This window comes from Streptomyces sp. NPDC001728 (assembly GCF_040297565.1).
Lineage (GTDB): Bacteria > Actinomycetota > Actinomycetes > Streptomycetales > Streptomycetaceae > Streptomyces.
This window is the reverse complement of record NZ_JBEOZK010000017.1, coordinates 56,814-113,846: the sequence shown is the minus strand read 5'-3', so window position 1 is coordinate 113,846 and position 57,033 is coordinate 56,814. Positions and strand designations below refer to the sequence as shown.

Genomic DNA, 57,033 nt, shown 5'->3' with positions numbered 1-57,033 from the left:
ACGCGGGGTTCCGGACGGGTGGGGGCGCGACTCAACGGGGAAGGCAGGCGTCCGACACGAGGTCGAGGACCTCGGCGGTCGACTCGAAGGGGAAGAAGTGGGTGCCGGGGAGGATCCGGACGGTCACCTCGCTGCCCAGCTCGCGCCACCGCTCCACCTCGGCGGCCGGCGCCGCCGGGTCGTCGGCGCCGCCGAGCGCGATCAGTCGTACGCCGGGCGAGAGCACGTTCTGTGTGCGGTAGGTCTCGGCTGCCTCGAAGTCGGCGCGCAGCACGGGCAGGATGAGCTCCACCCACTCCTCCTCCGCGAGCAGTTCCGGGGGGATTCCGCCCAGGGCGCCGATCCGGTTCAGGAACTCCCCGTCGGGGAGGAGGTGCATGGGCTCGGTGCGGCGGGGCACGTGCGGCGGGACGGAGCCGGACACGATCACCGCGGCCGGGGGACGGGGGCCGTCCTGGAGGGCGAGGCCGAGTTCGTAGGCGAGCAGAGCCCCCATGCTGTGACCGAACAGCACGTAGGGGAGTCCGTCGGCCCGGTGGGCGACCGGCCCGGTGAGCCGCTCGCCGAGCCGGGCCACCGAACTCTCGGGAGGCTCCGCCATGCGGATTCCGTGCCCTGGCAGGTACACGGGCACGACCTCGATCCCGGGGCCCACCAGGCCCTGCCAGGAACGGAAGACCGACCCGTCCGCCCCGCCCTGCGGAAGACAGAAGAGCCGGGTGTGGTGACGGGCTGCCACGGGACGGTCGGGGGAGAACCACAGGTCTTCGGTGGTGACACTCACTGAAGGCACATACTTTCGACTCGCTGGTGACGCGTCGTCACCCCAATGGATCTTTGGGTGCAACGACCACCCGGGTCGGAAGGAAACGGTGATGCTCGGCCGGCTCCCCGACGGGAGCGAGCGCGAGAACGAGAACCGGGGGCCGGGTATCAGAGGTGGCTCCCCTGATACCCGGCCCCCGGGTGCGCGGTCATGCGGTCACATGGTCACATGGTCACGCGGTCAACCCGCCAACCTCACTTGCCGATCCACGCGTTGTGGATCGTCAGCGTCGACGTGTTGCCCTGCTTGTCCGTGACCTCGGCGGAGAGCGAGATGCCGCTGTCCTTCGCCGGGCTCTTCACGGAGATCTTCCCGTCCCGCACCTGAGCGACCTGCCAGGTCTTCCCGCCGTCGTAACTCACCGACACGGAGAGCGACTTGAGATTGCGTCCGGCGGCCGAGCCCTGCACGGTCACCGGGACCAGGACCGGAGCGTTCTCCGGAGCGCGGGTGGCGAGGTCGACGGGCGCCGCGAAGCGGACCGTGGACACCGGCAGCGACGTGGTCTCCGTGACCTGCTTCGAGCGGAACGTGAATCCGGCGTCGATCCGGGTGGAGACCGCGGCGACGTTCGACGGGCGTTCCACGGAGGTGACGAGGCGGTACTCGGCGTCGGCGGCGTCGACCGTGAAGGGCTTCGAGCCGCTCAGCGGGTCGTCGTTCGCGCCGACCTCGACGCCGTCGCGGTACAGCGTCGACGTGGCCGAGGTGAACGGCACGGTGCCCACGTGGCCCTTGCCGTCGGCGACCAGCGGCACGGCGCCGACGAGCTGCTGCTCGCCCGTCGCCGGGTCGGGAGCCGTACGGAAGACGCCCATGCCCTCACCGAGGAGCGGGCCGAAGACACCGGTGTTGAAGGTCTCCCGGTACGTCCGGCCGGTCTCGTAGCGCTTCGGGCGGACCATTTCGTAGGCACCCTCGAAGGCCGGGTAGCCCCACTCGTCCAGCTCGCCGAGCTGGTTGAGCCGAGTGAGCCACGAGACCCCGTCGGCGGTGGAGACGTAGAAGGTACGCGTCCCCGGCGCCGCCTGCGGCGCGGAGAAGCCGATGCCCTCCGGCGCGCCCGGCAGGTGGGAGTACGGCGAGGCCAGGACGGTCTTCCCGGGCGCCGACGAGCCGAGACCGACCTTGAGCGTGGCCAGTTCGTCCGCCTTCACGTGCCTGGTGTAGCCGGTCGTGACCTTGCTGGTCTTGCCGCCGAAGGCCACCGAGTACTGGCTCGTGGGGTCCTTGAGGAAGTGCGCGTCCCAGGTCTGCAGGAGTGAGCCGTCGGTGACCGCCGGACCGAGGTGCGCGGTGCGGAAGCCCTTGAAGCCCCTGAGGACCCAGCCGTTGCCGACCTGGCCGCTCTCGGTGTCGACCTCGTAGTACGTGCCGCCGTAGTCCGCCATGCCGATGCCGGGCACCGTCAGGTCCACCGGCTTGGTGGTGCGGGCGTCGGCGGTGACCGAGGTGTCGGCGGTGATGTCCAGCTTCGGCTGGGCGATCCAGTCGGTGCCCGCGGTGTAGTCCGACGGGTCCTGGTAGACGGCCGAGTTGAAGGTGTACGAGCCCTTGGGCACACGGATCGTGTGGACGCCCGGCTCGTTGTCGACGCGCGCCTGGAAGCCGGCGGCGGGTCCGCCGACGCCCGTCAGGGTGCTGGAGAAGTTCTGCGCGTCGGAGCCGTCGCGGCCGAGGGTCCGCACCGTGACGTCGTACGACTCGGCCTCGCGTACGGCCACCGCGGCCGTGCGCACGGACTGCCCCGCCGCGGTGGCGGTGACGTAACCCGAGTAGGTGCCGTCGGTGTCACCGACGCGGGTGTCGGCGACGAGGTCGACCTCGGCGGTGCCGCCCGCGGGCACGGTCACCTTCGAGGCGCCCAGCGCGAAGAACCCCGCCGGGGCCGGCTTGCCCGCCGGGTCCAGGGTGGACACCGACAGGTCGAGGGTGACGTCCGTCGTACCGAGGTTGCGGTAGGCGAGCTTCTTGGTGACGGACTTGTCGTCGGCGTGCGGCCAGAGCGCCGTGCCGAAGTTCAGCGACACCGGCTCGGCGATCACGTTCTGGGCGAGCGCCTTGTCGACCTGGATGCGGCCCGAGCCCTGCTGGAAGGCGGTGTACTCGCCGCCCTTGGTGGAGCCGGTGAGCGCGCCCTTGAGCTCGGCGGACTTCCAGTCGGGGTGCCGCTGCTTCAGGATCGCGGCGGCGCCCGCGACGTGCGGGGTCGCCATCGAGGTGCCGTCGATCTGCAGGTACCCGGGTGCGGGGTGCGGGGTGCCGGGGCGCAGGTCGATGAGGCTGCCGGCGGCGGCGGCCGCGGTGATGGCGACGCCGGGCGCGGTCACGTCCGGCTTGACGGCGCCGTCTCCGACGCGCGGGCCGACGCTGGAGAACGGTGCCAGCCGGTCGTCCTTGTCGACGGCGCCGACGGTCAGCGCGGCGTCCGCGCTGCCCGGCGAGCCCACCGTCGACGCGCCGGCCTCGCCCTCGTTGCCCGCCGCGATGGCGAAGAGGATGCCCTTCTCGGCGGACAGCTTGTCGACCATGGCCTCCAGCGGGTCGACGCCGGGGCTGTCGGGGCCGCCGAGGCTGAGGTTGACCACGTCCGCGCCTTCGGCGGCGGCCCACTCCATGCCCGCGATGACGGCGGAGTCGTCGCCGTAGCCCTCGTCGTCGAGGACCTTCCCGCTGATCACCTTGGCGCCGGGGGCGACGCCCTTGAACCGGCCGCCGGACTTGGCACCGGTGCCGACGGCGATCGACGCGACATGGGTGCCGTGACCGACACGGTCGACGGCGTCGGCCGAGGCGGAGAAGTTCTTCTCGCCGACGACCTGGGTCCTGAGGTCGTCGTGGGTCTTGTCGACACCCGTGTCGAGGACGGCGATCTTGACGCCCGCGCCGTCGTACCCGGACTGCCAGGCCCGGTCGGCACCGATCTGCGGGACGCTGCGGTCCAGGCGCGCACCGCGCATCCCGTCCAGCCACACCTTGCCGATGCCGGAGGCGGTGGAACGCGCGCCGGTCCGGCCACGGTCGGTCAGGGCCTCCCACACCCGGGCCACGTCGTCCTGCGAGGTACGGATGGCGTCGGCGTTGATGCTCGGGAACGTCCGCCGCAGCTGGGTGTCACCGGCCGAACGCACCTCGGCGCGTGCGGCGGCGGCACCGCCTTCGTACTGCACGATCAGCTTGAGCCCCGCGCGGTGGCTCTTGCGCAGCCGCGGGTCGGTGAGGACGTCGAGGTCGAAGAGCCGCTGGTCCAGCCGGCCCGAGGAGATGAGGCGCTGGGCGTCGGCGGGCACCACCAGGGTGTGGCCCGCGGTGCGCTGCACCTGTACGGGTATGTGCTCACGGCCGGCGGCGGACTCGAAGCCCACCATCCGGCCCGTGTTGTCCACCACGACGCGGTCGCCGGTGATGAGCGGGATCCGCCGGGTGCCGTCGAGGCGCGGGGCGTCCGGTGCGGCCGTGGCGTTGGCGGCGATCGCCGCCGCCGGGCCGGTCATGCCTGCCACGAGCGCCACCGAAGTGGCTGCCGCGATGGTGAAGGCGCGTGCTCTGTGCACGTGTGCGCGCAAGTCTCCCCCAGGAGCTTGGGATGAGGTCGAGTGGTCGGTTCCGGACGGAGGGCGCAAGGGCGCCCGTCGCCGGTCAGCGCAGTATGTGAGGCGCGGCGGAAGTGATCAACGACGGGACGCGCGTGGGGGATCGAGTGCCATGGATTCAGGCCATCCTGCGTCCGGCGAGTGCGATGGGGCGACGACGGCTCTGTGACGGCACCGTGACACCGGGAAGATCCTTGTGCGACAGCGGTCGCCGCCCACCCCTCCGGATCGCAGACGCCGCACGCGTTTCGAGGGCGCCGGGCCGCGCGCCCGGACGGTGTCCGGCCCATTGGCCGTATCCGGAGGGGGAGGGAACCGCCCTCCGTTCGGGCGCGAGGGCGCACCGCGCAACCGAACGCGTACGGGCCTCGGCGTACGCCGGAAGCGGTCGGCGGCCCGGTCCTTCCCGGCCGGCCGCGCCGCGTGCGCCGGAGCGGCCGGGGCCATCCGGGAGGCCGCCTGCGCGGCGGCCCGCCGACCAGCGCCTGCTGCTACGCCTCGGCCGCCGGCTGCTCCCGGGCGTTCTCCATCGGGCCGACCGTCTCCGCCATGAGACCTGCGGGCATGAGGCCCCGTGTTTCCCTGTGGGCGAATCGCATTGAATTGGTCTTGTCGGGCGTATGCGGGTCCGTGCGGCGAACGGGATACGGCCCCGGCCCGGATGCGAGACCCCGTCAGACCCCTTTCACTGGGGAGACGACGACCGTTCGGCTTCCCGGGAGGGTGCGGTGCTGCTCGACCGGACTGTGCGGCGGAGTCCCGCACGACCCACCGAAGGAACGGCGGCGGCCGGAGTGGAACCCGCCGTGCTCCCGGGCGGACGACCCGAAGGGGTGGCGTGAGCGAGGAGACGCGGGGGGAGACCGCGCCCACCGCGGAAGGCGTACGGGACCTCCTGCTCAGCCGCTCCTACCAGAAGCTGCTGCTGCTCTGCGTACTCCTCGGCGTGCCGATCGCCGTGGCCTGCTTCTTCTTCGTCGGCCTCCAGCACACCCTTCAGCACGCCGTCTGGGAGAGCCTTCCCCGGGCCCTGGGCCATGACCGGGCGCCCTGGTGGTGGCCGCTGCCCGCGCTCCTCCTCGCCGGTCTGATCCTCGCCCCGATCGTCACCCGGATGCGCGGTCACGGAGGACACCTGCCCGTCAACGGTCTCGGCGGCCCACCGATCGGCCCCGCCGAGCTGCCCAGCGCCGCCCTCGCCGCACTCGCGACCCTGCCGCTCGGCGTCGTCCTGGGCCCGGAAGCGCCCCTGATGGCGGTGGGCAGCGGCCTGGCCCTCCTCGCCGTACGGGCCGCCCGCACCGCCGTCGACCCCCGGTCCGCTCTGGTCATCGGCACCGCGGGCTCGACCGCCGCCATCGCCACCATCCTCGGCGGCCCCCTCGTCGCCGCCGTCCTCGTCGTCGAGGCGGCGGGACTGGCCGGCGGGCAGCTCGTCCTGCTGCTCCTGCCGTGTCTCGTGGCCAGCGGAGTCGGCGCGCTCGTCTTCACCGGCTTCGGAGCGTGGACGGGGCTCTCCATCGGGGGCCTCGCGCTCCCCAGCCTGCCCCCCGACGCCAACCCCGACGCCGGAGACTTCCTCTGGGGCCTGCCCCTCGCCGTGCTCGTCGCCGTCATCGTCGGAGCCGGCCACCGGGTCGGCCGCAGCACCGCCCGCTGGACCGCCCGCAACACCGCCACGCGTACCGTGGCCTGCGCGTTCGCCGTCGGACTCTGCCTCACCGCCTACGCGCTGCTGACGGGCCGCTCACCGGAGGAAGCGGCCCTCTCCGGACAGGCGACCCTCGGCGAACTCGCCGCGCACCCGCACGACTGGTCCGTCGCGGCCCTCGTCGCCCTCGTCGCGTGCAAGGGGCTTGCCTGGGGGATCAGCCTCGGCAGCCTGCGCGGCGGCCCCATCTTCCCCGCCCTCCTGATCGGGGCGGCAGCCGCCACGGCCTGCTCGGCACTCCCCGGATTCGGTGTCACCCCCGCGCTCGCGCTCGGCATGGCCGCCGCCGCGACCACGGTCTCCGGGCTCCCGCTGACGAGCGCGGTCCTGGCCGTCCTGCTGCTCGGCGAGGACGCGTACAACCAGATGCCGCTGATCGTGCTCGCCGCCGTGATCGCCCATCTGACCACGCAGTTCGTCCAGCGCCGCACCCACGATCAGCCCGCGGCGGACTGAACCGGCCGGGAGAGCGGAGACGTGAAGGCGTGGGTGGCCCGGATGCGGGAGGTGTGGACGGGGGGCCGAGCGTCGGTTCCCCGTCCTCACCGAACTCGTCGGCAGACTGGCCTCGGGCAACCTGCTGGACGCGGGTACCCGACTGGCCGCTCAGGCGTTCCTGGCCGCCGTCCCGCTGTTGTTCGCCCTGGCCGCGTTCGCACCGCACGGCGCCGCGCTCACGTTCGCGTTCACGATCGGAGCCGTACTGGCGCGGGAGCCGACTCTGAGCCGCTATTCGGGGACGGGGACGGGGACGGGGACGGGGACGGGGACGGGGACGGGGACGGAGGCAGAGGCGGGTCCGGGGCAGGGGCAGGGGGCGGGGACGGACGTGGGCGCGGGTACGGGTACGAGGGCGGAGGCGGGTCCGGGACCGGGGTCGGGTACGGGCTCGGGACCGGGGCCGTAGTGGGGGTCCGTCGGGCGGCTGCCCGACGGACCCGGGCCCTTTCGGTCAGCGCACGTCCGCGCCGGCCGGGGTGTCGTCCGTGGTCATGTCGTCGAGGAAGCCGCCCGACTGGTGCTGCCACAGCTTCGCGTACGAGCCCTCGGCGTCGAGCAGCTCCTGATGCGTGCCCTGTTCGACGATCCGGCCCCGGTCGAGGACGACCAGCCGGTCCATCGAGGCCACCGTGCTCAGCCGGTGGGCCACCACGAGCGCCGTCCGGCCGTCCATCAGCCGCCACAGCGCGTCCTGTACGAGGATCTCGCTCTCGGAGTCCAGCGCGCTGGTCGCCTCGTCGAGCAGCAGGATCGGCGCGTCCCGCAGGATCGCCCGTGCGAGGGCGACCCGCTGGCGCTGCCCGCCGGACAGCTTCACCCCGCGCTCGCCCACCATGGTGTCGAAGCCGTCGGGGAGCGCGTCGGCGAACTCGGTCACGTGGGCCGCCTCGGCCGCCCGGCGCACCTCGGACTCGGTGGCGTCCGGCCGGGCGAACGCGATGTTCTCCCGCAGCGTCCGGTGGAACATCACCGGGTCCTGGGGTACGTAGGCGATCAGACCGCGCAGATCGGTCTGCCGCAGCTTGCTGATGTCCTGCCCGCCGATCAGGATGCGGCCGCCGTCGACGTCCGTCATCCGCAGCAACAGCCGGCTGAGCGTCGTCTTGCCGCCGCCCGACCGGCCGACGAGACCGATCCTGGCCCCGCTCGGTACGTCCAGGTCGAGGCCGTCGAAGAGCGGGTTCCCGCCGCCGTGCCCGAAGGTCACGCCCTCGAAGCGGACGTCCGCCCCCTTGCCGAGGTGCGGTTCCGGCGACACCGGGTCGAGCACGGTGGGCGGATCGATCAGCAGCTCGGTGAACTGCGCGGCCTCCGTCATCGAGCTCTCCAGACGCCGGTAGATCTGGTTGAACTCGAACATGATCCGGGTGGCGTTGGCGTAATAGGTGAAGGCCACGATGACCACCTCCACCCCGTGGTCGGCCGCGCCGAGGCCGAGGGCCAGGACGAGACCGAGCACATTGGTCAGCACGGACATCGGGGCGACCAGTGTGTCGATCCTCAGATTGCCGTAGTCCCACGAACGCAGGGTGAGGCGGCGTGATTCCGCGACCCGGGAGCGGTGCTCGGCGGCCTCTCGCTCCTCGGCGGCGAAGGCGCGCACCGTGTCCATGTTCATCAGGCTGTCGGCGACGTGCCCCGAGACCCGGGCGATGGCCTTCTCGCGCTGGGCCACCAGCCGCTGACGGCGACGGATCAGGGGTGCCACCAGCACCCCCGTGAACGCGATCAGGGTGAGCAGCCCGGCCACGAGCAGCGGGTCGTACTGCCAGAGCACCACCGATGCGAACAGCAGCGGCACGAAGCTGCCCATGACGGAGAACGTCAGCGTGTCGACGACGTCCTCGAACCGGGAGGCGAAGCTCAGGACCCGCTTGGTCAGCGAGCCGGCGAAGTTGTCGTGGAAGAAGGCGGCGTCCTTGGCGAAGAGCTCGTCCATCCCGATCACGTACAGGTTCTCGATGCCGCGCGCGTCCAGACGGTTCAGACAGTGCAGACCGACCCGCCACAGCGCCTCGGAAAGGAGCAGGACGCCGGCGAAGGCGAGGACGTACGGCAGCATCGGGCCGATCGACGAGGAGGCGCCGCCGCCGGCGATCCGGCCGACGAGCTTGGCGACGATCAGCGGGGCGATGTAGTTGATGCCGATGTTGCCGAGCGCCGGCAGCAGCAGGGCCGGGGCGGTCAGCAGGCGGAGCCGGACCAGTTCCCGTCCGTAGCAGCGGAGGGCGAGGGCCACCGCGCCCTTGTTCGGCAACCCCTCGGGTTTGTCCGGTGGTTCGGATGATTCAGCTGATTCTGGTGATTCCATGCCCAACCCTGTGTTGTCGGACCGTCAGGTGAAGACGGAGTCTCCCGCGTGCGGCGCCGCGCGGTCCAAGTGTTTTCGGGCGCGAAGGGCTGGAATCCCGGTCGTTCCCTGGCTCACCGGCGGGAAGTCGCCAAATGTGCCCGAACGGGTTTGCGGAAGGGGGCACCACACGTTCGGGTGGAGTGGCCGAGCAACCGTGGTCGGCGTCCCCCGTCACCTGTTTCCATGGTCGTTCAGAAGCCGACGGGGGGAGGCTGACGTGCCTGGACCGGTGCGACAGAGCGGGACGAAGGACGCGTTCGTGACGCTGTCCGTGGAGTTGACGGGCTTCGACACGAGCGAGATATGGGCCACCGGGATGGTGGACGACTACCGGGACGTCCTCCGGACGCACGCGGGAGCCGAGGGATACGCGCGGCTCGTCGCGGCGGCGGCCGAAGGGGCGTTCGCGGGGGAGTGTCCGGGCGGTCGCGTCCCACCCGACGTGGCAGAGCTGGCCGAAGCGCTCACCTGTCTCTGGTACACGGGTGTGTGGTCGGGCCTCGACGGCGAAGCCGCCTTCCTGGTTTCCGCGCGGGCGTACGCCGAAGGGCTCGTGTGGCGGACCTTCGGCGGTGTGGCGCCCGGCGCGGCGCCCCGGGGTTTCGGGAGCTGGGCGGAGAAACCGGCCGAGGCCGCCGGGGCGGGGGTGTTCCGATGACACCTTCCGGAGAGGTCCGCTCGCACTACGACGTGATCGTCGTCGGCGGCGGCTTCGCGGGCACTCTCGTGGCCCACCGCCTCGGGGCGGCCGGCCGGCGCGTACTGGTCCTTGAGGCCGGGGCGAGCGCACGCGACGCCGAGCGGGGTCACGCCGAGGCAGTGGAGACCTACCTCGCCGCGACGGCGAAGGTGCCGGGTTCGCCCTATGTGCCGCACCCCGCCGCCGCCTGGCCGGAGGTCACCGACCTCGCTGCCGGGGCGGGCGGCGACGGCCATCTGATCCAGCGCGGCCCGTTGCCGTACTCCAGCACGTACATCAGGGTGAACGGCGGTACGGGGAACGTCTGGACGGGGCTGACACCCCGGATGCACCCGGAGGACTTCCGCACCGACCTCTTCGGCTACGGCCGCGGCTGGCCGCTGGGCTACGGGGACCTGGAACCGTACTACCGGGCCGCGGAGCGGGAGATCGGCGTGGCGGCGGACGTCGCCGAGCAGCGCGACCACGTCGGCCTGCCCTTCCCCGACGAGTACGTCTTCCCGATGCACCCGCTGCCGCCGAGCCACCTCGACACGGTGATGGCGGGCCGCCTCGACGGCCGGTCGGTGACGGACCCGGTGGCCGGGGAGCGGGTCTCGTTACGGGTGGTGGGGACACCGCACGGCCGCAACGGCGTCGCGAACACCGCCTACGCGGGAGGCGCGGGCCCAAGTGGTGAGCACCGGCGCTGCGAAGGGCATGCCAGCTGCATCCCCGTCTGCCCCGCGCGGGCCAAGTACACCCCGCTGCGCACCCAGGCGCGCTGGGGTCCGTCGGTGACGCTCGTCGACCGTGCCGTCGCGAGCCGGGTGCTGGTCGACGGCGCCGGGCGCGCCACGGGCGTCGAGTACCTCTCGTACGCGCGGGGCACCACCCGCCACCGCGCGCACGCGGACGTCGTGGTGCTCGCCGCCCACGCCGTCGAGAACGCCAGACTGCTGCTGCTCTCCGGCCTCGCCAACCGCAGCGGGCAGGTCGGCCGCAACCTGATGGACCATCCGGTGCTGCTGACCTGGGGGCTGATGCCCGAGCAGATCGGCCCGTACCGGGGCCCGGGCTCCACCTCCGGCATCGAGGGGTTCCGCTTCGGTCCCTCGCGCGCGCGGCACGCCCCGTTCCGCGTCGAGATCGGCAACTGGGGGTGGGTCTGGGCGACGGGAGGCACCGGTGCGGACGTGGCGGACCTGGTGCGCGGCGGAGGCGCGGACGGTGGCCGGCTGTTCGGGACGGCGCTGCGGGCGGCCCTGCGCGACCGCGTGGGGCGCCAGTTCGCGCTGCAATTCGAGATCGAGCAGGAGGCGGACCCCGCCAACCGCGTGACTCTCGATCCGGAGCGCCGCGACGCGCTGGGGCTGCCGCGCCCCGTCGTGTCGTACGACCTCTCCGACCACGTCAAGGAGGGCTTCGTGGCCGCGAAGGAGGTGTCCGACCAGCTCTTCGCGCTGTTGGGCGCGGAGGACCACAGCGACCACACCCCGGACCCCGGCCGGCCCGGGACCTTCACCCATCGGGGCCGGTCGTACGCCTTCCGGGGCGCGGGCCACGCCGGAGGCACCCACCTCATGGGGGACAGCCCCGCCACCTCGGTCGTCGACCACTGGCAGCGCTGCTGGGACCATCCCGGGCTCTACGCGGTCGGCTGCGGCAGCATGCCCTCGCTCGCCACGTCCAACCCCACCCTGACCATGGCCGCCTTGGCCCTGCGCACCGCCGAACGCATCGAGACCGACCTGACCGCGCGCCACGCGCCCGCCGTCCTGACGGACACCGTCCCGCCCGCCGCCGACCCCTCCGGAGCCGCCTCATGACCCCGCTTCCCCTGCCGCCCGTGGCAGCGCCGTACCAACTGCCCTTCCACTACGGCGCCCTGCACAACATCGGCCTGGACTTCCTGATCGACCCCGAACCGGCCCGCGAGCTCCTCGCCAAGCACCATCCCGCCCTGAGCGCCGCCGACTTCGGCGGCCGGGCCCTGCTCTCGGTCAACTTCCAGCTGTACTTCGCCCAGTACCGGTCCGGTGCCGGGGTCACCCAGGAGGTCGAGGTCAACATCGTCGCCTTCCCGGCCGCCGCCGCCGAGCGGCTGCCCGAGGTGTCCTACGCCGAGTACGCCCAGGGCCACGACCAGACCAAGCTGCTCGGCATCGCCCGTATCCACGTGCTGTGCGACAACCCGCTCGCCATCGACGCCGGCCGCCGCCTCTTCGCCGAACCCAAGTACCCCGCCTGGTTCGAGGCGACGATGCCGTCCCTCAACGGACCCGAGGCCGAGGACTGGCAGGTGACCTGCCGGAGCGCCGAACTCACCCCGCAGGGCGAACTCCGGCGCGGCACCACCGCGCTCTTCTCCCTGGAAGCCGACCTCACGTCCCTCCAGGGCAGGCCCGTGAACAACACACCCATCACGGGGTACGGCACCGACGAGGCGGGGCGGGCACTGGCGGGTCCCATGAGCGTCTACGCCCCCTACACCTGGCACTCCCTCGCCGCCGGAGCACCCGCCGGAGCACCCGACCGGGCCTTGGACCGAGCCCGGCTGACCGTCCTCGACCCCGGCGCCGACGTCGGCCGAGACCTGGAGCGGCTGCTCGGCGGCGCCCCGGCCGCGGGTGCGTGGAGCTATCAGTCGCCACCCGTCGCCGCACACAACCGGCCGTACTACCTGGGTGGCTGACGGGCCGTGTGGCGTGTCACGGGGGCCTTCGGCGTTCGGGTGCGGCATGTTCTCCTCGGCGGGGGGCATTCGATGAGGCCGGTATGTGCGGAGGTTTCCCGTGGACGCGAGCGACGACGGCGGGCGCGAGGAGGCGGGAGATCCGACATCGTCCGAGGACGGGCGGGCGGGTCCGCGACGGTGGCGCACCGTCCTGGAGTCCGTCGTGCCGACGGGCCCTCCGCCCGGTCCTTCGCGGCCGGAGTTCTGGCGGAGCCCGCTGCGGGGGCCCTGGCTGACTGCCGTGTTCGGACTGGTCCTGCTCGTCGGCGTGACGGTCCTGTTCGTGACGGGACTCCTGTCGTACGCCGCGTACAACCCGGATCTCGCGGCGGTCAACGACCAGACGCCCGACAAGGGGTGGCTCGGCTTCTACCTCTTCTCCTGGCCGACCTCGCCGTACTGGCTGTACCGGCTCACGCAGGGCGTGCACGTCGTCCTGGGCGTCGTGCTGGTGCCCGTACTCCTGGCCAAGCTGTGGTCCGTCATCCCGAAGCTGTTCGCGTGGCCGCCGGTGCGGTCGCCGGGCCACGCGCTCGAACGGCTGTCGCTGCTGCTCCTGGTCGGCGGGGCCGGCTTCGAGTTCGTCACCGGCATCCTCAACATCCAGCTGCACTACATCTTCCCGGGCTCCTTCTACGTCCTGCACTTCTACGGTGCCTGGGTGTTCATCGGCGCGTTCGTGGTGCATGTGACGCTGAGGCTGCCGCGCGCGCTCCGGGCCGTGCGGGCCGGGCGCGCGGCGCGGCCCGCCGCCGGGAGCGAGGAGGCGGCCGGGCTGGTGTCGCCCCGGCCGGCCGCGCCGACCATCTCCCGGCGGGGCGCGGTCGGTCTGGTGGGCCTGGGGTCCCTGGCGCTGTTCGCGGTGACGGCCGGGCAGAGCGTGGGGGGCTGGTGGCGCAGGACCGCGCTGTTCGCCCCGCACGGCGGCCGGGAACCAGGATCGGGGCCGAACGGCTTCCAGATCAACAAGACCGCGGGCTCGGTGGGCATCCGGGCGAGCGACGTCGGTCCGGCGTGGCGGCTCACCGTGCGCGGCGCGGGGCGGCAGGCCGTCCTGACCCGGGAAGCGCTGCTGGCCATGCCGCAGCACGAGGCGGCGCTGCCGATCGCCTGCGTGGAGGGGTGGTCCACCCCGGACCAGCTGTGGAGCGGGGTACGGCTGGTGGACCTCGCCGCCCTCGTCGGCCTCGACGGCGATCCGCCGGACGTACGGGTGGAGTCGGCCCAGCGCGGGGGCCCGTTCAGCGTGGCCGCCCTGCGCGACAACCAGGTGCGGGACCGCCGCTCGCTGCTCGCCGTGCGGGTCAACGGCGCCGACCTCTCCGACGACCACGGCTACCCGGCCCGGGTCATCGTCCCCGGCGCCCCCGGAGTCCTCAACACCAAGTGGGTCACCCGCCTCACCTTCGGGGAGCGGCCGTGAGCGGAATCCGCCGGAGGGAGGAGGACACACCGCTGCACCTGCTGCTGGTGCTGGCCTCCTTCGCGCTGGCCGCCTACGCGGGGGTACGCCTACTGAAGGGCGACACGCTGGGGGTGACCCTCTGGTTCGTCGGCGCCGCCCTCCTGCACGACCTGGTCCTGCTGCCGCTCTACGCGGTGACCGACCGTGCCGTACAGCTGCTGTTCCCGCCCCGGGGAGACGGGGGCAGCAGGGTGCGAGGGGAGCGGGGCGGGGGCTCGCGAACGGCGGGGTTCGGCGTCAACCATGTGCGTGTGCCGGCCTTCCTCTCGGGTCTGATGCTGCTCGTCTGGTGGCCGCTCGTCTTCCGTCAGGTCGGCCACTACACGGCGGCGACGGGGCTCCCGGCGGACGTGTTCCTGGGGAGATGGCTGCTCTTCACGGCGGCCCTGTTCATCGCCTCGGCGGCGGTCCTGCTGATTCCCCGGATTCCACGGCCCCGGCTCCCCCGGCTCCGACGGCCCCGATTCCGTCGACCAGGGCGTCGAGCCCGCGCTTGATGCGGTCCACGTCCCAGCCCCGGTCCGTGCGCTGGAAGTCGAACAGGCCGGGTGCGTACGCCATGAGGAGCAGATCGGCCAGATAGGCGGCGTCCGCGTCCGGCGCGAGTTCCGCGACCATCCCGACGACCTGTTCGTGGTGCCTGCGGAACGGGGCACTGCGATAGCGCCCGGCCGGGACGCTCGCCTCCGCCAGGAGCAGCAGCTCGCGGTTCTCCTCGACGAGGTCGGCCATGCCGTGCAGAAAGGCCCGCAGCCGCTCGCGGGCCGACGGCGCCCCGTCCTCCGCCTGGCGGGCGAACTCCTCCTGGAAGCGGCTCTCGTTGTCCTCGATGAGCGCGTAGACGAGCCCGGCCCTGTTGTGGAAGCGGCGGTAGACCGTGCCGACGCCCACCCCGGCGTCCTTCGCCACGGCGTCCAGGGAGAGCGCGGTGAAGCCGTCGTCCGCGAGCCGGCGCCGGGCGGCGTCGAGGATGCGGAGGCGATTGCGGGCGGCGTCGGCGCGTTCGGTGGGGGCGGTCATGCGGAGCAGCGTAGCGGACGTAACGGAGGAGTCTCCGGTTACGCCTTGAAAATCGGAGAGTCCTCCGCCTATGGTGGCGGCAGGCCAACCGGAGGGTTCTCCGTTTGTTGGCCGGAGCCTCCCGAGCGCACCGCGATCGCACAGCAACCGCACCGCACCGGCACCGCACCCAAGGAGATCCACGCCATGACCGTCGCCGCCACCACCACCTCCGACGCGACCCCGCTCCTCAACGGTCAGCTGATCGGCATCACCTACCACGCCATCGCCGCGGTGCGGGACCGGATCCTCGCCGTCACCGGGCTGACCTTCCCTCAGTCCGTCGCGCTCAAGGCCGTCGTGGACGGCCTCGACCGCTCCGATGCCGTCGACCGTCTGGCCGCGACGCTCAAGATCACCGGGTCGGAGGCCGGCGGCCTGCTCGCCGCACTCGCCGACGCCGGGCTGATCGACGGCGCCCGAACCACCCCCACGGAGAAGGGGGAGACGCTGCACCGGGGCTTCACGGACGAGGTGGCCGGGCTTACCGAGCGGCTCTACGGCGACCTTCCGGCCGCCGACCGGGAGATCGCCGCCCGCGCCCTCGCCCACGTCACGGCGAGGGCGAACGCTGAACTCGCCACCCGGTAGGCGAGGTCTGCCACCACCGGGCCGCCGGGCCCAGCAGCACCACGAGCGCCGCGATGCCGTACGCGGTCGCGCTCAGCGCCGACTGGTAGCCGTACTCGGGCCCCAGGACGTACACCGCCTCGCCCGCGAGCGCGACACCCAGCCACTCCCGCCGCCCGTCCAGCGCGACGAGAGCCACCAGGAGCAGCGCGTACCAGGAGTAGCCGGGCGTGAGGAGCACGAAGGCCCAGCCGGTGACCAGGAGCGCCCCGCTCCACGGGCGCCGCGGATCGCCGCGCCACATCACCGACAGGGACACCGCGGCCATCACGGCGAGCAGCACCGGGAACGCCCAGCTGTCGGGCAGGACCAGCCGGAGCAGGGCGTAGCGGGAACCGGCCGAGGGGTCGTCGTAGCCCTCCTCGTCCACGTATCCGCCGAGGTAGCCGAAGACGGAGTCGTGCGAGAGGAGGACGTAGGGGACGTACGCGAGTCCGGTGAAGACCACGGCCGGCAGCAGGACGGCGGCGGCGTCGCGCACCCGGCGCACCCCGGACAGCGCACCGGGCAGGACGACCGCGGGCATCAGCTTGGTGGCGACGGCGGCACCGAGGACGAGGCCGCCGGCGAGGCGACGGGTGCCGTGCGGCGCTCCGAGGGGTACGCCACCGTCGCGTCGTACGGCTCCGGCGCCTCGACGGCCGTTCGTACGGCCGGCGGCGACGAGTCCGAGCCCGAGCACGGCGAGCAGCGCCCCGAGTACGTCCACGTGCGCGTTGTTCACGGCCTCGATCGGCACCACCGGGCACCACGCCCAGGCCGCGGCCCGGCGTGGGTCCGTCCCCCGGCGGCGCAGGATCAGCAGCAGCGCCCAGGTCGCGGCGAGCGCGACCAGCCCGGCGGCGATCTGGAGCGGCTTGTGCCGGGCTCCCTCCGGGGACAGCCGGTCGACGGCCGCGAAGTACACCTCGGCGACGGGCGGGTAGATCGTGTGCACCGAGGGCCGGTTGATCCTCGTGCAGTGCGGTCCTGGACCGGTGGAGGGGATCGCGACCAGGTTTCGGCCCGCGCAGGCGGCCCCCGTGGGGAACAGCCACGCGTCGCGCAGCCCGCTCAGCTCCGGATCCCTCGGGGCGTGGTCGTACGGGGAGACGCCGGCCGACTGGACGCGGCCGTCCCAGGCGTATCGGTACGAGTCCGTGCTCGTCCGGGGTGGCGCAACGAGCCCCGTCACCGTCACGGCGACCGCCCCGGCCACGAGCAGCGGCACGACGTGCGCGGCCGGAACCCGCCTCAGCCCCAGCAGGGCGACGACGAACAGGGCCCAGCAGACCGCGTACCGGCCGAACAGCCCGGAAGGATCGCTGACATGACCGTCGTACCGGACGGTGACGACGAGGGCGGCGGCGAGGGCGGCGAGGGCGAGGGCGGTGAGGACCGTGGCGGTGCGGCCGGTGTGCTGGTTCACCTCGGCAGCGTTCCAGGAACGGGCCCCGCACCACGGACCCCGGAGCCGCATGTCCGCATTCCGTAAGGTGTTCCACCCGCCCGCGCGGGTGCTTGCGGGGGTGTCATGGGCTCATGCGCCCCGCCCCGCCCCACGGACCGCCGATCACCTTCAAGGCCCGGCTCCACGACGCCCGCACCGCGACCGCGATCGGCCGGTGGCTCGGACTCGCCATCGCCGTCTGCTTCGTGACCGGTGTGATCGGCCACTGCCTCCAGCACCCGCCCGGCCGGCTCGCCGACTGGTTGCCCGAGCCGTCCCTCCTGGGGGTACCGGTTCACCCAGGGCCTCCACGTGGCCTCCGGCACGGCCGCGATCCCGCTGCTCCTGGCCAAGTTGTGGGCGGTCTACCCCCGGTTGTTCGCGTGGCCGCCGGTACGGTCGGTCCGGCACGCGGCCGAACGCCTCTCGGTCGCCGTGCTCGTCGCCGCCGGGATCCTCGAACCGACCACCGGACTCCTCAACACCTTCCAGTGGTACCCCTGGCCGTTCTCCTTCGTCCCCGTGCACTACGCCGTCGCCTGGCTCCTGCTGGGCGCCCTCCTCCTCCACATCGCTGTCCAATGGCCCCGGATCCGCGACCACTTGACCCGCCGCTCACCCGGCACCCAGACCCTCCCGGCCGCCGACGACCCCGACCGCCGCCGGTTCCTCGCGGCCGTCGCGGCGGGCGTCGGCGCCGTCACGCTCACCACGGTCGGCCAGTCCGTCACGGCGCTCGGCCCGCTGAACCTGTTCGCCCCGCACAGCCCCGCCCCCGGCGCCCGGGGTCTTCCCGTGAACCGCACGGCGGCGGCGGCCCGCGTCACCGGGGCGATGCTCACCGACTGGCGGCTGGTCGTCGCCGGACCACGCCCGTACACCCTCACCCTGGAGGAACTGCGCGCCCTGCCGCAGCACGAGGAGACGCTGCCGCTCGCGTGCGTCGAGGGCTGGAGCAGGTCGGCCCGCTGGACGGGAGTACGGGTGCGGGACCTGCTCGACCTGGCCGGAGCGGGCCCTGACACGCGCTGCCGGGTGGTGTCGCTCGAAGCGTCCGGCGCGTACCGGGTCACGGAACTGGGCCGCCGGTACGCCCGGGACCCGCTCACCCTGCTGGCCCTCCGCCTCGACGGCGAGGTGCTCTCCCTGGACCACGGCTACCCGGCGCGGATCATCGCCCCGAACCGGCCGGGCGTGCTCCAGACCAAGTGGGTCGGCCGGCTGGAGGTCTCGTGAAGACGAGCCGCTACGTGGTGGGGGCGGCCGGGATCGCCCTGATGGCCTTCGGCGGCGCACTGCTGGGGGAGCAGCCCCGGCCCTGGTCGACCGCGCTGTGGCTCGCGGCGGGAGTCCTCGTGCACGACGGGCTGATCGCACCGCTGGTGCTGGCCGTCGCCGCCGCCGTGGGAGTGGTGGCCGGACGGCCCCCGCGCGGTGTGGCGCGAGCGGCACTGATCGTGGCCGGTTCCGTGACGGTGGTCGCCCTGCCGGGCCTCCTGAGCCCCGGTGGCGTGGCGAACCCGACCGTGCCGCCGCTGGACTACTCCCGGAACTGGCTCCTGGCGATGGCGGCCGTCGCGGTGACGACGACGGGGTACGCGGGGGCGCGGGCGGGGGCGCGCTGGGCGCGCCGGTCCGGGGTGGGCGGGCGCGGGGTTGGGCGGTTCAGGTGGTTCGGGCGGTCCAGGACGGCAGCGGGCCGGTCCGGGCGGGTCGCGTCGGGCTCGCGTCGGTCCGGGCGGTCCGGGTCGGGTGGTGGGCGGCGGAGATGAAAGGCCGGCGGAGCCGAGAGGGCGGCGGGGCGGGAGCCGGTCGACCGGCGGTCCCGCCTCCCCGCCCGGCCCTCAGCGCCGCAGGCCCACGAAGGCGCGGCCCGCCGCATGCCAGGTCAGGGATCGGGGCCAGCCCGCCTCGGCGGCCCCGGCGCACAGCGCCCGGGCCCCGAGCCGCGCCCACCGGAAGGGCGCGCCCCGGCCGCCGCGCCCGTCGTCCACGTGGACGTCGACGCGTTCGTCGACATCCTCCGCGGCCACCTCGACCAGCAGAGAACCGTCCGGCGCCGCGAGCCGCGTCGCACGGCGGAGGAGCGCGGCCGGGTCGCCCCCGATGCCGATGTTCCCGTCGATGAGCAGCACGGTGCCCCAACGGCCCTCACGGGGCAGCGGGTCGAACACCGAGCGGCACAGGGCGCTGCCCCCGGCCCGTACCGTACGGTCCACCGCTTCCGGGGTGATGTCCACGCCCAGCGCCCGGTGCCCCCGGGCGGCGAGCGCGGCGACCAGCCGGCCCGGTCCGCAGCCGACGTCCAGGACCGGCCCCGTACAGCGGTCCAGGACGGTGACGTCCGCCGCGTCGGGTTCGCCGCACCACCGCTCGACCTCCAGCGGCAGCAACCAGCCGTCGTCCCGCCGCAGATAGAGCGGCCCCCGGCCGGTGCGGAGCGCCGCCGTGTACGGATCGGCCCGCCAGGCGACGGCGGGCTCGGCCAGCTGGACGGTCACCGCGCCACCGCGCACATGCCGTCGTACAGGGCGGCGAAGCGGGTGTCCGGTGAGGCGGCGGCGACCCGCGCCGCGTCGGCCGGCTCGTCCACGTCGCACAGCTCGGGCAGATCCCGTACGGCGCGCCCGGACGCGGTGAGCCGGCGGCGCTGTTCCCGCCCGGTGTGGCCCACGGACATGGGGACGCCGAGGAGCAGTTCCGGGTCGGGCTCAGCCAGTCCGAGCGCCCAGAATCCGCCGTCGTCGGCGGGGCCGAACCAGGCGTCGGCCCCGCCGAAGTCGAGCCCCCGGGCGAGGAGACCGGGGGTGACCTGCGGGGTGTCCATGCCGATGAGCAGGGCCGGTCCCTCGGCCTGCGCGAAGGCGGCGGCGAGCCGGACGTCGAGTCCGCCCGCGCACTGCGGGACGACCTCGATGCCCTCGGGCACCCAGGGCCCAGGCAGCCCTTCGAGGACCAGCACACGGCGTGCGGCCGGGGTGGCGAGCACGGCCGCGAGGGTGTCCTCAAGGGCCGCGCGGGCCAGCTCGGCGGCCTGCTCCGGCGCGAATCGCGGGGTGAGGCGCGTCTTGACCCGACCGGCGACGGGCGCCTTGGCGATGACGAGGAGCGTGCCCACGGGAGCGGTGCTGACGGGGACGGTGCTGACAGGGACGGTGCTGACGGGGGCGGTGCTGATGCGAGCGGCGGTCATGGGGGCGGTGCCCCTGGGGACGGTGCTGACGGCGAAGGTGCTCATACGGTGACCTCCCCGGCGGCGAGGGAGCGTGCCACCGGCGGCTCGGCCAGCACCCGGCGCATGTCCCTCACGGCGTGCCAGGTGCCCCGCCAGGTGCCGGTGACCTTGGACTTCCCCGAGCGCGGCAGATAGGGCACGTCCGTCTCGGCGACCCGCCAGCCCTCGTCCGCGGCCCGGACGACCATCTGGAGCGGGTAGCCGCTGCGTCGGTCCGTCAGACCGAGGCCGAGCAGGGCCTCACGCCGTGCCACCCGCATCGGGCCGAGGTCGTGGAGTCGTACGCCGGTGCGGCGGCGCAGCATGTGCGCGAGGGCGACGTTCCCTGCGCGGGCGTGCGCCGGCCACGCGCCGCGGCCCCGCGGGCGGCGGCGGCCGAGGAGCAGGTCGGCCTCGCCCGCCTCGACGCGCGCGGCCATCGGGGCGAGCAGCCCGGGGTCCATGGAGGCGTCGCAGTCGCAGAAGCAGACCAGGTCGGCGCGGGCCGCGAGCAGCCCGGCGTGGCAGGCCGCGCCGAAACCGCGCCGGCTCTCGTGGACGACGGTCGCGCCGAGTTCGCGGGCGATCTCGGCGGAGCCGTCCGTCGAACCGTTGTCGACGACGATGGCGCGCCACCCGGCGGGCACCCGCGCCAGCACCCAGGGGAGTGCCTCGGCCTCGTCGAGGCACGGCAGTACGAGGTCCGCGCGGGGCGGTGCGCAAGCAGAGGAAGTCACCCTCCACACCGTAGGAATCCGGAACCGGGAAATGGGGCTCCGAGACCTTACGAAACGCGGACGCCCTCCGGGCGGGTGGCAGAGTCCGCGGCAGGTGGGCCCGGACGGGTGACACTCTGGGGCCATGGCAGTGAGCGATGCGGAGTGCGGACGCCAGGGGTACGACCACGGGAGCGGAAGCGGTACGGGCGGCGCTCACGCGACCGGCGCCCCGGCGCGGGTGCTGGTGGTCGACGACGATCCGACCGTCTCGGAGGTCGTGGCCGGTTACCTGGACCGCGCCGGGTTCGGCGTACGGCTCGCGGCCGACGGTCCGGCCGCGGGTTCGACACGGGCTGGCGGGGGACCGAGGCCCGTACCCCTCCTTCGGGCGCGGGCTTCGGCCTGGCGATCGTCCGGGGCATCGTCGAGGCCCACGCGGGCCGGGCCGACGTGCGCAACGTCCCGGGAGGCTGCCGCTCCGAGCTGACCCTGCCCGCCACGACCTGACCGGGGGTGCGGCACGCCGCAGCCCCGGTCCCGTTCGGCCAGGGGCGGGGCCTACGGCCGTCCGGCCAGTGCGGCGGTGGACGGATGGGCCCCTTCGCCCGCGAGTTCGGCCATCCCGTCGGCGAACGTGACCTCCGGACGCCAGCCCAGCTCCCCGCGCAGCCGTGTCGAGTCGGCGGTGATGTGCCGGACGTCGCCGAGCCGGTACTCGCCCGTGACGACCGGTTCCGGACCGCCGTACGCGTCGGCCAGCGCGCTCGCCATGTCGCCGACGGTCCGGGGGTCACCGCTGCCGACGTTGTACGCGGCGAAGTCCGCCGTCCCGGACAGGGTGTCGAGCGCGACCGCGTTGGCCCCGGCCACGTCCCGGACGTGCACGAAGTCCCGGCGCTGGCCGCCGTCCTCGAAGACGCGGGGGGCCTCGCCGCGCGCGAGCGAGGAACGGAAGAGGGCGGCGACCCCCGCGTACGGGGTGTCGCGGGGCATCCCGGGGCCGTAGACGTTGTGGTAGCGCAGCGAGATCACACGTCCGCCGGTGGCCCGGGACCACGAGGACGCGAGGTGCTCCTGGGCGACCTTGGTGGTGGCGTAGACGTTCCGGGGGTCCATCGGAGCGTCCTCCCCGACCAGTCCGGGGGCGAGGGGGGCGCCGCAGTCCGGGCAGCGGGGCTCGAACCGGCCCGAGGCGAGATCCTCCTCGGCTCGCGGGCCCGGCCGTACGGTGCCGTGCGCGGGGCACGTGTACCGCCCCTCGCCGTAGACGACCATCGACCCGGCGAGCACGAGACGCCGCACGCCCGCCGCCGTCATCTCGGCCAGCAGTACGGCGGTGCCGAGCTCGTTGGCCGACACATAGGCGGGGGCGTCGCCGAATTCCTTGCCGAGGCCGACCTTGGCGGCCTGGTGGCACACGGCGTCGACCCCGGTGAGGGCCGTCCGTACGGCCTCGGGATCACGCACGTCCCGTCCGTCCCCGGCCAGGTCGAAGACGACCGGCTCGTGTCCGCGGGAGGCCAGTGCGGCGACGATCTGCGAGCCGATGAAGCCCGCGCCTCCAGTCACAAGTACACGCATCCCACGAAGCTATGCCGCCCGCCCTCCGAAGACCGGTCCGCCGTACCGCACGTCACGGATCCGTAAGAACGTCCCATTCCCCGGGACCGCCGCGTCGAAGAGGTCCGGACCGCGATGACCAGTGCTTTCGCCGCGGGTCGGTACCGGGTCGGCCCCAGCGGGGTTCCTTCCCGACCCGGTCCGTGCGGGTCTGCCGACGGGCGGGTCTCCGGGTGCGGTGCCAGGCTGAGGGTCCATCCCCGGAGACGTGAAAGGCATCGCCATGATCACCACCGACTTCGTGCCCGGCTCCCCCTGCTGGCTGGATCTCGGCGCCCCCGACGTTCCGGCCGCAGCGGCCTTCTACGGCGCCGTGCTCGGCTGGGAGTACGAGTCCATGGGGGAGAGCGAGGACATGGAGGGAGGGATGTTCAGGAAGGACGGGAAGACCGTCGGCGGGCTCGGCAGGCTCACCGAGGACGGCGCCCGTTCCGCCTGGATGATCTACTACAGCGTCGCCGACGCGGACGCCACCACCCGGGCGGTGGAGGAGGCGGGCGGCACGGTCCGGGTCGCCCCCACGGACCTCGACGAGTGGGGCCGGATGGCCCAGTACAGCGACCCGCTCGGCGGTCAGTTCGCCGTCTGGCAGCCCGGCACGAACAAGGGCGTCGACCTGGTGGACGCGCCGGGCTCCCTGTCCTGGACCGAGCTGTACACGACCGACGCCGCCGCGGCGAAGACGTTCTACGGCAGCGTCTTCGGCTGGCGGTTCGGCGAGATGGAAATGCCGGGCGGCGGGGGCACGTACACCCTCATCACCCCCGCCGGACTCCCCGACGAGCGCATGCACGGCGGCCTCATGCAGCTCTCCGAGGCCGACCTCGCCCTCGCGCACGGCAAGCCCTACTGGCACCCCGTCTTCGCCGTCGCCGACTGCGACGAGGCGGTCGCCAGGGTCACCGCGAACGGCGGCAACGTGCAGATGGGCCCGGCGGACGTGGAAGGCGTCGGCCGGCTCGCCGTCTGCCTCGACCCCTCGAACGCCGACTTCGTCGTCCTCACCCCGCCCGCCGGCTGAGGCCCGCCCGCCGGCTGAGGCCCGCCCGGTCCTCCTCCGGTACGGGACTGCCGCCCGCCGCCGCAGCGGCGGGCGGCCCCCCGCTCACCCCGACGGGCGACCCGTCGCCGTCAGATCCGCCAGGCTCGTCCACGGGCCTCGGTTGCCCGCCTCCGTCAGGGCTCGGAGCCTCAGGTAGCGGCCGGGCTTCGCGGTGAAGGCGACCCGGGTGGCGGTCGCCGTGTCCGCGAAGGTGCCGGTGGCCACCGGTGCGCCCCAGGACGTCGTGCTGTCGGAGACGTACACCTCGTAGGAGCCGATGCGCCCGTTGACGCCGCCGTCCTGGCGGGGGAGGTGGGTGATCGAGTCGACCTCGTAGCGGGCGCCGAGGTCGATCTGGATCTCGTGGGGCAGCGTGGGGCAGCGTGGGCGTGCCGCTGGACCACGTGCTGTGCCAGTGGGTGGCGGTGCTGCCGTCGATCGCGTTGGCGGCGGCGCCGTTCTCGGACGCCGTCTCCTGGCTGTCGGCGTAGGCGACCTTCCAGCCGGTGCGGTCGATGGGGCCGCTCGGCGCGGTGCCGCCGACCGGGGTGCCGGCCGGCACCGTCAGGGCGGTGGCCGTCACGGTGAACGCGGCCCCGGTGGCGCCGGTCTTGACCCGAAGGGTGCCGGAACGGTCGCTCGGGTCGTGGAACCAGCCGGTGGCGGCGGCGTCGTAGGCCGCCCGGTCGGCGCGGGGCGTCAGCACAGTGCCGCCGACACCGACCTGGCCGGGGGCGCTCGCGCTGCGCAGGGTGAACTCGTAGGCGCGGGTGGCCGGTTTCCCGGTGTATGTGCCGGTGCTCGCGCCGACGCCGACCGTGACGTCCCCGGTGCCGGAGGCGGGAGCGGCGACGTCGACGCGCTGGCGGGCGTACGCCCCCGTCCCATGTAGAACGGCGCGGGGCTCGCGTTGGTGTTCTCGGTCCACTGGTTGGAGACGGCCACCGGGACGGTCCTGTCCCGCAGTGCCCACTCGCGGAGCCGCAGGCCGGTGCCGTAGAACTGCTCGTCGGCCCCCCGGCTGAGGTACTGGGTGGTCTGCGAGCCGGTCCAGTTCGTCGGCTGCGACTCCGACCAGACGAGGGTGGTGTCGTCCGCCCGGTACAGGGCGAAGGTCAGCGGGGACTTGTTGATCCGCAGGCTGACGGACGCGGTGCCGATCCGGTAGTACGCCCCGGCGTCGGTCAGCGTCGCGCCCACGGCCCCGAAGGAGGTCGTCTGCGGGAGGTCGCCGCCCGCGGGGTCGTCGGTGAAGGAGCCGCCGGGCGAGAGCCAGATGCGGAAGATGTCCGCGCGGGCCATGGTAACGCGGGCGGCGGCGCCGCTGGAGGTGGCGACCGTGAAGGTGTCGCCGGAGCGCGTGACGCCGGTGACGTTCCCGGCGGTGGCCGCGTGGGCGGCGGGAGCGGGCAGGACGACGGTCAGGAAGGCCGCGACGAGCGCGACGGCCAGGGCGAGCGCGGCGCGGCCGCCCGGCGTACGGCCGGGTCTTGGACGGTGGAAGGCGGCGGAGGTCATGGGGGTGGGTCTCCTCACGTGGTCTGCGTGCCGGAGGCGCTTCGTGCAGGCGTGGTGCGGGAGCTGACGTACACCCAAACATGGGCGTGAATATGTCAATAGTGCGCATGACGTGTCGTCAAGTGCGTGAAAGTACCGAGTTTCGCGCGACTTCGAGCATCGGGTCCGATCGATCCGCCGGGGAGTCGGTCGCGGGTGCACGGCGGCGGGCACACGGCGGCGGGCCCGCCGGAATCCCGTGTGCTGCCCGGGAATCCGACAGGCCCGCCGCGCCCTCTGCCTGACGATCGCTCAGGTGGTCACGGTCGCCAAGCCCGCACTCAGCCGATCGTCCACTGCTGGAGCGCGCCTCCGGTGTTCGGCTGCTGGGTGACCAGGGCGCCGTTCGTCGCGGAGGCGGCCGTCAGGAGGAGTCCGCTCGCGGCGGAGGTGACGGTGTGGGTGCCGTTCGCCTGCCGGGTGATCGTCCAGCGCTGGTTCACGCCGTTGGTGCACGTCCACTGGATGATCTTCGCGCCGGCGGTGGCGGAGCCGCCGTCGACGTCCGCGCACAGCCCGGACTCGCTGTTCCTGAGGACGTACCCTCCGTCGGACTGCTGGGTGAACTGCCACTTCTGGTTGGCCCCGCCGTTGGCCGTCCAGGTGATGAGCTGGGTGCCGGGGGTGGTGCTGTGGTTGGGGTTGTCGAGCGCCCTGCCCCCGGTCGTGAGCGTGTGGAGTCCGTCGAGGGAGGCCGTGACCGCCCAGGTGAAGGTGGCGGTGCCGGTGGCGGTGCCCGAGGTGGCGGTGACCGTCACGGTGGAGGTGCCCGCGGTGGTCGGCGTGCCGGTGATCAGGCCCGCGGAGCTGATGGTCAGCCCGGCGGGCAGGCCGCTCGCCGTGAAGGTCAGGGCCTTCCCGAGCGAGTCGGTGGCGTCGATCCTGAGGGACACGGGCTTGTTCGGGGCGGTGGACTGCGGGCCCGGACCGAGCACGGTCACCGTCTCGGGCGCCTGGGCGGTCGGCGTCAGGGTGAGGGTCTGTTCGCCGGCCGTGCGGGTGCCGCCGACGGCGTTGCCGGTGGTGTTGGTCCAGCTGCGGGTGGGCGTGGTCTCGGCGGGGCGGTCGGAGTCGGCGGAGAGGCCGATGACGAGCCCGCTGTACCGGTTGACGATCTTGTACGCGCCGGTGGCGGAGCCGTCGGCGGGAGAGGTCGCGCGGAGCACGAACCACTGCTGGCCGACGGTGGGTCCACCGGTCCCGGCCGGGGTCACGGTCGGCCGGGTGCCCCAGGCGCGGGTGCTCGTGGACGTGGTGCCCACGCCGAGCAGGCCGCCGGTGGCGGAGTTGGCGATGCGGTAGGAGCCGTCGCCGTTGGAGGCGAAGGTCCAGGACTCCGCGCCCGAACCGGTGGCGGCGGCGAGCGAGGTGGTGGCCGTGGTGTCGGCGACCTGGGTCAGGACACGTCCGCCGGAGTTGGCGATGCGGTACGCCTTGGAGGTGTCGACCGGGGCGGCGGGCCCGGTCGTGTCGATGGTCAGGTTCACGTACTCGCTGCTGGCTCCGCCGGAGCAGCCGAAGGAGCAGTACGAGCGGAAGTCCTTGCCGACGATCGTCGAGCTGGTCCTGTTGCCGCTGTCGAGGAACCAGCGGTACCAGGAGGCGTTCCGGTAGCCGCCGGTGTCCCCGAGACGGAACCACTTCTGGGTGGTCAGATCGGCCGTCGCGTAGATCTCCTGCGATGCGTTGCCGCTCTGGTCGACGGCCTGGGGCTGGCCGATGTACAGCCCGAGATGGGCGTTGTACGTGATGTCCATGACGAACAGCGGGGAGGTCGGGGGCATCAGGCCGGCGGCCACCTGCTGGCCGACGCTGCCGGAGTTGGCGGGGTCGTACTCCTTCGCCGTCGGGGTGTACCCGGTCGTGCTGCCGGAACCGACGGGCACCATGGTGCTCTCGCGGCCCCCGACGCCGGGCTCGGACCAGGCTCCGCCGTACCACTTCTGCCAGGAGCCGGGCGCCATCTTAGACGCGATCGGGGCGCGGGCCACGTGGCCGTAGAACGCCGCCCAGCCACCGCCCTTGTTCACGATCCGCGAGCCGTAGAACGCGTAGAAGTAGCCGGACGCCGTGTCCACGAACAGCCGCTGGTCACCGGTCCCGTAGTGGTACGTCTGCTGCGGGAACGCGGCGGTGTCGCCGCGCTTCGTGCCGTAGCGCGAGGTGATGACGTGGTCCTTGATGCTCCACGTCCGGCCCTGGTCCTTGGAGACGGCGTAGTCGATGCCGTCGTAGTGGACGCCGTCGCCGAACGGCTGCGGGGTGAACTCGTTGTGCACGAGGCCGTACCAGTCACCCGTGTCCGGGTCGACCCAGACGCCCGCGAGGTCACAGTAGTTGCGGTGCGCGTAGCCCGAGCCCGCCGGGGCGGCGGTCGACTCGACCCCGGTCGGGCTGTTGTCGCAGCGCCAAGTGGTGTCGTCGTTGCGGTCGTTGGAGTTCGCCGGGTTCACCGCGTCGCTGAGCGCGGCCGACCGGGTGGCGGTGTCGAGGTTCGTACCGGTGAAGAACGTCCACTTGCGCGGGTCGTTCGCGCCGTACAGCGCGTGGGCCTGCTGGAAGTAGAAGGTGCCGTCCTTGTCGATGTACGGGCCGGCGGGGGTGTCGTCCGGGTGGGTCCAGGAGCCCTTGGCCCCGACGGCGACGGTGTAGGCGGCGGCGGATGAGGCGGTGGGAGCGGTGGGGGCGGTCGGTGCCGCCGCTGCCGTGGGCGCCGTCAGCGCGCCGCCACCGGTGAGGACCAGTGCGGCGGCGGCGAGCGCTCCGGCCAGTCTGCTGCGAGGAGTGGTCACGGGTATCCCCTGATCGGAGGAGCCGGGTGGGGCGGCTCCGTGAACGGTCCGGCGCCCTTCGGGGCGACGGTCGTACGGGATCGCGGTGGTGCGGGTCGTACGGGAGCGGGGTGTACGGGGGTCGTTGCGTGGTGTGTGTGCCGGCGGGGAAGCGGCCCGGCCGCGGCGCGACCGTACGGCTCATTTGACCGGTAAAACAAGAGCAGCGGCCCGAAAAACTTCCGCGCCCCGCACAGGAGTTGATGCGCACGACCGGCCCGTCGACCCCCGCTCCGAGGCGTTGACCACGGCATTCCCCCGCGATACGTTGCACCCGCCGTCCGACCGGTCGATCGAGGTAGTCATGGTGACGATGCAGGACGTGGCGGAGCGCGCCGGCGTCACCAAGCAGACCGTGTCCAACGTGCTCTCCGGCCGGGTCGCCGTACGGCCCGGCACCGAGGCCCGGGTGCGCGCCGCGATAGCCGAACTCGGCTACGTCCCCAACCTGGTGGCCCGCTCACTCGCCACCGGCAGCACCCGCACGGTCGGCCTCTTCGTCCCCACCGTCTCCACCGCCTTCTACGCGGAGGTCGTCGAGGAGGCCGAGGACGTACTCGGCGCACACGGCTACCACCTCCTCCTGTGCACCACGCGCCGGGACGGGGAGCGCGCCCGGGCGCACCTCGCGGGGCTCACCAGCCGCTCGGTCGACGCCCTCCTCATCGCGGGCGACCAGGGCCTGACCGACCATCTGCCGCTGCTGTCCCGCACCCGCTTCCCCGTGGTCCTGTGCGCCTGGGAGACACGGGCCCCGGCCGGGTTCCCCGTCGTCACCATCGACTACGAGCACGGCGGCCACCTCGCCGGGCGCCATCTGCGCGCCCTGGGCCACGAGAACGTGGCCGTGCTCGCCAGCCCCGCCCACACCCTGCGCGTGGACGGATTCCGCCGGGCGTTCGCCGAGGACGGTCTGCATGTCCCGGAGAGCGCGGTGCACCTGGCGCCCGAGCCGTCGTTCAAGGGCGGTGTCGCCGCCGCCAGGGCGGCCATCGCCGCGCATCCGACGGCCACGGCGCTGTTCGCCACCCATGACGTGCTCGCGGTCGGCGCGCTGGAGGCGGCGCGCGAGGCCGGCCGCTCGATCCCGCACGGCCTGTCCGTCGTCGCCCACGACGACAGTCCGGAAGGGCTGCTCGCCCGCCCCACCCTCACCAGCGTCGCCCTGCCCACCCGCGAGATGACCCGCGAGGCCATCCGGCTGCTCCTGGGCGCGATCGAGGGCGCCCCGCCCGCCGAGCCGAACCGGCGTCTCCTGCTGCCCCGCCTGATCGTCCGCGACAGCACGGGGTGAGTGGCCGGGGCTCGTCGGCGTCCACGGTGACGGCGGCGGGCAGCGTACCAGCGCCGGCCCGCCCCGGCCGGATATTCACGTACTCTCCGCGCCCGTATGTGTTCGTACGGTAGTCATGACGCCGGGAGGGAACACATTGATCTTCAGTCGAAGCCGCAGCCGCCGGAAGTCCGTCACCGGTTCCACCGGGGCCTGCCCCTACGCGCACGGGGACCTCGCGCCCGCCGGGTCCGCCCCCGAGGACCGCGCCGTCCCGGGGGCGTATCCCGTGGACCGGGACGAGGCGGAACGATTCATCCGCCAGTTCCACCACGAGCAGCCCACCGCCGGGGACGCAGCCCCGCGGGTGCGTGCCGTGCTGGCCGAGATCGGCCGTACCGGCACCTACGAACACACCGCCGACGAGCTGGCGTTCGGCGCACGCGTCGCCTGGCGCAACTCCGCCCGCTGCATCGGCAGGCTCTACTGGCGCAGCCTCGTGGTGCGCGACCTGCGGCACGTCACCGCCGCCGACGACATCGCCGCCCACTGCTTCGAGCACCTGCGGCAGGCCGGCAACGGCGGCCGGATCAGACCGGTGATCTCGGTCTTCGCCCCCGACCGGCCGGGCCGCCCCGGGCCCCGGATCGTCAACGACCAGTTGGTGCGCTACGCCGGGCACCGTACGCCCGCGGGTCCTTGGAGCGGCGACCCGCGCGGCGGCCCCCTCACCGCCCGCGCCGTCGACCTCGGGTGGAAGCGGGACCACGAGGCCTTCCAGGTATTGCCGTTGATGGTGCGGGAGCGCCCCGACACGCGGCCCGAGTGGTACGAACTGCCCGACGACTCCGTGCTCGAAGTCCCGCTGAGCCATCCCGACCACACCTGGTTCGCCTCGCTCGGACTGCGCTGGTACGCGGTTCCGGCGATCAGCGACATGACCCTGGAGATCGGAGGTGTGCGGTACGCGGCGGCGCCGTTCAACGGCTGGTACATGGGCACCGAGATAGGCGCCCGCAACCTCGCCGACGGCGAACGCTACGACCTCCTCCCGGTGGTCGCCGACCGGCTCGGACTCGACCGCTCGGCCGAGCGGACCCTGTGGCGTGACCGCGCCCTCGTGGAGCTCAACGTGGCGGTGCTGCACTCCTTCCAGGAGGCCGGGGTGACCATGGCCGACCACCACACCGAGTCGCAGCGGTTCCTCCGGCACATCGAGCGGGAGAGCCGCCACGGGCGCGAGACGCCCGCCGACTGGAGCTGGATCGTCCCGCCGGTCTCCGGCTCCGCCACCCCGGTGTTCCACCGGTACTACGACCCGGTGGACCCGTCCCTCCGCCCGGCCTTCCTCGCGAGGGCGTGACTCCCGGCCCCCGGTGCGGACCCGTACGGGGCGGATCAGCCGCCCGCGCCCGGCACCCAGTGGTTGTGCACGCTCAGCACCTCGGGCCTGTCCATGTCGGCGGGCCAGCCCAGTGCCGCCGAGACCGGCATCATGCGCTCGGCGAACGCCTCCATCTGCCCTTGCGACTCCCAGACGTCGAAGATCTCCAGGCCGTCGCCCGTGGCGACGCACGTGTGCGACACACAGCCGTCGAATATCTCCGGCGTCTCCTGGAGCTTGGAGTTGAGGGTGTCGTACTGATCCGTGGTGATGCCCGGAAGGATGGCGTGCACGAAGATCGCCATGTGGAGCCCTCCTCGTGAGAGGGGGCGACACCTCCCGCGCCGCCGGGCCGGCGGCGTCCGCCCCTACAAGCCAGCACACCACGGCCCCGCCGCCGACTGCATCCGAGGGAGCGCCCCCGCCCCCTGGGTGTCCGGATCAGCGGCGGCCCAGGACCTCGGTGACCCGGGTGAAGCCCTCCGCGCCGTGGCCCAGATCCACCGTCCGCCGGGCCAGGGCCTCGGCGGCGCGCATCACGCTCGCGTCGATGCCGTGGCCCTCGGCGGCGTGCACGACGTGCGTCATCGTCGACACCGCCGAGGTCAGCGGGTTCCCCTCGCCGGAGAAGCCGCCGCTCTCCACGTCCTCGGCCCACTCCTGGAACAGCGGCGGCAGGATCGCGCCGATGCCCTGCGCGAACGGCACCAGCTCGGTGGGGGAGACGCCTTCGGCCTTCGCGAGCGCCAGCGCGTGCACAAGAGGAAGGGGAAGGACGCGGATGTCACGCGCCAGGGCCCAGGACACGAACGTGTGCGGAGTGAGCGCCGCGATCGTGGTGATCGAGGGCAAATGGAAGACGTCGCTGTTGTGGCTGCTGGAGGCCGGCCCGCACCGCCCCGGCGAACTGCGCCGGAAGCTTACCGAGATCAGCGAGAAGGTGCTGACCCAGGCACTGCGGGAGATGGAGGAGGACGGCCTCGTGCACCGTGAGGTGTACGACGTCCCGCCCCCGAAGACCGTCTACTCGCTGAGCCCCTTCGGGCGCGAACTCGCAGAGGCGCTCGGTCCGTTGTCGGACTGGGGCCACCGCCGTCTGGACCTGCTCACGGCCGCACCCGCCGCCGTGCCCTGAGGCCCCGCTCCCTTCCTCCCGGGCCGCTTCCAGCTTCGCCCGGGGCGCCGCACCCCGGCAAGTACCCACAAAAAAGTGGGTGTGCGGGGTGCGGGCCAGGAGGGGCCTGTCAGTCGCGCCGGTCGCCGAAGGCGTCGAGGATGCGCTCGGCGGCCGTCGTCGCCGTCAGCGCGCCGGCGCGGACCCGCCGCTCCAGATCGGGCGCGAGGCTCCGGACCGCGGGGTCCGTGTGGAGGCGGCGGAGGAGTTCTTCGCGGACCATCGTCCAGGTCCAGTCGACCTGCTGGTCCTGGCGCTTGGCCGTGAGGCGGCCGGTCGATTCGAGCAGGGCGCGGTGCCGCTCGAGCCGGTCCCAGACCTCGTCGAGGCCGGCGGACTCACGGGCGCTGCAACTCAGCACCGGTGGGGTCCAGAAGGCGTCGGCGCCGTGCATCAGCCGCAGTGCGCCCGCGAGTTCGCGGGCGGCGGCGCGGGCGTCGCGCTCGTGGGGACCGTCGGCCTTGTTGACGGCGACCACGTCGGCGAGCTCCAGGACGCCCTTCTTGATGCCCTGGAGCTGGTCGCCGGTGCGGGCCAGGGTGAGCAGCAGGAAGGAGTCGACCATGTCGGCGACGGCGGTCTCGGACTGGCCGACGCCCACGGTCTCGACGAGGACGACGTCGTAGCCGGCGGCCTCCATCACGACGATCGACTCGCGGGTCGCCTTCGCGACCCCGCCGAGCGTCCCTGCGGTCGGGGAGGGGCGGACGAAGGCCGCCGGGTCGACCGCGAGCCGCTCCATCCGGGTCTTGTCGCCCAGGATGGAGCCGCCGGTGCGGCTCGACGAGGGGTCGACGGCGAGCACCGCGACCCGGTGGCCGAGCCCGGTCAGCATCGTGCCGAACGCGTCGATGAACGTCGACTTGCCGACACCGGGCACTCCGCTGATCCCGATCCGCACGGCGTCGCCGCTGTGCGGGAGGAGTTCCGTCAGGAGTTCCTGGGCGAGTGCCCGGTGCTGGGGGCGGGTCGACTCGACGAGGGTGATCGCGCGGGCGACGAGCGCCCGCTTCCCCTCCCGTACGCCCCGGACATACGTGTCGAGACCGATCACCGCTCGTGCCCGAGGTCGGCCGCCAGCCGCGTCACCAGGTCGTGGGCCGCGTCGGGGATCACCGTCCCCGGCGGGAAGACGGCCGCCGCGCCCATCTCCAGGAGCGTCGCCACGTCCTGCGGGGGGATCACCCCGCCGACCACGATCATGATGTCCTCACGGCCCTCCGCCGCGAGTTCCTCCCGCAGCGCCGGTACGAGCGTGAGGTGGCCGGCGGCGAGCGAGGAGACCCCGACGATGTGCACGTCCGCCTCGACGGCCTGGCGGGCCACCTCGGCCGGGGTCTGGAACAGGGGGCCGACGTCGACGTCGAAGCCCAGGTCGGCGAAGGCGGTGGCGATCACCTTCTGGCCGCGGTCGTGGCCGTCCTGGCCCATCTTGGCGACCAGGATGCGCGGCCTGCGCCCCTCGGCCTCCGCGAAGGCGTCGACCAGGGTCCGGGTGCGGTCCACGGCGGGGGACTCGCCGGCTTCGTTGCGGTACACCCCGGAGATCGTACGGATCTGGCCTGCGTGCCGTCCGTAGACCTTCTCCAGGGCGTCGGAGATCTCGCCGACGGTCGCCATCGCGCGCGCCGCGTCCACCGCGAGTTCGAGCAGGTTGCCCTCGCCGGCGGCGGCACGGGTGAGCGCGGCCAGCGCGTCCTGACAGGCTCGCTCGTCGCGCTCCTCGCGCAGCCGCTTCAGCTTGGCGATCTGCTGGGCGCGCACCGAGGAGTTGTCGACCTTGAGGACGTCGATCTGCTCGTCGGTCGCCACCCGGTACTTGTTGACGCCGATCACCGGCTGCCGTCCGGAGTCGATCCGGGCCTGGGTGCGGGCCGCGGCCTCCTCCACGCGCAGCTTGGGGATGCCCGCGTCGATGGCCTTGGCCATGCCGCCGGCCTCCTCGACCTCCTGGATGTGCTTCCAGGCGCGCCGGGCGAGGTCGTGGGTGAGCTTCTCGACGTACGCGCTGCCGCCCCACGGGTCGATGGTCCGGCAGGTGCCCGACTCCTGCTGGATGAGCAGCTGGGTGTTGCGGGCGATCCGGGCGGAGAAGTCGGTCGGCAGGGCCAGCGCCTCGTCGAGGGCGTTGGTGTGCAGGGACTGGGTGTGGCCCTGGGTGGCGGCCATCGCCTCGACACAGGTGCGGGTGACGTTGTTGAAGACGTCCTGCGCGGTCAGCGACCAGCCGGAGGTCTGCGAATGGGTCCGCAGGGAGAGGGACTTGGGGTTCTGCGGGTCGAACTGCTCGACCAGCTTGGCCCAGAGGAGCCGGGCCGCGCGCAGCTTCGCGATCTCCATGAAGAAGTTCATGCCGATCGCCCAGAAGAACGACAGGCGCGGCGCGAACGCGTCGACGTCGAGACCGGCCTCACGCCCCGCGCGGAGGTACTCCACACCGTCGGCGAGCGTGTACGCCAGCTCCAGGTCGGCCGTCGCCCCCGCCTCCTGGATGTGGTAGCCGGAGATGGAGATGGAGTTGTATCGCGGCATCCGCTGCGAGGTGTAGGCGAAGATGTCGGAGATGATCCGCATCGAGGGCCCCGGCGGATAGATGTACGTGTTGCGGACCATGAACTCCTTGAGGATGTCGTTCTGGATGGTCCCGGCCAGCTTCTCGGGCGGTACGCCCTGCTCCTCGGCCGCCACGATGTACAGCGCGAGGACGGGCAGCACGGCGCCGTTCATCGTCATCGACACCGTCATCCGGTCCAGCGGGATGCCGTCGAACAACTGCCGCATGTCGTAGATGGAGTCGATGGCGACGCCCGCCATGCCGACGTCCCCGGTGACGCGCGGGTGGTCGCTGTCGTAGCCGCGGTGGGTCGGCAGGTCGAAGGCGACCGAGAGTCCCTTCTGCCCGGCGGCGAGGTTGCGCCGGTAGAAGGCGTTCGACTCCTCGGCCGTGGAGAAGCCCGCGTACTGCCGGATCGTCCAGGGCTGGTTGACGTACATCGTCGGGTACGGGCCCCGCAGGTACGGGGCGATGCCCGGGAACGTGCCCAGGAAGTCCAGGCCCTCCAGGTCCTCCCCGGTGTACAGCGGCTTGACGCCGATGCCCTCCGGGGTCTCCCACAGCAGGTCGTCACCGCCCGCGGCCTTCTCGACGGCCGCACGCCAGGCGTCGGCGCCGGGGCCGCCGTCGGCGGTCGGCGTCCCGAGCTCGATCCCGGTGAAGTCGGGGATGGACATCAGGACACTCCCATGCGGTCGAGGGCGGTGGAGAGCAGGGCGACGGCGTCACAGCCCGCGAAGAGGTAGGTGTCCACACCGGGGTACGCCCCCGGGCGGCCGGCGAGGAGGACGTGCTCGGCGCCCGCCGCGCGCAGCTCGGCGGCGGCGGTCGCGGCCTGCTCCTCGTACAGTGCGTCGCTGGAGCAGAGGCAGGCCTCGCGGGCGCCGCTCTCCTCGAACGTGCCCTCGGTGACGGCCTCGATGCCGCCCGCCTGGAAGAGGTTCGTGGCGAAGGCGAGCCGGGCCGAGTGCGCCGCGGCCGGGCCGAGCGCGGCGAGGTGGATCCGGGGCCGGGCCCCGGTCGCCGCCAGGTGCGCGTCCGAGCGGGCGCGCAGCGCCTCGAACGCCTCGTCGCGCCGGACCCGGGGAAGACCGCCGGCCGGCCGCACGGGCGCGGGCGCCCGGCGGACGGGCTTCTCCGTGAGGTCCGGGAACTCGCTGACGCCCGTGATCGGTTCGCGGCGGGTGGCGAGCTTCGCACTCCGCGCCGCCCACGTCGCGGCCAGCCGCTCACCGATCGTCCCGGCGCGCAGCGCGGCCTCCTGGCCGCCCGCCCGCTCGATCTCCTGGAAGAACTCCCAGGCGGCGTGGGCGAGTTCGTCGGTCAGCCGCTCCACGTACCAGGAGCCGCCCGCCGGGTCGATGACCCGGGACAGGTGCGACTCCTCGATGAGGACGGTGGAGGTGTTGCGGGCGATCCGGCGCGCGAAGGCGTCCGGCAGACCGAGCGCCTCGTCGAAGGGCAGCACGGTGACGCTGTCGGCGCCGCCGACCCCGGCGGCGAGCGTGGCCACCGTGGTGCGGAGCATGTTCACCCACGGGTCGCGGCGGGTCATCATGACCGGCGAGGTCACCGCGTGCTGGCGCTGGGCGCCCGCCTCCGGGGCGCCGCAGGCCTCGGTGACCCTGGCCCAGAGCCGGCGTGCCGCGCGGAGCTTGGCGATGGTCAGGAACTGGTCGGCGGTCGCCGCGTACCGGAACTCCAGCTGCCCGCAGGCCTCGGCGACGCTCAGCCCGGCTCCGGTCAGACCGCGCAGATACGCCACACCGGTCGCGAGCGAACTGCCCAGCTCCTGCGCGGCCGATCCGCCGGCCTCGTGGTACGGCAGGGTGTCGACGGTGAGGGCCCGCAGCCCCGGGTGCCGGTCGGCGCAGCGGCGCGCGAGACCGGCGACGGACGCCAGGTCGTAGGAGAGGCGTCCGGTGCGGGCCAGGTGGCCGAGCGGGTCGGCGCCCAGGGTGCCCCGGGCCGCGTCGTCGCCGACGCCGCGCTCCTCGTACAGCCGGAACAGCCGCTCGGCCGCCGCCGCCGTCTCCTCGCCCGCGTCGAGGGCGACGGGGGCCAGGTCGAGGTAGACGCCGTCGAGGACCTGGTCGAGGGAGGAGACCGGGACGCCGGTGCCGCCGACGCCCAGCCAGAGCGAGGTGACGCCGTTCTCGAGGTCGGTGAGGACGGCCTCGTTGTCGGCCGCGAGATGGTGTTGGCGTACGTCCCAGCCGCCGGCGGTGTTCCCCTCGGGGCGTGCGCCCCGGACGAAGGGGGCGAAGCCGGGGAGGCCGGCGTCGGGGGCGGCCTCGCGCGCGGTGTACAGCGGGCGGACGTCGAGGCCGTCCTCCAGGAGCGTGGACAGGGCGTCCTCGGCGGCGTCGCCGGAGACGTCCTTGCCGGACTTGCGCAGGACACCCGCCACGAGGTGTTGCCACTGTTCGTGTGGCGCGTCAGGGAATTCGGACGCCAGGGAGAGCCCGTCGTCAGGCAGGACCGTCATGCTCGGATGCTAGGGGAGATCGCTTAAGGCACAGCAGGCGGACGACTGTGACCTTCTTCTCTTGGACCTGGGGCGATCCGTGTGGTGGGCGCGGTGAGGGGCGTTGTCAGTGGCGGCTGGGACGCTGGGTCGCATGGACAGGGACGAGGAGCTGCTGAGGGGCCGGGTCTACGGCCAGGACCACGACGACCCTCACCGGGGGCCGAGACCGGGCCGGGTCTACGTCGAGCTGACCGGGGGGCCGCTGGACGGACTCCTCCTGGACGTCACGGACCGGACGCAGGAGGAGCGGGCCGAAGGTGCGGCGCTGGAGACGGAGCTGGGCCGTTTCGGGGCGGACGGGCGTTCGCTGTACGACCCGCGCCCCGGGGATCCGGGCCGCTACGACTGGTCGGGCGACGCGCCCTGACCCCGTGTGAGGGAGGCGTGGTCGGACGGCGGTTCGGGTCGGCGTGGCCCTTCCGTCCCTCGGCGGATTGAGTTAGCTTAGGCTTACCTAAGTAAAGGTCTCCGTCACCTGTCCCGGGAGAACTCGGATGCGCCCCTTCACCCCCCGCACCCCGCGGCCCACCCCCGCCGAACGCGCACGGTCGATCCTCGCCGCCGCCCACTCGATGACGGTCGTGTCCGACGGACTGCACCAGGGGGTCCACCTGCTCGACGGCACCGGACCGATGGGCCACATCCACCTGCACGACCCCTCCGAGCAGAGCCACACCGGAGCGCTCGCGCGGATTCCCGTGCGCCTGGAGTTCACGGACATCGCCCCCACCCCCGTACGCGACCGACTGCGGGCGCGCGTCGCCCTCACCGGGCTCCTCGCCGCGCCCTCCACCTCCGAAGGCGCCACGGGCATCTGCGTGGAGTTCGGCCAGGCCCTCGTCGAGGACGCCGAAGGGCGGACCTTCATCACCCTGGAGGAACTCCGGACCGCCGAGCCCGACCCGCTCGCCGCCTTCGAGGCAGGCCTCCTCACCCACCTCGTCGACCGCCACGGCGCACTCGTCCCCCTCCTGACGCGGCTCGTCCGTCCGCGCCCCGGAAGCGACACGGTCCGCGCCCTCCCCGTCGCCCTCGACCGCTACGGCATCACCCTGCGCCTCGAACGCCCCACCGGCCACCAGGACGTCCGGCTGCCCTTCCCCACCCCCGTCACCGACAGGGACCAGGCCGGACCCCGCATCCACGCCCTCCTCGCCGCCGCCCGCCGCTCCTCCCACCCCAACCGGCTGCCGGCCTGACCGAACGGCCCTCCGTACCGGCCGGGATGCCGGAGTGCCCCGCCAGGCGAACAATGGACCGAGTAGGCGCGAGCAGCCGGCGCCGGGATCGCTCGGGGACCTCCCAACCGGACACGGCCACGCCATGAACGCTGGAAGCCCGGCCGAGGGCCGAGGATCACCGCCCAAAGGTGTGCTCTACCGACTGGGGCACTGGTGCGCCCGCCACTTCCTCATCGTCATCTCCCTCTGGGTGGCCGCCGTCGTCGGCCTCCAGATCACCGACCGCGCCGTGGGCGGCCAGTTCTCCGACGACTTCGCCCTCCCCGGGGTCCAGTCCGCCGAAGGCCTGGACGTCCTCAAGACGCACGACCCCGCAGCCGGGGGCTACGGTGCCCAGATCGTCCTGAACCGGCCCTCCGGGCCGCTCACCGACGAGGCCTCCGCCGTCAACTCGACCGTCGCCGCCCTGCAGAAACTGCCCGACGTCCTCAGCGCGCAGAACCCCCTGCCGCCCCCCGGCACCACCCCGCCCGCACTGCCCGCCGGGGTCCCCAACACGGGCCCGCTCTCCACCGACGGCAAGACCGCCTACATCACCGTCCGCTTCAGCGTGCCGCCCTCCACCCTCGGCACCGGCTACCTGTCCGGCGTCGACGCCGCCGTGAAGCCGCTCCGTGACGCCGGGGTCACCGTCGAGTACGGCGGCCCGCTCGGCGAACTCGCCCGGCCGCAGCCCGACGACCGCACCAGCGAGGCGATCGGTTTCGCCGTCGCGATCCTCGTCCTCCTCATCGGCTTCGGCAGCGCCATCGCCGCCGTCCTGCCTCTGGTCACGGCGCTCCTCGGGGCGGTCTGCGGCCTCGCCCTCCTCGGCCTGACGGCCGCCGCCTTCACCTTCGGCACCGTCTCGCCCACCCTGGCCACCATGATCGGCCTCGGCGTCGGCATCGACTACGCGCTCTTCCTCATCACCCGGCACCGACAGAACCTGATGAACGGGCACGCCCCCGCCGAAGCCGCCGCCCTCTCGACCACCACCAGCGGCCGAGCCGTGCTGGTCTCCGGCTGCACCGTCATCATCGCCCTGTCCGGCCTGTGGGTCTCCGGTGTCACCTTCATCGGGAAACTGGGCCTGGCGGCGGCCTTCACCGTCATCACCGCCGTCTTCGCCGCGCTCACCCTGGTCCCCGCGATGCTGGGACTGGTCGGCCGCCGGATCGACCGCTACCACGTGCGCAAGCCGGTGGCGGAGGCCGACGAGACGCCCGGCGCGGTGGCGCACGGCACCTGGCACCGGTACGCGCAGCGGGTGGAGAAGCGCCCCTGGTGGTTCCTCACCGGCGGTGTCGTGGCACTGGTGATCCTGGCGATCCCGCTGCTCTTCATCCAACTCGGCCACATCGGGGACGGCGCGGACCCCGAGTCGTTCACGGACCGGCGGGCCTACGACCTGATCTCCACCGCCTTCGGACCCGGCGCGAACGGGCCGCTGACCGTCGTCGTGGACCAGTCGGCCGTCCCGGCCGCCGACCGGGCGGACCTCGCGGACAAGCTCAAGCAGGCGCTGACCGGGGTCCCCGACGCGGCCTCCATCACCCCGCTCCAGACCACCTCCGACGGGGACGTGCTGGTCGGCACCGCCTACTCGGTGGCCTCCCCGCAGGACGAGCGGACCACCCAGCTGACCGACCACCTCGTCGACGACGTGCTGCCGCAGGCGGTCGTCGGCACCGACGCGCAGACCTACGTCACCGGCACCACGGCGGCCCAGGTCGACTTCCTCGACATCGTCTCCAGCCGCCTCCCGCTGATCATCGCCGTGGTCGTGGGACTCGCCTTCCTCGTCATCCTCACGGTCTTCCGCGGCCTGCTGGTCGCGGTGAAGGCGGCCGTGCTCAACGTGCTGTCCATCGCCGCCTCGTACGGTGTGGTCGTGGCCGTCTTCCAGTGGGGCTGGGGCGGTCCCGCGCTCGGCGTCTCCGGCAAGGTGCCCATCGAGAGCTACGTACCGATGATGATGTTCGCGATCGTCTTCGGACTGAGCATGGACTACGAGATCTTCCTGCTGTCCCGGGTCCGCGAGGCCTGGCTGCGCACCGGCGATCCGAAGGCCTCCGTGGCCCACGCCCTGGAGATCACCGCCCGGGTGATCACCTGCGCCGCGCTGATCATGGTGAGCGTCTTCGCCGCGTTCATCGTCTCGGACAATATCGTGGTGAAGATGCTCGGCCTCGGCCTCGCGGCCAGTGTCCTCATCGACGCCACCGTGGTGCGACTGCTCCTCGTACCCGCGGTGATGACGCTCCTCGGCACACACGCCTGGTGGACCCCCCGCTGGCTGGACCGGATCCTGCCGCACCTGGACACGGAGGGCGTGGGAGAGCCGGAGCGGGCCGCGGCGCCCGGGGCCGGGACCTGATCCCCGCCCCTCACCCGGACGACCGGCCCGCCGCCCCTCACCCGGACGACCGGCCCGCCGCCCCTCACCGGGGCGGCGGGCCGCCGTTCAGCCGCGTGACAGTTCGCCCAGCAGCCTCCAGGTGCGGCGGCGGTCGTCCTCGCCACTCAGCTCCGTCGCGGTGAAGACCACCTCCGTCGCCCCCGCCTCGCGGTAGCGCCACACCTCGGCGGCGACGGTCTCCTCGTCACCGATCACGGCGAGGTCCGCCGCCCGCGACCCGCCGGACAGTTCCAGGACCCGCCGGTACGAGGGAATCGACTCGTACAGTGCCAGCGCCTCGGCCGCCGACTCCCGTACGGCCACGGGGTCGGCCGTGACCACACCCGGGACGAGCGCCACGATCCGGGGCGCGGGACGGCCCGCCGCCGTCGCGGCGGCCGTCACGACCGGCACGATGTGCTCGGCCAGCGCACGCGGCCCCGCCAGGAACGGCAGGATCCCGTCCGCCAGTTCACCCGAGACCCGAAGGGCCTGCGGACCCATCGCCGCGGCGAGCACCGGCACCGTCGGCCGAGCGCCCGGCACCGCCGCCGAGTAGGGCGTCGTCGCCGTCAGCAGTTCCCCGTGGAAATCGGCGCTGCCCGTTTCGAGCAGCGGGCGCAGCGCCGTCAGGAACTCCCGAGCAGGCCGATGGGCCGCTCGTACGGGATGCCGAAACCGGTCTCCGTGAGATGCCTGGTGCCGAGGGCGAGCCCCAGGTGGTAGCGGCCACCGGTCGCCGCCTGGGCGGTCTGCGCCTGGCTGGAGACCAGCAGCGGATGGCGGCCGAAGACCGGGATCGCGGACGTCCCGACGTGGAGGCCCGGCACCTCCCGGCCGACGATCGCGGCGAGCGAGGGCGAGTCGTACGCGAAGGCCTGGCCGAACCAGGCCGAGTGTAGACCGGCATCGCGCGCTTCTCGCGCGAGTTCCACGGTGCTGTCGATCGTGCGCTGGACGGCGGTCGAGCCGAGCGTTACTCCGAGAGTCGTGAAAGCGCCAACCGGCCCGTCCGGGAAGGGCATTCCCGCCGTAAGTGAAGAGTCTGTTGCGCCGTCCGGGGGAGGGGCGAGCGCGTCCACCTCGGCGAGGGTCGCACCGCCCCGCCCGGGCCGCGCGACCGCGCCCCGGGATGATGGGGCGATGAAGACTCTCGCCGAGGTGGACGCGCTCGCCGGCCTGGCGCACGCCGGACAGACCGACAAGGCCGGTGTCCCGTACGTCGAACACGTCCGCGCGGTCGCCGCCGGCCTGGCGCCGCTCGGCCCGCACCTGGCCATGGCCGGGCTGCTCCACGACGTCATCGAGGACACCTCGTGGACCGCGGAGCGGCTCCGTGCCGACGGCGTCCCCGAGCGGGTCGTCGCCCTCGTCGAAGCCGTCACCAACCGGCCCGGCACTCCGTACGAGGAGAAGATCCGCCGCATCACGCAGGACCCCGAGGCCACCCTCCTGAAGATCGCCGACAACGCGCACAACAGCCGCTCCGACCGGGCCGCCGCCCTCGACCCGGCCCGACGCGAGCGGCTCGCCGCCAAGTACCGCACGGCCAGGGACCTGCTGTGGGCGGCGGCCGACCCCCGCCACGTCGCGACCATCCTGCGGGTGGTCAACCCCGAACTCCTGGCGGAGCTCGACGCCCGGTGTGACCCGGGTCACGGGAACCCCTCCCGGGGGCCGGACAGACGAGAGACGTGAACAACGACCTGCGCGCCCGCGTCCGGGACGGAGACCCCTCGGCCTACGCCGAACTCTTCGACTCCTTCGCCCGGAGCGTCTACAACCACGCCTTCCGGCTGACCGGGGACTGGTCCGTCGCCGAGGACGTGATGGCGGCGACCTTCCTCGAAGCATGGCGGCTGCGGGGGAAGGTGGACCCCGAAGGGGGCTCGCTCCGGCCGTGGCTGCTCGGCGTCGCCACCAACGTCGCCCGCAACCACTGCCGCGGCAACCGCCGGTACCGGGCCGCCGCCGTCGCCTACGCCGCGGCAGGACCGTCCGAGGCCTCGGTGCCCGACCACGCCTCCGAGATCGCGGGACGCCTCGACGACCGCCGCCGGATCGCCGCCACCCTCCGCGCGCTCGGCACCCTGCGGCGCACCGAACGCGAAGTCCTCGTGCTCTGCCTCTGGGAAGGCCTCGCCTACGCCGAGGCCGCCGAAGCCCTCGGCCTGCCCGTCGGCACCGTCCGCTCCCGGCTCTCCCGCGCCCGCGCCAAGCTCCGTACCGGTGCCGAGGAGGAACTCGACCGGGAACGACGGGAAGGACTCGACGCGGGAAGACGGGAACCCGCAGCCCGCCCCCGACAGACAACAGGTGATCGCGTGAACGCGGTCCGGCCCGCGCAGGAAGGAATCCGATGAACCCCGACCCGAACCAGCCCCGTACGGCGAACCGGTACGAGACCGGAGACCTCCCGGCGATCGAGGAGCACGAACTCCCTCCGGGCCGCCACCAGTTCCACAAGGAGCGCCTGATGAACCGGATCCACGACGACTACCTCGCCGCCGCCGCGTCGCCCGCCCGTCGCAACCCCTTCCTGCGGAAGGCGATCCTCCTGCCGGCCGCGGCCGTCCTCGCCGGCGCGCTCGCCGTCGGCGTCCTCGCCCTCACCCCCGGCGGAGTCCAGGCCCCCGACGACCGCGCCTCGGGACCCGTGCTGACCACCGGTATCGGCACCGTCGACGCCCACGGCGCGCCCCGGCTCCTCGACCGGATCTCGCTCGCCGCGGCCGGGACGGACGCCCCCGGCGGCCGGGCCGGCCAGTACCTCTACATCGAGTCGCGGATCGCCGCCACCGATGTGAGGACCGTGAACGGCGAGAGCAGCCTCGTCAGCCGGCCGCTGCACACCCGGCAGTCCTGGAAGTCGCCCGACGGCCTCAAGGGCTGGCTGATCGAACCCGGCAACACCGGCCCCGAGGGCATCACCCTGGAAGGACCCGACGAGAACGGCGACGTACCGAAGCCGCACCTCGGCGCGCCCTCGCACGACTACCTGGCCGCCCTCCCCACCGACCCCGACGCGCTGCTGCGCAAGATCTACAAGGAGACCGAGGGGCAGGGCGACAACAAGGACCAGCAGGCCTTCACCACCATCGGGGACCTGCTCGTGGAGAGCTGGCCGTCCCCGCGGCTCACGGCCGCCCTCTACCGGACCGCCGCGAAGATCCCCGGCGTCGTCACCGTCGACAGCGCCACCGACGCCGTCGGCCGCAAGGGCGTCGCCGTCGCCCGGCTCGACGCCGCCAGCGGACAGCGCACCGAGTGGATCTTCGACAGCAAGACCCTCACCTTCCTCGGGGAGCGGACCGTCCAGGTCGAGGGGACGAGCGACGACGGCCTCATCGAGCCCGGCACCGTCGTCTATACCCACGCCGTCATGGTCCGGGCCTTCGTCGACGGGGTGAAGGTCACCCCGTAGCGGACCGGCTCGCCCGGCCCGACGACCAACCGCCTAGCTCCGTCGGACGGTTGGTGATGATCCCGTCCACCCCGAGCGCGTCCAGGGCCTTCCAGCGGGCCGGGGTGTCGACCGTCCAGACGTTCACGGCCACACCCGCCGCGTGCAGCTCGCCGACCAGGCCCGGCCGGGTGGCCAGCGCGGCGTCCGCGACGTTGTACGCGGAGAGGCCCAGCTCCCCGGCGAGCGCGACCGGGTCGGCGTCGAGGGTGCCGCGCAACAGACCGAGCGGCAGCTCCGGCGCCAGCTCGTGGACGGACCGCAGGGACGGGATGTCGAAGCTCTGGACGAAGACCCGCCCGGTCATGTCCTGCTCACGGACCTCCCTGACGATCCGGGCCACCTCGGCGTGGCTGTGGCGGCCCTTGATCTCCAGGAGCAGCTTTCCGCCGCGCTCCCGGAGGTCCGCCAGCTGCGCGGCGAGCGTCGGGACGCGGGCGCCGGCGTAGGCTGGGGCGAACCAGGAACCGGCGTCCAGGGCGTCCAGCTGGGCGGCGGTCAGCGAGCGGACCGGGCCGGTGCCGTCGGTCGTCCGGTCGACGGTCGTGTCGTGAAGGATGTACGGCACGCCGTCCTTGCTGGGCTGGACGTCGTTCTCGATCCAGACGGCCCCGCCCCGCCGGGCCACCTCGTCGGAGACCAGGGTGTTCTCGGGGGCCGCCGAGGGGGCGCCCCGGTGGGCGATCACCGTCAGGGGCGCCCCGGGCGCGCGCAGCCAGGGACTCGCCGGAGTGGTGGCGCCCACCACCGGGCGGGGCGCGGACCCCGCCTGCGGGGCGGCGACGGCGAACGCGGTCGCGAGCCCCGCCACGGCGGTGGCCCCGGCGCCCAGGCCGAGGGTCCGGCGACGACGGAACCGGGGGGCGGGCTGGTGAGCGTCTCTCATTTCCGACACTTTAGAGGGCGCACCGCCGACCGGGCCGGAGCGCCGGGGCGGGCGCCCTTCGCGGCGATCCGTGTGCGACGGAATTCGAAGGATCCTCCCCGGTCCCCGCACCGGCCCCCACGGCACCTTCACCCACCCCTCACCGCTCGGGCGGCCGGGGCCGCCCGAGCGGTCGCGATATGCCCGTGTCGTCCACAACTGCGTTTCTATGGAAGGCTGTTGCCGCTGGTGGGTACACGTTTGCGTTCGCGCAGGCGCTCTGGAAGCCGCCGTTCGATCCACCGGACAGCCGAACAGGCGGAGGCAACCCCCATGCCCACAAGGCGCATACGCCGCGCTTGGTTCACGGCCGCCGCGGCCTCGCTCGCCTTCACCGCCGTCGCGGCGCCCGCCCGGGCGGAGGACCTCCCGCCGGACGTACCGCAGAGCCCTGCCCAAGTCGGGGGTGCAGAACCTGCTGGACGGGGCGAACCGCACCTCCGGCTGTACGCCTTCTACGACAGCTACGACCCGGGGCGGGAGAACGATCCGCTCCCCACCGCCGGCGACTGCACCGAGGGCGAGCTGGAGGCCGACGACGCCTGCGACCAGGAGGGCGTCCGGATCACCTTCGTACAGAACCGGATCAACCCGGCCACCGGCAGCCCCGAGATCAAGTGCCGGCACGTCCTGCTGGGCTTGACCTTTGTGAACTCCGCCGACCACATCTCCTTCGACGGGCTGCACGCGTCCGAGAACCCGATCCAGAGGGGCGGGCACGCCGGCGGGATCGTCTGGTACGGCAACTACCTCTACGTCGCCGACACCCGCAACGGCCTGCGCTTCTCCGGCATGCGCACCATCATGGACCTGGACCTGGACGGCGACCCCGCCACCCATGACGCGATGGGCACCGACACCGACGGCGTGAAGACCACCGCCGACGTCCAGGACAAGACGAAGGTCGGCCGCCACGACAACGTCTGGTACAGCTTCGGCTATCGCTACGTGATGCCGCAGGTCGCCGCCTGGAAGTTCAAGCGACGCGGAACAACCCCACGGGCGCCGCCCCCCGGGGACTTCCGCGACACGACGGGCGGTGCGAGCCCGTCGCCGGAATCGTCCCCTCTGCGGCATGGTGGACGCGTGCCCGGAGCGTGCCATCGGGGGACCGCGGCCGGGCGTGCGGAGTCAGGGGGACTCATGGACACCGGCACGGGACGTGAACCGCACAGAGCCGGGCCCGGCTGCACGGGCGACGGAGGCATCGGTGCGGGAGGCGGAGGCGACGGCACGTCAGACGGACTCGCCGGGACGGACATCGGCGGCGCGGCCGTTCCCATGAGGGTCGCGCCCACTGACGGCGCGGCCGTCCCCACGCGGGGAAGGGGCGTCCTCGAAGGGGCGTTCGCCCTGCTCGAAGCCCTGCGCCGCAACGGCGACGAGGCCGGAGTGACCGAACTGGCGCTCCTCTGCGGGGTGCCCAAGGGCAGCGTCCACCGGCTGCTCGACCAGCTCGTCACGCTCGGCGCCGTCGAACGCAGGGGAAACCGCTACCGCGTCGGCCCGCAGCTCTACCGCCTCGGCCAGTCCTGGGAACCGCACCCGGGCCTGCGCCCCGCCGCCCGGCTGCCGCTCCAGCGGCTCCGGGCCGCCACCGGCGCGAGCGTGGTCCTCGCCGTGCTGCGCGAGGATATGGCGATCACGGTCGGCTCGGTCCCGGGAGACCTCGACCCGCTCCTTCCCGTACGGGACGGGATCGCGTTCCGGCTGGACACCGCCGCAGGGAAGGCCCTGCGGGGTCCCCTGCGCGGCGGCGCCGTCCTCGACCGCGAGGACGTGATGGACGGTGTGTGCTGCGCCGCGCTCCCCGTGCGTACCCCGGACGGGCGTACGGTCGCGGCGCTCGCCGGTCTGGTCCCGGCGGGCCGCCCGCTCGACGGGCTGGCCCGCGCCGTCGCCGAGGCGGGCGCCGCGATCACCCGCACGCTCGGGCGGAGTGGACCCCGCAGGGCGCTCCCGCCCGCCGCGCTGGTGCTCTGAAACCACAGCCGTGCGGCGCCGTTCCGCCCAGTGGAACGCGCGTAGAACCGTACGGGGGAGGCGGGGCACGGTAGGTGTCGTGCCGAGGGGAACGGCACACCGGTCCCGCCGTCAGGAGGCGGGCCGGGACCACCGTCACGTACGTGACCCGAATGTGGGGGGACCACATGAGCAAGAACCGACTCGTCCGCACGGCCGTCTCCGCCCTGCTGACGCTCGGGAGCATCGGCGCCTTCGCCGGCGCCGCCCAGGCCGAGCCGATCGACTACGTCCGCATCGAACTCGTCGAGCTGCACTGCCAGCAGAACAGCGAGGGCGACCACGACGAGGCCTACCTCAAGATCACCGACGCCAACGGCAACCCCGTCAAGGTCTGGCCCGGAAACGGCCTCAAGTACCAGACCATGGGCAGCGGTTACGTCCGCTCCATGGCCGACGGCAACGGCAACGCGGCCCTCATCCTCGGCAAGGAGCAGGCCCGCACCCTGACCCTCTGGGACTACGACACGACCAGCGGCGACGACAAGCTCGGCGCCACCCTGGTCACCGGCAGCGAGGTCGGCGCCGAGACCCAGTGGCGCTCCGTGGAGGGCTCCGGGGGCGTCTACGTCATCGGCTACCGCGTGGTCGACATCTGACCGTCGCCCACACCGTGAAGCAGGGCCGCGCCGGTTCGTCCGGCGCGGCCCTCCCGCATGTGCGGTGCGCGCGGCCCTCCCGCGTGTGCGGCGGTCAGCCGCCGTCGGGGGCGTGCAGCTCGCCCGACCGCGCCACCCGCGCGTACCAGCGGGCGCTGGACTTCGGGGTCCGCTCCAGGGTGTCGTAGTCCACCCGCACGGCGCCGAACCGCTTCGCGTAGCCGTACGCCCACTCGAAGTTGTCGAGCAGGGACCACAGGAAGTAGCCGCGTACGTCGACCCCCTCCGAGATTGCCCGGTGGACCGCCTCCAGGTGCGCGTGCACATACGCGGCGCGCTCCGGGTCGTGCACCGAGCCGTCCGGGCCGACCACGTCCTCGTACGCCGCCCCGTTCTCGCTGATCACCAGCGGGAGCTGCGGATACGCTTCCGACACCCGGGTCAGCAGGTCGTACAGGGCGCTCGCGTCGACCGGCCAGCCCATCGCCGTCCGCTCGCCCGGCGCCCGGTGGAAGGCGACATCGTCCGCGCCGGGCCACGGCGAGTGATCGCTGTTCCCGTGCCCGTCGTCCTGCGGCTTCTCCGCCCCCTCGGGTACGCGGGAGACCAGGGTCGGCGTGTAGTAGTTGATCGCCAGCAGGTCCAGCGGCTGCCCGGCCGTCGCGGTGTCGCCGTCCTTGACGAAGGACCAGTCGGTCACCCGCTCCGTGTCGCGGATCAGGTCCTCCGGGTAGGCGCCCTCCAGCATCGGGCCCAGCCAGATCCGGTTGCCGACGGCGTCGATCCGGCGGGCCGCGTCCCGGTCCTCGTCGGAAGCGGTCAGCGCGCGGACCTCGTGGAGGTTGAGCGAGACCGCGAGCTGCCGGTCGGCGGGGAGCGCGGAGCGAAGGGCCCGGACCGCGAGACCGTGCCCGAGGTTGAGGTGGTGCGCGGCGCGCAGGGCGGCCACCGGGTCGGTGCGTCCCGGGGCGTGCACCCCGGAGCCGTAGCCGAGGAAGGCGCTGCACCAGGGCTCGTTGAGGGTGGTCCAGCGGGTCACCCGGTCGCCGAGGGCGTCGGCGACGATCCCCGCGTACTCGCCGAACCGCTCGGCCGTCGAGCGCTCCGGCCAGCCGCCGGCGTCCTCCAACTCCTGTGGCAGGTCCCAGTGGTAGAGGGTGAGGGCGGGCTCGATCCCGGCGGCGAGCAGCTCGTCGACGAGCGCCCGGTAGAAGTCCAGGCCCTTCTGCACGGCCGGTCCGCGCCCGGTGGGCTGCACCCGGGACCAGGAGACGGAGAACCGGTAGGCGTTCAGGCCGAGTTCGGACATGATGCGGACGTCCTCGCGGAACCGGTGGTAGTGGTCCACGGCCACGTCACCGGTGTGGCCCTCGAAGACCTTGCCGGGAGTGCGCGAGAAGGTGTCCCAGATGGACGGGGTGCGGCCGTCCTCCGCCGCCGCTCCCTCGATCTGGTACGCGGCGGTCGCGGCGCCCCAGAGAAAGCCGGAGGGGAACGAACGGGTGGCGGTGAGCGGCCGGGTATCGGACGCGGTCATAGGAGAGCGCTCCCAACGCGGTTACGGGGTAGGGACGTTCGGTACGGAGAAGGCATCGGCGCGGCCGGTCAGCTCTTCACGGCGCCGGCCGTGATGCCGCCGACGATGTGCTTGCCGAGGAAGGCGAAGACGAGCAGCAGCGGAACGGTGGACAGCAGGGCGCCGGTCAGCACGACGGCCTGGTCCACTGTGTGGTTGCCCGCGCCCAGTCCGGCGAGCGCCACCTGAAGGGTGGGGTTGCCGTCCGGGGTGAGCGCGATGAAGGGCCAGAAGAAGTCGTTCCACGCCTGGACGAAGACCAGCATGCCCAGGACGGCCATGGCGGGCCGCGCCACCGGGAAGACCACGTGCCAGATGATCCGGAGACTGTGCGCGCCGTCCATCCGGGCCGCCTCGACCAGTTCGACCGGCAGCGCCTCGACGAGGAACTGCCGCATGAAGAACACGCCGAAGGCGGCGACGAGCGAGGGCAGTACGACCGACTGGAGCTGGTCGACCCAGCCGAGGTCGGTGACGATCTGGTAGAGCGGGATGACGCTCAGCTGGGGCGGGATCGTCATGGTGGCGACCACCAGCGACAGCAGCAGGCCCCGGCCGCGGAACGGCAGCTTGGCGAAGGCGAAGCCCGCGAGCGTGGAGAAGAGGACGGTGGACACGGCCACCAGGCTCGCCACGATCGTCGTGTTGACCAGCGCCGCGCCCATGTCGACCTGGTTCCAGGCGAACGTGAGGTTGTCCAGGAGACGGGAGCCCGGCAGCAGCGGCGCCGGCGCCTCCACCACCCGCTCGCCGGTGTGCGAGGCCGCGACCACGTTCCAGTACAGCGGGAAGAGCGAGACCACGGCGGCGACGACCAGCAGGACGTACGTCAGCGGTCCGGCGTGGTGTTGTCGGCCGGCCGACTGACGGAGCCGGCGTCCGGGCGACCGCCGGGAGCGCCGGCCCGGCGCGGCGTTGTCGGGCGCCCGGAGCGCCGGGCTCGGTGTGTCGAGTGTGCGGGCCATGAGTCAGCCCCCCAGCTTCTTGCGTTGGTGGCGGGAGACGAGCGCCTGGACGCCGCCGACGATCAGCAGGAGCAGCAGCATCACCCAGGCGATGGCCGAGGCCTGGCCCAGCGCGCCGGTCACCCAGCCCTTCTCGTACATCAGCAGGCTCAGCGTCTGGAACTGGTTGCCGCTGCCGCCGCTGATGCCGACGCTGCCGCCGTACAGCATCGGCTCGCCGAAGAGCTGGGTGGCGCCGATGCCGGAGACGACGATCGTGAAGAGGATGGTGGGCCGGATCGAGGGGATCGTGACGCTGAGGAACTGGCGCCAGCGCGAGGCCCCGTCGAGCGAGGCCGCCTCGTACAGGTCCTGCGGCACGGCCTGCATGGCGGCGAGGTAGATCAGCGCGTTGTAGCCGGTCCAGCGCCAGGTGACGATCGTGGAGATCGCGATCTGCGCGGGCCACCGGGAGGCCTCCCAGTCGACCGGGCCGAACCCGACCGCGTCGAGGAAGGTGTTGATGAGCCCGTAGTCGGTGTTGAACAGCTGCGCGAAGACCAGGGTCGCCGCCGCGATCGAGGTGGCGTACGGGGCGAGGATCGCGACCCGGAGGAAACCACGGCCGCGGAGCTTGTAGTTCAGCAGATGCGCCAGGCCCAGCGCCATCAGCAGCTGCGGGACGGTCGAGATGACCCCGATGGTGAAGGTGTTGACCAGCGCGTTCCAGAAGAACTCGCTGGTCGCGAGGTCGGTGTAGTTCTCCAGGCCCTTCCACTGCGCGTCGCCGCCCAGCTCGACCCGGTGGAGGGAGAGCCAGCCGGTGTAGATCAGCGGGAAGAGGCCGAAGGCGGCGAAGGTGAGGAAGAAGGGGGCGACGAAGACGTACGGGACGGCCTTGAGGTCCCAGCGGTAGAGGGTGCTGCGCAGGCCGCCGGAGGGGGCGCGGCGGTGCGGGCCGGGGGAGGAGGGCGGTGCGGGGGGCGGCGGGGAGCCGTCCGGCCGCGCCCGAACGGAGGTGGCCACGGGGGCGTCCTTCCAGGTCGATGCGTGCGGTGGTGCGGACGGTGCCGGCCCGCAGCCCGGAGGCGGCGGCGGACCGGCAGGCGCCCCCCGCTACTGGTCGATCTTGTCGTCGACCAGCTTCTTGACGTTCTCCCAGGCCTTGGCCGGGTCGGTGCCCCGCTGCTCGATGTCGAGGATGCCGTTGTCGGTGAGGAAGGTCTTCACCTGGCCGTCGTAGCGGCTGATCGTGGCGGGCGTGATGCCGGCCGCCGCGCTGGAGAAGATCCGGCCCACCGGGGTGTCACCGAAGTACGGCAGCTTCGCGTCCTGGACCGCCGACGAGGTGAGCGTGTTCTTGGACGAGGGGATGTTGCCGTTGACCGCGAACACCTTGGCGTGCTGCGCGGGGGCGGTCAGCCAGGCGGCGAGCTCGGCGGCCTCCTTGGCGTGCTTGCCGGACTTCGGTACGGCGAGGAAGGCGCCGCCCCAGTTGCCGGCCACCGGCGGTGCGGCGATGTCCCACTTGCCCTGGTTGGCGGGGCCCGCCTGGTCCTTGATGATGCCGGTCATCCAGCTGGGGCAGGCGACGGTGGCGAACTTCGAGTTCTTGAAGGCCGCGTTCCAGGTGCCCTTCTCGTCGAACTGGCGGAGCTTGGCGGTGAGTCCGCCCTGCGCCGCCGCGACGGCGGTGTCCCAGGCCTTCTTGACGCCGGGGCTGTTCTCCCAGTCCAGCTTGCCGTTGGCGTCGGCGTACTGCACCGGGTCGCTGGAGACGACGGCGTTGAACAGGCCGCTCGCCGAGTCGTGGAAGGAGGTGCCGGCGGGCGCGCTCTTCTGGTACGTCCTGCCGGTCTCCAGGAACTTGCCCCAGTCGCCGGCCCACAGCTTGGCGACGGCATCGCGCTCGGTGGGCAGCTTGGCCTTGGCGAAGAGGTCCTTGTTGTAGCAGATGGCCATGGGGCCGATGTCCGTGCCGAGCCCGATGACCTTGCCGTCGGCGGTGGTCGCCTGCTTGACCTTCCAGTCGAGGAAGGCGCCGATGTCCGCACCGCCTTCCTTGCTCAGGTCCACCCACTTGCCGGCCATGGTGGGACCGGTCGCCTCGGCGATGAAGCCGACCTCGACGGCCTGGATGTCCGCGAGGCCGCTGTTGCGGGAGAGGCGCAGCTTCAGCGTGTCCCAGTACTTCTGGCCGTCGGCGACGTTCGACTCTTCGATCTTGATGTTGGGGTGGGACTTCTCGTACTCGGCGTAGAGCTTGGCGCCGGTCTTGTCGTCGTAGCCGAAGGAACCGAAGGTCCCGACCCGCAGCGTGATCTTCCCGCCGCCCGGGGCGGCGTCGTCACTGTCGCTGCCGCAACCGGTGAGCAGGGTCGTGCCGGTCACGACGGCGGCGACCGCCGCGACCGCCGCACGGCGTCCGCGTCTGCTGCTGGAAGTGCGCATTCCACTCTCCTCGTCCAAAGGTGGTGCTCGTTGTGCGCCAAGAGGCCCGGCCGGCTGATCGCGGCTCGGCGGCGCCCGCCAGGACCTGATGCAAGGCTGTGCGCATCCCGGATGGGAGCGCTCCCACGTCGTTGCCGGAAGGTTGCTGCCTGGCGGGTGCGGGTGTCAAGACATGAACGCGGATTCGTTACCGGAAGGTTTTCCCGGGGTTTCGCGGCGCCGGGCGAGGGTGGGGCCGTCATCTCCTGAACGCACGCTCGTGGCGCGGGCGAGTCCGGTGAACTAGTGTGGGAGCGCTCCCATCGGCCGTCGCGGGCCCGGGTGAGCGGCACGTTGTCCTATGAGGGGAGTTCGGCGGTTGTGAACGGACGGCAGAACGGCAGACCGACCCTGGAGCAGGTCGCGGCCAGGGCGGGAGTCGGCCGGGGCACGGTCTCCCGGGTGATCAACGGCTCTCCCCGGGTGAGCGAGCAGACCAGAACGGCGGTCGCCAGAGCCGTCGCCGAACTCGGCTACGTCCCCAACCAGGCCGCCCGCGCCCTCGCCGGCAGTCGCACCGACGCCATCGCCCTGGTCATCCCCGAGGCCGAGGCCCGGCTCTTCGCGGAGCCGTACTTCCTCGACCTCATCCGCGGGGTGAGCGCCGAACTCGCCGACGCCGACAAGCAGCTGCTGCTCACCCTGGTCCGCAGCGAGCAGGAGCGCCAGCGCTTCGAGCAGTACCTCGCCGCCCAGCGCGTCGACGGCGTGCTGCTCGCCTCCGTCCACGGCGACGACCCGCTGCCCGACCGGATCAGGGAACTGGGCCTCCCGGTCGTCATGAACGGACGCCGATCCGAGGCCGAGCCCGTGGCCTATGTCGACTCCGACAACATCGGCGCAGGGCGGGCGGCCGTCGCCCACCTCGTGGCGCGTGGCCGGAGCCGTATCGCCACCGTCACCGGGCCGCCCGACATGTACGTCGCCCGCGCCCGGCTCGGCGGCTACCGGGCCGGGCTCGCCGAGGCCGGAATCGCGCCCGACGAGGCGCTCGTCTCGGTCGGCGACTTCACCGAGGAGGGCGGCCGGCGGGCGATGCGGCTGCTGCTCGACCGCAGCCCGGACCTGGACGCCGTGTTCGCCGCGTCCGACGTGATGGCGGCGGGTGCGCGCGGGGTCCTCCGGGAGGCCGGACGGCGGGTCCCCGAGGACGTGGCGCTCGTGGGCGTCGACGACTCGGCGGTGGCACGGCTGATGGACCCGCCGCTGACGAGCGTGCGGCAGCCCATCGAGGAGATGGGCCGCACGATGGCCCGGATGCTGATCCAGGAGATCCACGGGAGCCCGGAGGCGCCGGAGGAGCCGCGCCGGCGTGTGCTGCCCACGGAACTGATCGTGCGCGAGTCCTGCTGAGGGCGCACCCGCCCCGGTCGGCGGGTGCGCCGAGGACCCCACGGGATCCGTATCCCGTGGGGTCTCGCGCGCGGGGGCGGGGACCGGGCTACAGCGCCGGGTGGGCGTTCTTCATGAGCTCCTGGAACTGGGCCGAGAACCACTGGCCCGAGATCGGGGCGTCCGGCAGCGCCCCCGACATGCTGTTCCCGTTACGGGCGTTGCCCGTGTAGGTCGGGTCGCACATCCGGTCGAAGCCCTTGCCCTCGTTGTTCGGGATCTCCTTGCTGGCGCCGTCGGACTCGCCCGGGGGCTTCATCCAGACGTACGCGTCGATGCCCGCGGCCGGTGCCGCCTGGGGCCTCTCGCCGAGACCGGCACCGGACTGGTTGCACCAGTTGCCGAGGTGGATGCGCCGGTCGTAGCGGCCGCCGTTGACGTAGGTGTCGACGCTGGTCGTCGCACCCGCCGCGGTCGGCCGGGCGGCGCCGCCCCAGCCGTTGCGGGAGGTGTCGATCAGCATGCCGAGGTTGCTGTCGAAGCCGAGCGAGACCAGCTTGGCGCGCATGGCCTGGGCGTACGACAGTTCGTCGGTGTAGCGGTTCCAGTCGACCCACTTCGACTGGCGTACGGAGACGCCGTTGACGCTGTCGTCGATCGTGAAGTGGTCCTCCTTGAGGGCGCTGTAGTTGGCGGTGTTGACGATGAAGCCGTGGACGTTGGAGACCGTGGAGCCCTCGGCCGTGGCGGCCTGCCTGAACAGCTCGGCGGAGGGGCCGAAGTTGTCGTCCCAGCCCAGCCAGCCGTGGTGGCCGGCGTCGATGTAGTTGTAGACGTTGCCGATCGCGCCGAGCTTCTTGAGCGCGTAGCCGACGCCGGTGATGTAGTTGCCGTTGGCCTTCATGACGTCGCAGTTGGGCGTGGCCGTCGGGCGGCCCGAGACGTTGGTGACCAGGTTGGGCAGGGAGTCGATCTCGACCGTGGTGACGATCCGCAGGCCCGCGTACGTGGAGTCGGCGAGGATCGCGGCGATCGGGTCGATGTACTCGGTCTTGTACCGGCCGATCTCCGTCGGGCCCAGCTCGCCGTTGGAGGCGAGCGCGGCGCAGTCGCGGCCCGGCAGGTTGTAGACGACCAGCTGGACGACGAGCTCGCCGGACCCCTTCTGCCGCAGGGCCTCGTCGAGGTGGGCGCGCAGGCCCATGGAGGTGGCGGAGCCGTTGATGGCGGCGATCCGGTCGAGCCAGACGCCGGTGGGCTGGCCGGAGATCCTGGCGCCGCCGGGCTCGGCCGCCGCCTTGGCGGACCACTCGGGGTTCACGTACACCTTGGCGCCGGCGTACGGGTTGTCCGCCTTGCTGCCGGCCGGAGGCGTGGTGGGCGGAGTGGTCGGCGGGGTCGTCGGGGGAGTGGTGGGAGGTGTGGTCGGGGGTGTCGTCGGCTCGGTGGCGCCGTTGCAGACGACGCCGTTCAGCTTGAAGGTGGCGGGCACGGCGTTGGTGCCGCTGTACGAGCCGTTGAAGCCGAAGGAGGTCGAACCGCCCGTGGTCAGGCTGCCGTTGTAGGAGAGGCTCTTCGCCGTGACGGCGGCGCCGGACTGGGTGATCGTGGCGTTCCAGCCCTGGGTGACCTGCTGATTGCCCGCGTAGGACCATTCGAGGGTCCAGGAGGCCACCGGGTCACCGGTGTTGGTGACGGTCACGTTGGCGCCGAAGCCGGTGTTCCACTGGTTGCTGATCTGGTAGTCGACCTTGCAGCCGGGGGTGGCGGCGCCGGCGGTCGCCGTGCCGAAGGCGGTGGCGGTGGCGCCGGTGGCCGTGATGAGGCCGAGGGCCGCCAGGAGGGCGGTGCGGCTGGTGTTTCTGGTGCGGCTCATGCGGGTGGGGATTCCTTTCGGAGGGGCCTCGGGGGCCCTTAGGGGGTGAGACCGCGCAGGTGGTCGCGCAGCCCGATGCCGAATGCGGTGGGAGTGCCGTCGTACGCACTGATCAGTGCGGGACCTGAGGTGCAGTTCCAGGTGTTCCAGGTCCAGCCCAGGTACGAGAGGCCGCGGTCGTCGAACCACTTCATGACGCGGTCGACGAAGGCGTGTCCGCAGGTGTTCTCACCGATCTCGCCCGCGAGGAGGGGCACCTCGGCGGCGACCGGGGCGAGGGTGTCGTTCCAGCACGTCTCGTCGGAGCAGGTGTTGAAGTTGTAGACGTGCCAGGCGGCGGCCAGATTGCCCGCCGGGTCCGTGGGGCGGTACGAGAGCCACTGGCTCAGGTCGTTGGAGTATGCGAGGCCCGGGACGAGGACGAGGTTCCTCGCACCCGTGGCGCGGACCGCGTCCACCAGATCCTGCATGCCGGCCACCTCGTAGCCGATGCCCGGACAGGTGCCGCCGTCGCGCCAGCAGGACCAGGCCTGGGTCGCGGTGGAGGCCGCCCGGTCCGGATAGGGCTCGTTGAACAGGTCGAAGACGATTCGCCTGTCGTTCTTGAAGGTGTTCGCCACCGAGGTCCAGAACGCCGGGGTGTACCGGGCGTCGGGCATCGGCTTCTGGCAGCCGGCGTGCACGTCGGAGCAGCCCGCCGAGTTGCCGGTGTACTGGCCGTACGTCCAGTGCAGTTCGACGACGGGGGTCATTCCGTGGGCGAGGACCTTGTTCACCAGGTCCTTGACGGCGCTGATGTATGCGGCGCCCCGGTACTCGGGCTTGATGTTGTCCAGGCCGAGCCAGCACTCCTCGTTGAGGGGGATGCGGACCGTGTTGGCCTTCCAGCCGGCGATGGCCTTCACCGAGGCGTCGTCGACGGGACCGTCCCAGATGCCGTAGCCCTGGACGCACATGAACTCGCCGCCGGAGCGGTTGACGCCGAGCAGGCGGCGGGTCGTGCCGTTCTGATCGGTGAACTTGTTGCCGGAAACGCTGAGTTCGGGAGCGCCGGGGGCGGGGGTGGGAGCCGTCGGGGGTGTGGTGGGTGGTGTGGTCGGGTCGGTGGGTGTGGGTGTGGGTGTGGGTGTGGGTGTCGTGGGGGTGCCGGTCTCGCACGGCGTGCCGTTGAGCGTGAACGCGGTGGGTGCCGTGTTGGCCCCCGACCACGAGGCGATGAAGCCGCCCGTGGTCTTCGCGCCCGTGCCGAGCGCGGCGTTCCAGCCCTCGTTCACGACCGTGACGGCGGCCCCGGACTGGGACCA

Annotated in this window: 44 protein-coding genes and 5 pseudogenes (1 of these 49 cut by a window edge); 24 read left to right on the top strand and 25 right to left on the bottom strand. The window is 72.9% G+C overall.

Annotation, left to right across the window (positions count from 1 at the left end; translation table 11 throughout):
- Positions 1-31: 31 nt before the first annotated feature.
- Positions 32-784: a thioesterase II family protein gene (locus tag ABT154_RS24155; RefSeq protein ID WP_351858918.1), complete on the bottom strand. Its 753-nt coding sequence runs from the start codon at positions 782-784 to the stop codon at positions 32-34.
- 236 nt (positions 785-1,020) lie between these two features.
- A complete protein-coding gene (locus ABT154_RS24150; protein ID WP_351858995.1) occupies positions 1,021-4,320 on the bottom strand; it encodes a S8 family serine peptidase in 3,300 nt (1,099 codons plus the stop codon).
- A gap of 937 nt (positions 4,321-5,257) precedes the next feature.
- Here ABT154_RS24150 and ABT154_RS24145 point away from each other — a divergent pair.
- Entirely contained in the window at positions 5,258-6,586 is a 1,329-nt protein-coding gene (locus ABT154_RS24145) for a chloride channel protein (protein ID WP_351858916.1), read from the top strand.
- Between the two features lie 496 nt (positions 6,587-7,082).
- Here ABT154_RS24145 and ABT154_RS24140 read toward each other — a convergent pair whose 3' ends face one another.
- The gene (locus ABT154_RS24140; protein WP_502969574.1) at positions 7,083-8,942 is read right to left on the bottom strand and encodes an ABC transporter ATP-binding protein; all 1,860 of its coding nucleotides are present in this window, start codon (positions 8,940-8,942) and stop codon (positions 7,083-7,085) included.
- A gap of 301 nt (positions 8,943-9,243) precedes the next feature.
- Here ABT154_RS24140 and ABT154_RS24135 point away from each other — a divergent pair, with 301 nt between their 5' ends.
- The 5 genes from ABT154_RS24135 (at position 9,244) to ABT154_RS24115 (ending at position 14,362) form a co-directional block, all read left to right on the top strand.
- Positions 9,244-9,642, top strand: a complete 399-nt coding sequence (locus ABT154_RS24135; RefSeq protein ID WP_351858914.1) for a hypothetical protein — start codon at positions 9,244-9,246, stop codon at positions 9,640-9,642.
- A complete protein-coding gene (locus ABT154_RS24130; RefSeq protein WP_351858912.1) occupies positions 9,639-11,492 on the top strand; it encodes a GMC family oxidoreductase in 1,854 nt (617 codons plus the stop codon). Before ABT154_RS24135 ends, ABT154_RS24130 begins: the two co-directional genes overlap by 4 nt.
- Complete coding sequence (locus ABT154_RS24125) at positions 11,489-12,358, top strand: hypothetical protein (RefSeq protein ID WP_351858910.1); 870 nt, start codon at positions 11,489-11,491, stop codon at positions 12,356-12,358. Before ABT154_RS24130 ends, ABT154_RS24125 begins: the two co-directional genes overlap by 4 nt.
- 193 nt (positions 12,359-12,551) lie before the next feature.
- Positions 12,552-13,823 carry a molybdopterin-dependent oxidoreductase gene (locus ABT154_RS24120; RefSeq protein WP_351858991.1) on the top strand — a complete coding sequence of 424 codons (1,272 nt, stop codon included), beginning with the start codon at positions 12,552-12,554 and terminating at the stop codon, positions 13,821-13,823.
- Positions 13,820-14,362, top strand: a complete 543-nt coding sequence (locus ABT154_RS24115) for a hypothetical protein (RefSeq protein ID WP_351858908.1) — start codon at positions 13,820-13,822, stop codon at positions 14,360-14,362. The genes ABT154_RS24120 and ABT154_RS24115 overlap by 4 nt, the downstream gene beginning before the upstream one ends.
- Here the strand turns inward: ABT154_RS24115 and ABT154_RS24110 are convergent.
- Positions 14,256-14,885: a TetR/AcrR family transcriptional regulator gene (locus tag ABT154_RS24110; protein ID WP_351858906.1), complete on the bottom strand. Its 630-nt coding sequence runs from the start codon at positions 14,883-14,885 to the stop codon at positions 14,256-14,258. The two genes, ABT154_RS24115 and ABT154_RS24110, sit on opposite strands and share 107 nt — an antisense overlap.
- 186 nt (positions 14,886-15,071) lie before the next feature.
- On the opposite strand from ABT154_RS24110, the gene ABT154_RS24105 reads away from it, so the two are divergent.
- Positions 15,072-15,515, top strand: coding sequence for a hypothetical protein (locus ABT154_RS24105; protein ID WP_351858904.1), 444 nt, complete (start codon positions 15,072-15,074; stop codon positions 15,513-15,515).
- Here ABT154_RS24105 and ABT154_RS24100 read toward each other — a convergent pair.
- Entirely contained in the window at positions 15,478-16,962 is a 1,485-nt protein-coding gene (locus tag ABT154_RS24100) for a glycosyltransferase 87 family protein (RefSeq protein WP_351858903.1), read from the bottom strand. The two genes, ABT154_RS24105 and ABT154_RS24100, sit on opposite strands and share 38 nt — an antisense overlap.
- A 113-nt stretch (positions 16,963-17,075) precedes the next feature.
- Here ABT154_RS24100 and ABT154_RS24095 point away from each other — a divergent pair.
- Both ABT154_RS24095 and ABT154_RS24090 read left to right on the top strand, forming a co-directional pair.
- A pseudogene (locus tag ABT154_RS24095) lies at positions 17,076-18,219 on the top strand (molybdopterin-dependent oxidoreductase).
- A complete protein-coding gene (locus ABT154_RS24090) occupies positions 18,216-18,755 on the top strand; it encodes a hypothetical protein (protein WP_351858901.1) in 540 nt (179 codons plus the stop codon). The pseudogene ABT154_RS24095 and the gene ABT154_RS24090 overlap by 4 nt, the downstream one beginning before the upstream one ends.
- Positions 18,756-18,827: 72 nt before the next feature.
- On the opposite strand, the gene ABT154_RS24085 is transcribed toward ABT154_RS24090, so the two are convergent.
- The 3 genes from ABT154_RS24085 to ABT154_RS24075 all read right to left on the bottom strand — a co-directional run bounded on the left by ABT154_RS24085 (position 18,828) and on the right by ABT154_RS24075 (position 20,934).
- Positions 18,828-19,484 carry a class I SAM-dependent methyltransferase gene (locus tag ABT154_RS24085; RefSeq protein ID WP_351858899.1) on the bottom strand — a complete coding sequence of 219 codons (657 nt, stop codon included), beginning with the start codon at positions 19,482-19,484 and terminating at the stop codon, positions 18,828-18,830.
- Positions 19,481-20,101: a TIGR04282 family arsenosugar biosynthesis glycosyltransferase gene (locus ABT154_RS24080; protein ID WP_351858989.1), complete on the bottom strand. Its 621-nt coding sequence runs from the start codon at positions 20,099-20,101 to the stop codon at positions 19,481-19,483. The genes ABT154_RS24085 and ABT154_RS24080 overlap by 4 nt, the downstream gene beginning before the upstream one ends.
- A 116-nt stretch (positions 20,102-20,217) precedes the next feature.
- The gene (locus ABT154_RS24075) at positions 20,218-20,934 is read right to left on the bottom strand and encodes a glycosyltransferase family 2 protein (RefSeq protein WP_351858898.1); all 717 of its coding nucleotides are present in this window, start codon (positions 20,932-20,934) and stop codon (positions 20,218-20,220) included.
- A gap of 124 nt (positions 20,935-21,058) precedes the next feature.
- On the opposite strand from ABT154_RS24075, the pseudogene ABT154_RS24070 reads away from it, so the two are divergent.
- Both ABT154_RS24070 and ABT154_RS24065 read left to right on the top strand, forming a co-directional pair.
- A pseudogene (locus ABT154_RS24070) lies at positions 21,059-21,298 on the top strand (hypothetical protein); the annotation flags it as partial.
- Positions 21,253-21,423, top strand: a pseudogene (locus ABT154_RS24065) (ATP-binding protein); the annotation flags it as partial. The pseudogenes ABT154_RS24070 and ABT154_RS24065, both read left to right, overlap by 46 nt.
- 51 nt (positions 21,424-21,474) lie before the next feature.
- Here ABT154_RS24065 and ABT154_RS24060 read toward each other — a convergent pair.
- Complete coding sequence (locus ABT154_RS24060; protein WP_351858896.1) at positions 21,475-22,497, bottom strand: NAD-dependent epimerase/dehydratase family protein; 1,023 nt, start codon at positions 22,495-22,497, stop codon at positions 21,475-21,477.
- A 262-nt stretch (positions 22,498-22,759) separates the two neighbouring features.
- Here ABT154_RS24060 and ABT154_RS24055 point away from each other — a divergent pair, with 262 nt between their 5' ends.
- A complete protein-coding gene (locus ABT154_RS24055; RefSeq protein ID WP_351858894.1) occupies positions 22,760-23,557 on the top strand; it encodes a VOC family protein in 798 nt (265 codons plus the stop codon).
- Between the two features lie 84 nt (positions 23,558-23,641).
- On the opposite strand, the gene ABT154_RS24050 is transcribed toward ABT154_RS24055, so the two are convergent.
- The 3 genes from ABT154_RS24050 to ABT154_RS24040 all read right to left on the bottom strand — a co-directional run bounded on the left by ABT154_RS24050 (position 23,642) and on the right by ABT154_RS24040 (position 27,927).
- The gene (locus ABT154_RS24050) at positions 23,642-23,938 is read right to left on the bottom strand and encodes a discoidin domain-containing protein (RefSeq protein ID WP_351858987.1); all 297 of its coding nucleotides are present in this window, start codon (positions 23,936-23,938) and stop codon (positions 23,642-23,644) included.
- A gap of 339 nt (positions 23,939-24,277) precedes the next feature.
- On the bottom strand, positions 24,278-25,096 hold the full coding sequence (locus tag ABT154_RS24045; protein ID WP_351858892.1) for a DUF4968 domain-containing protein: 819 nt from the start codon (positions 25,094-25,096) through the stop codon (positions 24,278-24,280).
- 320 nt (positions 25,097-25,416) lie between these two features.
- Positions 25,417-27,927: an RICIN domain-containing protein gene (locus ABT154_RS24040; RefSeq protein WP_351858890.1), complete on the bottom strand. Its 2,511-nt coding sequence runs from the start codon at positions 27,925-27,927 to the stop codon at positions 25,417-25,419.
- 343 nt (positions 27,928-28,270) lie between these two features.
- Here ABT154_RS24040 and ABT154_RS24035 point away from each other — a divergent pair, with 343 nt between their 5' ends.
- Both ABT154_RS24035 and ABT154_RS24030 read left to right on the top strand, forming a co-directional pair.
- Positions 28,271-29,260, top strand: coding sequence for a LacI family DNA-binding transcriptional regulator (locus tag ABT154_RS24035; RefSeq protein ID WP_351858888.1), 990 nt, complete (start codon positions 28,271-28,273; stop codon positions 29,258-29,260).
- Positions 29,261-29,528: 268 nt separating this feature from the next.
- Positions 29,529-30,602, top strand: a complete 1,074-nt coding sequence (locus ABT154_RS24030; RefSeq protein WP_351858985.1) for a nitric oxide synthase oxygenase — start codon at positions 29,529-29,531, stop codon at positions 30,600-30,602.
- A 35-nt stretch (positions 30,603-30,637) separates the two neighbouring features.
- On the opposite strand, the gene ABT154_RS24025 is transcribed toward ABT154_RS24030, so the two are convergent.
- Positions 30,638-30,928 (bottom strand): hypothetical protein, encoded by a 291-nt coding sequence (locus ABT154_RS24025; protein WP_351858886.1) that lies wholly within the window; start codon positions 30,926-30,928, stop codon positions 30,638-30,640.
- A gap of 136 nt (positions 30,929-31,064) precedes the next feature.
- Positions 31,065-31,382: pseudogene (locus ABT154_RS24020) on the bottom strand (imine reductase family protein); the annotation flags it as partial.
- 22 nt (positions 31,383-31,404) lie between these two features.
- Between ABT154_RS24020 and ABT154_RS24015 the strand changes: the two are divergent.
- Positions 31,405-31,758, top strand: a complete 354-nt coding sequence (locus tag ABT154_RS24015) for a winged helix-turn-helix transcriptional regulator (RefSeq protein WP_351858884.1) — start codon at positions 31,405-31,407, stop codon at positions 31,756-31,758.
- A 109-nt stretch (positions 31,759-31,867) separates the two neighbouring features.
- Here the strand turns inward: ABT154_RS24015 and meaB are convergent, their stop codons facing one another.
- Genes meaB through ABT154_RS24000 form a run of 3 tightly spaced genes read right to left on the bottom strand, consistent with a single transcriptional unit; the run spans position 31,868 to position 36,839 of the window.
- The gene (gene meaB / locus ABT154_RS24010; RefSeq protein WP_351858882.1) at positions 31,868-32,851 is read right to left on the bottom strand and encodes a methylmalonyl Co-A mutase-associated GTPase MeaB; all 984 of its coding nucleotides are present in this window, start codon (positions 32,849-32,851) and stop codon (positions 31,868-31,870) included.
- Positions 32,848-35,028: a methylmalonyl-CoA mutase gene (gene scpA / locus ABT154_RS24005; RefSeq protein ID WP_351858880.1), complete on the bottom strand. Its 2,181-nt coding sequence runs from the start codon at positions 35,026-35,028 to the stop codon at positions 32,848-32,850. Before scpA ends, meaB begins: the two co-directional genes overlap by 4 nt.
- Positions 35,028-36,839 (bottom strand): methylmalonyl-CoA mutase family protein, encoded by a 1,812-nt coding sequence (locus ABT154_RS24000; RefSeq protein WP_351858878.1) that lies wholly within the window; start codon positions 36,837-36,839, stop codon positions 35,028-35,030. Before ABT154_RS24000 ends, scpA begins: the two co-directional genes overlap by 1 nt.
- 133 nt (positions 36,840-36,972) lie before the next feature.
- Here ABT154_RS24000 and ABT154_RS23995 point away from each other — a divergent pair, with 133 nt between their 5' ends.
- From ABT154_RS23995 to ABT154_RS23985, 3 genes are all read left to right on the top strand, one after another.
- Positions 36,973-37,248 (top strand): hypothetical protein, encoded by a 276-nt coding sequence (locus ABT154_RS23995; RefSeq protein ID WP_351858877.1) that lies wholly within the window; start codon positions 36,973-36,975, stop codon positions 37,246-37,248.
- A 127-nt stretch (positions 37,249-37,375) separates the two neighbouring features.
- A complete protein-coding gene (locus ABT154_RS23990) occupies positions 37,376-38,080 on the top strand; it encodes a DUF2470 domain-containing protein (protein ID WP_351858875.1) in 705 nt (234 codons plus the stop codon).
- Positions 38,081-38,204: 124 nt separating this feature from the next.
- The gene (locus tag ABT154_RS23985) at positions 38,205-40,481 is read left to right on the top strand and encodes an MMPL family transporter (RefSeq protein ID WP_351858873.1); all 2,277 of its coding nucleotides are present in this window, start codon (positions 38,205-38,207) and stop codon (positions 40,479-40,481) included.
- A gap of 87 nt (positions 40,482-40,568) precedes the next feature.
- Here ABT154_RS23985 and ABT154_RS23980 read toward each other — a convergent pair.
- A pseudogene (locus ABT154_RS23980) lies at positions 40,569-41,527 on the bottom strand (TIGR03564 family F420-dependent LLM class oxidoreductase).
- A 118-nt stretch (positions 41,528-41,645) separates the two neighbouring features.
- Between ABT154_RS23980 and ABT154_RS23975 the strand changes: the two are divergent.
- From ABT154_RS23975 to ABT154_RS23965, 3 genes are read left to right on the top strand one after another with little or no spacing between them, the layout of a single operon-like run.
- Positions 41,646-42,200 carry an HD domain-containing protein gene (locus tag ABT154_RS23975; RefSeq protein WP_351858871.1) on the top strand — a complete coding sequence of 185 codons (555 nt, stop codon included), beginning with the start codon at positions 41,646-41,648 and terminating at the stop codon, positions 42,198-42,200.
- Positions 42,197-42,865 carry an RNA polymerase sigma factor gene (locus ABT154_RS23970; RefSeq protein WP_351858869.1) on the top strand — a complete coding sequence of 223 codons (669 nt, stop codon included), beginning with the start codon at positions 42,197-42,199 and terminating at the stop codon, positions 42,863-42,865. The genes ABT154_RS23975 and ABT154_RS23970 overlap by 4 nt, the downstream gene beginning before the upstream one ends.
- A complete protein-coding gene (locus ABT154_RS23965; protein WP_351858867.1) occupies positions 42,862-43,926 on the top strand; it encodes a CU044_5270 family protein in 1,065 nt (354 codons plus the stop codon). Before ABT154_RS23970 ends, ABT154_RS23965 begins: the two co-directional genes overlap by 4 nt.
- On the opposite strand, the gene ABT154_RS23960 is transcribed toward ABT154_RS23965, so the two are convergent.
- Positions 43,916-44,851, bottom strand: a complete 936-nt coding sequence (locus ABT154_RS23960) for a glycerophosphodiester phosphodiesterase (RefSeq protein WP_351858865.1) — start codon at positions 44,849-44,851, stop codon at positions 43,916-43,918. The genes ABT154_RS23965 and ABT154_RS23960 overlap by 11 nt on opposite strands.
- 312 nt (positions 44,852-45,163) lie before the next feature.
- Between ABT154_RS23960 and ABT154_RS23955 the strand changes: the two genes are divergently transcribed.
- Both ABT154_RS23955 and ABT154_RS23950 read left to right on the top strand, forming a co-directional pair.
- Positions 45,164-46,873, top strand: coding sequence for a helix-turn-helix domain-containing protein (locus tag ABT154_RS23955; protein ID WP_351858863.1), 1,710 nt, complete (start codon positions 45,164-45,166; stop codon positions 46,871-46,873).
- Positions 46,874-47,040: 167 nt separating this feature from the next.
- Positions 47,041-47,511 carry a hypothetical protein gene (locus tag ABT154_RS23950; protein WP_351858861.1) on the top strand — a complete coding sequence of 157 codons (471 nt, stop codon included), beginning with the start codon at positions 47,041-47,043 and terminating at the stop codon, positions 47,509-47,511.
- Positions 47,512-47,605: 94 nt separating this feature from the next.
- Here ABT154_RS23950 and ABT154_RS23945 read toward each other — a convergent pair whose 3' ends face one another.
- The 4 genes from ABT154_RS23945 to ABT154_RS23930 form a co-directional block, all read right to left on the bottom strand.
- On the bottom strand, positions 47,606-49,048 hold the full coding sequence (locus ABT154_RS23945; RefSeq protein ID WP_351858859.1) for a GH1 family beta-glucosidase: 1,443 nt from the start codon (positions 49,046-49,048) through the stop codon (positions 47,606-47,608).
- A 68-nt stretch (positions 49,049-49,116) separates the two neighbouring features.
- Positions 49,117-50,052, bottom strand: a complete 936-nt coding sequence (locus tag ABT154_RS23940; protein WP_351858857.1) for a carbohydrate ABC transporter permease — start codon at positions 50,050-50,052, stop codon at positions 49,117-49,119.
- A 3-nt stretch (positions 50,053-50,055) separates the two neighbouring features.
- The gene (locus tag ABT154_RS23935) at positions 50,056-51,057 is read right to left on the bottom strand and encodes a carbohydrate ABC transporter permease (protein WP_351858855.1); all 1,002 of its coding nucleotides are present in this window, start codon (positions 51,055-51,057) and stop codon (positions 50,056-50,058) included.
- Positions 51,058-51,147: 90 nt separating this feature from the next.
- Positions 51,148-52,482, bottom strand: coding sequence for an ABC transporter substrate-binding protein (locus tag ABT154_RS23930; protein ID WP_351858853.1), 1,335 nt, complete (start codon positions 52,480-52,482; stop codon positions 51,148-51,150).
- A 360-nt stretch (positions 52,483-52,842) separates the two neighbouring features.
- Here ABT154_RS23930 and ABT154_RS23925 point away from each other — a divergent pair, with 360 nt between their 5' ends.
- Positions 52,843-53,874 carry a LacI family DNA-binding transcriptional regulator gene (locus ABT154_RS23925; RefSeq protein WP_351858852.1) on the top strand — a complete coding sequence of 344 codons (1,032 nt, stop codon included), beginning with the start codon at positions 52,843-52,845 and terminating at the stop codon, positions 53,872-53,874.
- Positions 53,875-53,962: 88 nt separating this feature from the next.
- On the opposite strand, the gene ABT154_RS23920 is transcribed toward ABT154_RS23925, so the two are convergent.
- Positions 53,963-55,729 (bottom strand): glycoside hydrolase family 6 protein, encoded by a 1,767-nt coding sequence (locus ABT154_RS23920; protein ID WP_351858850.1) that lies wholly within the window; start codon positions 55,727-55,729, stop codon positions 53,963-53,965.
- 38 nt (positions 55,730-55,767) lie between these two features.
- Positions 55,768-57,033 carry the 3' portion of a cellulase family glycosylhydrolase gene (locus ABT154_RS23915; RefSeq protein ID WP_351858849.1) on the bottom strand. Its footprint extends 261 nt past the window's final position, so the window shows 1,266 of its 1,527 coding nt (coding positions 262-1,527); its start codon lies beyond the right edge, outside the window; it ends in the stop codon at positions 55,768-55,770.

What these genes read in the sequence shown, in the direction of transcription:
- ABT154_RS24150 (WP_351858995.1), bottom strand. Translation starts at nt 4,320, where the DNA reads ATGACCGGCCCGGCGGCGGCGATCGCCGCCAACGCCACGGCCGCACCG.
- ABT154_RS24140 (WP_502969574.1), bottom strand. Translation starts at nt 8,942, where the DNA reads ATGGAATCACCAGAATCAGCTGAATCATCCGAACCACCGGACAAACCC.
- ABT154_RS24130 (WP_351858912.1), top strand. Translation starts at nt 9,639, where the DNA reads ATGACACCTTCCGGAGAGGTCCGCTCGCACTACGACGTGATCGTCGTC.
- ABT154_RS24125 (WP_351858910.1), top strand. Translation starts at nt 11,489, where the DNA reads ATGACCCCGCTTCCCCTGCCGCCCGTGGCAGCGCCGTACCAACTGCCC.
- ABT154_RS24110 (WP_351858906.1), bottom strand. Translation starts at nt 14,885, where the DNA reads ATGACCGCCCCCACCGAACGCGCCGACGCCGCCCGCAATCGCCTCCGC.
- ABT154_RS24105 (WP_351858904.1), top strand. Translation starts at nt 15,072, where the DNA reads ATGACCGTCGCCGCCACCACCACCTCCGACGCGACCCCGCTCCTCAAC.
- ABT154_RS24060 (WP_351858896.1), bottom strand. Translation starts at nt 22,497, where the DNA reads ATGCGTGTACTTGTGACTGGAGGCGCGGGCTTCATCGGCTCGCAGATC.
- ABT154_RS24055 (WP_351858894.1), top strand. Translation starts at nt 22,760, where the DNA reads ATGATCACCACCGACTTCGTGCCCGGCTCCCCCTGCTGGCTGGATCTC.
- ABT154_RS24045 (WP_351858892.1), bottom strand. Translation starts at nt 25,096, where the DNA reads ATGACCTCCGCCGCCTTCCACCGTCCAAGACCCGGCCGTACGCCGGGC.
- ABT154_RS24035 (WP_351858888.1), top strand. Translation starts at nt 28,271, where the DNA reads ATGGTGACGATGCAGGACGTGGCGGAGCGCGCCGGCGTCACCAAGCAG.
- ABT154_RS24025 (WP_351858886.1), bottom strand. Translation starts at nt 30,928, where the DNA reads ATGGCGATCTTCGTGCACGCCATCCTTCCGGGCATCACCACGGATCAG.
- ABT154_RS24015 (WP_351858884.1), top strand. Translation starts at nt 31,405, where the DNA reads ATGTCACGCGCCAGGGCCCAGGACACGAACGTGTGCGGAGTGAGCGCC.
- scpA (WP_351858880.1), bottom strand. Translation starts at nt 35,028, where the DNA reads ATGTCCATCCCCGACTTCACCGGGATCGAGCTCGGGACGCCGACCGCC.
- ABT154_RS24000 (WP_351858878.1), bottom strand. Translation starts at nt 36,839, where the DNA reads ATGACGGTCCTGCCTGACGACGGGCTCTCCCTGGCGTCCGAATTCCCT.
- ABT154_RS23995 (WP_351858877.1), top strand. Translation starts at nt 36,973, where the DNA reads ATGGACAGGGACGAGGAGCTGCTGAGGGGCCGGGTCTACGGCCAGGAC.
- ABT154_RS23990 (WP_351858875.1), top strand. Translation starts at nt 37,376, where the DNA reads ATGCGCCCCTTCACCCCCCGCACCCCGCGGCCCACCCCCGCCGAACGC.
- ABT154_RS23985 (WP_351858873.1), top strand. Translation starts at nt 38,205, where the DNA reads ATGAACGCTGGAAGCCCGGCCGAGGGCCGAGGATCACCGCCCAAAGGT.
- ABT154_RS23975 (WP_351858871.1), top strand. Translation starts at nt 41,646, where the DNA reads ATGAAGACTCTCGCCGAGGTGGACGCGCTCGCCGGCCTGGCGCACGCC.
- ABT154_RS23965 (WP_351858867.1), top strand. Translation starts at nt 42,862, where the DNA reads ATGAACCCCGACCCGAACCAGCCCCGTACGGCGAACCGGTACGAGACC.
- ABT154_RS23960 (WP_351858865.1), bottom strand. Translation starts at nt 44,851, where the DNA reads ATGAGAGACGCTCACCAGCCCGCCCCCCGGTTCCGTCGTCGCCGGACC.
- ABT154_RS23955 (WP_351858863.1), top strand. Translation starts at nt 45,164, where the DNA reads ATGCCCACAAGGCGCATACGCCGCGCTTGGTTCACGGCCGCCGCGGCC.
- ABT154_RS23950 (WP_351858861.1), top strand. Translation starts at nt 47,041, where the DNA reads ATGAGCAAGAACCGACTCGTCCGCACGGCCGTCTCCGCCCTGCTGACG.
- ABT154_RS23945 (WP_351858859.1), bottom strand. Translation starts at nt 49,048, where the DNA reads ATGACCGCGTCCGATACCCGGCCGCTCACCGCCACCCGTTCGTTCCCC.
- ABT154_RS23940 (WP_351858857.1), bottom strand. Translation starts at nt 50,052, where the DNA reads ATGGCCCGCACACTCGACACACCGAGCCCGGCGCTCCGGGCGCCCGAC.
- ABT154_RS23930 (WP_351858853.1), bottom strand. Translation starts at nt 52,482, where the DNA reads ATGCGCACTTCCAGCAGCAGACGCGGACGCCGTGCGGCGGTCGCGGCG.
- ABT154_RS23920 (WP_351858850.1), bottom strand. Translation starts at nt 55,729, where the DNA reads ATGAGCCGCACCAGAAACACCAGCCGCACCGCCCTCCTGGCGGCCCTC.